The sequence below is a fragment of the Chryseobacterium sp. Leaf180 genome (assembly GCF_001424585.1).
In the GTDB taxonomy this organism is placed as follows: domain Bacteria; phylum Bacteroidota; class Bacteroidia; order Flavobacteriales; family Weeksellaceae; genus Chryseobacterium.
Map to the genome: position 1 here is coordinate 170,304 of NZ_LMPJ01000009.1, position 57,671 is coordinate 227,974.

Sequence of the window (57,671 nt, forward strand, 5' to 3'; positions counted from 1 at the left end):
AAATTGAAAGGCTGCTGTTATGCTTGCTACTAATTGTTTTTGGTGGAGCTTTAGCTATGGGGATACTAAACCCGATTAACTGGAAAATAATTTTATTTTCAGCAATTTTTCTATTAATAGTAAGACCATTATTTGGATGGTTGGTATTGAATAATGGAAAGATAGGAAATAAAGATCGGCTTGCTATAGGATTTTTTGGCATCCGTGGAATGGGCTCAATATTCTATCTCGCATTTGGATTTAGTAAATTTAATTTTGACCATAAAGATACGCTATGGGCTATCGTTACCCTAACTATTCTTCTATCAATATTAATACATGGGGTAACTGCAAAATTTGTGATGGAAAAGCTTAATGAAAATGACAACGCAAATTCTTGACAAAAATTAATCGTTTTTTGAGACTTAATCCTACGTTTTGGGGCTTAGCCGAAGATGGGAATTTTAGCAAAAAAAGTTCAATAAAAAATCCTAATCTTAAACCATAAAGACCCTTGTTGAACTAAACCTCCGGTAGCTTTTCCCCTTCGCCATTTTATWAACTTTGGTAAGACAACAATAAAATCTTTAAAATGGCTACAAAAAAAAATCTCCGGAGGAGTTAAAGGTAAACAAAATTCTGAACCGCGCCTCGAGCGAAGTTAGTGGTTTTGCAGAACTGCTGCGACGCTTCGAAAGAAATATTTCSATCCTGGGCAGGAGCTCCAAAACGTTCGATAATTATTCCCGGCATGTGGCGGCCCTGGCGCTGCACTTTGGAACGTTACCCACCGAGCTGGATCCGGAACAGGTCAAAGATTATCTTTTTGAACTGCAGCAACGCTCCAAAACCCCTTCTCAGTCGTATTTTAAGCATACCGTTTACGGACTTCGGTTCCTGCTGAAAACCGAAGGTTTGCCTTATGGTTTTCTGCACCTTCCCACCATTGCTAAAGTAAAGAAACTTCCTGTAATCCTCAGTCGGGAAGAGATCTGGCGTATGCTTCAGGCCGCCGAACTTCTGAAACACAAAMTGCTCATCGGTTTGATTTACGGGTGCGGCCTCAGGTGCATGGAAGTTCGGAGTATCGAACTCCGGCACCTGGATTTTGACCGAAAGATGCTTCACATTGTACAGGCAAAAGGTGGCAAGGACCGGTATGTGCCWTTATCGGAACATTTGATCCGGGGACTGAAAACTTTTATTAAAGTTGAAAATCCGGATCAGTATTTATTCAATGGAAATCAAAACAGAAATATTGAAGAGATTGATTTAAAAACAGATCAAAGCGCTTTRCAAAAACCTGATTTTGATTCCCGCCACAGTCAGCGCGGTGTGCAGTGGGTGATTAAAACCATCTCTAAAAAAGCCGGCATCACCAAAGAGGTGCATACCCACACGCTACGCCACAGTTATGCGACTCATCTGCTGGAAGACGGTGTGTCGATCATTATGGTTCAAAAACTTTTGGGTCATGAAAGAATCGAATCGACCATGGAATATCTTCATGTCTGCCAGCTCGAACATAAAACCGCTCACAGTCCTTTGGACACAGTATTCACTTTATGCAGCAGGAATGCAGGCCCGAAGTAATGACGGAAGTGTAGCAGAAGTTCTTCGCAAAATCAATTTATCGACCCATAACTTTACAGCTCATCAGGAAAAGACGCTGCGGGCTTTGTCCAACTGCCGAACGGCCGCCTTGGGCGGCCATGTGGATGCGTGTGACGGTTGCAGAAACCTTGTCATCAGCTACAACTCCTGCAGAAACCGCCACTGTCCCCAATGCCAGGGTCATAAGCGGGAAGAATGGATCCAGAAACGCGAGCAGGAATTATTGCCGTGCAGTTATTACCACGTGGTTTTCACCTTGCCTGAAGAACTCAATGGTTTGGCGATCTCTCAACCGGCATTATTGTATAAAACCTTATTTGATGCAACTTGGGCAACTTTAAATCAGTTCGGTAAAATAGAACAGATTGGGCTCGGAATGATTGCGATTTTGCATACTTGGGGACAAAATCTGAGCCTTCATCCGCATCTGCACTGCATTGTTCCGGGCGGTGGAATTGATCAAAATGGTAAATGGAAAAAGAAAGTAAGAACCGATAAATATCTCTTCTGTGTAAAAGCGCTTAGCAAAATTTTTCGGGCAAAGTTTGTGGGTTTATTAAGAGCTTCCGGAATTAAAGACCAGGATTTAATGGATCAACTCTTCACCAAAAACTGGGTGGTTTATGCCAAAAGACCATTTGGCGGCCCGAAACAGGTGATCGAGTACTTGGGGAGATACACTCACAAAGTCGCCATCAGCAATCACCGCATAAAAGAAGTGACGGATCAGCAGGTCCGTTTTGAGTACAAGGATTACCGCAAAGGCGGCGAAAAAAAGGAAATGACTCTTGCAAACACGGAGTTTGTCCGGAGGTTTTCGATGCATATTTTACCGAAAAGATTTGTAAGGATCCGGCATTACGGCATCCTGAGCAGCAGCTGGAAGCGTGGGAAACTGCAGTATTTACAGGCAGATTTAAACATCCGGACTCCSGAAGCAAAACCCAAAACTTTGCTCAATAAATGCCGGTGCTGCAAGCAAGGGAATTTAGTCACCATTGCCCTTTTCGGCCAGCGCGGTCCGCCGCAGGAATATCTTTTCGTTATCCAACCATTGTCTGCAAAATAACCTTTGCCGGTAAGGGAAATCATGTTCTGCAGCGAAGAAAAACCGCAGAAACTACTCCCAAAGGCTACCAAAATGCCACAAAAAAAAGCAGTCATTCCAAAAAACTGCTTTGTTACCCTAAATCCTAMAATCGMAAACTCCATAGACGGCCAAAAAGCTCCCGGAGCTTCCGTTCAACGGGCTTTCATCTCGTGTCCTGCGGACAAGACGAAAGCTTAGTTATTGTGTGCTGGGTTTCTTCGTCAGTCTAAGCTTAATTTATTATGAAGCTGTTTTGTAAACAAAGGCAACCTGTCCAAATTCATTTACAGAACTTTGACAGGCTGCCATTTTATAATAATTGTGGTATGYTTATTTAGCCGCTAAAACGTCCAATTTCTCAATAGATGGTGCAGTAGCCAACAATTCAGGTGCATTTTCCATTAACGCCTTTGCAATCTTACCACCAAGATGTGCTTCTCTSCCTTCTTCATCTGAAAAAGTGTCAAAAATGCCAAATGTAGAAGCGTCAATACGGAACGCATACCACGTAACAGTACCTGCTTCTTCATTAGCGAGTGGCAATGCACTTGTGATAAAGGCTTCAACATCTTTTTCTTTTCCTGCTTTAGCTTCTAGTCGAACTAATAATCCTAATTTTTTCATGTCTTTTTATTTTTAAATTAAACCAATTTTGTTTTAACAAATGTAGCACCTTTAAACTTGTGTGCTTTTTTATTTAGTTCAAAAACTTATGAAAAAAGGTCAAGTTTTCATCATGTTTTTTGGACTGTAACCAAATTCGTTTTTAAAGGCTGTGCTAAAATTTGATAAGCTGTCATAACCAAAGTCCATATAGATTTCTGATGGGGTTGCTTCATTATTAAGCAATAATTTTTTGGCTTTGTTGAGTCGTTTTAGTTGAAACCATTTTCCYGGAGACTCTTGATATAATTGTAAAAATTTCCGCTTAAAAGTAGACAGRCTCATATTACATAGAAAAGCGACCTCGTCAATATTCAAACTCGTGTACAGATTTTTTTCAATGACCATTTTAAAAGAAAATTCTCTTTCATTGATTAATAATGAATGTAGATAAACAAAAAAACTTTGCCCATACTTATCAGCCAGATACAGCATAATTTCTTCAAATTTCAATTCCAGAATCTTTTGAGAGATTGTTTGATTCAAACCATAAATTTGTTGAATAGAATTAATAAAATGGATAATAAAATTGTCTTTTTCCATAAGGAAATAGGGACTACTGGCCGCTGATTTATTTAAGTCATTTGGGTTAAATAAATGCCCATATTTCAATAAAAAATCATTAATGTTTTTTTGAGAAAAGAAAAAGAGTAGGCAACTATAACTATTTGCCCCTACAATTTCTGTTGTTAAAAAATTCCCCGATGCAAGAAGCAAGGATTGTGTATYATCGATCGAAACGATGTCATTAGAAAAGTGAATGTCCTTTTGTCCGTCCAACAAAAAACTGAATACATTTTTGTTTAGGTTAATCTTATTTTTGGAAACAAGTTTATACGCCTCGTAGTTAGCAATTTGCAGGTCTGAAGTGTCCGTGTAGTTATTTTCAAATAAATCTTCTGGCAAATTTGTAATGTCCATGATAGTGTTGTTTTAAAAAACATCTTGGCATTGTAAATATATTAAAATTCTATTTCAATAATTGTTTGCTCAAGTTTGGATGAATAGGTCGTTTACCTTTGCACACAACGGGCCGCGTATTGGCGATAGTGGCGGATTAGAAAGCCTATACTTTCAATTTTGCATTAAGCTAAGCAACAGCCTTTTATTATTTTCTAAATTTATGAAAAAAGGAAATATAAAAGGCTGTTGCGACTAAAAAAGGAGCTTTCAACATCTTACTTACCCGCCATTTCGCCAATACGATGTTGAACTAAACCTCCGGTAGCTTTTCCCCTTCGCCATTTTATTAACTTTACTTCCAATTTTAGATGCTTTCATAATCTCCTCCACCGGNCCAATACGATGTTGAACTAAACCTCCGGTAGCTTTTCCCCTTCGCCATTTTATTAACTTTACTTCCAATTTTAGATGCTTTCATAATCTCCTCCACCGAAAGCTTTTTGCTTTCATATGATCGTTTTGTGAGACTTAGTATTATTTATTAAAATTTCGTTTATTGCAGAAGGCTGGAATTTTTAGAAGTAAAGCGCAAGCGAAGAACGAAAGTTATGCTTTGCACAAATGCCCATTCTACGCCGTTCAACTTGGATTTTGAAAATATCTTAATGCGTGCAGTTTTTATTTACTTGGAGGTGGAGGTCCAACTTTTGCTGCTGATTTATAGCCAGATAATTGTTCTGGTGTTCCTATAATCTTGACATCATCATCAATATATAGTATATTCATTTTAAGATTTTGATTTTTCGTTATATCAAGTGTTTTTATGTTATTGTCGTCAATAGTAATTTGTATCAAGTCGAGATTATTAGATAAGTCAAGACTTTCTAATTTATTATTATCAATAGTCAAATATTTTAATTTTTTAAATTGACTTAAGTCAATTTTTTTTATTTGATTATCCATCATATTTAAAGATAAAATATTAGGACAGTTTTTAATTTTAACTGTTGTTAATTGATTTAAACCACAACCGAATTCATTTAATAATGGTAGATTATTAATTTCAAGTTTATTCAACTTATTTCTTGCGATATATAATTTCTCTAATTTAAAAAAATCCTTAATTATAAATTCTTCAATATTGTTGATTGTAAGTGATAAATAGGTCAGATTTCTGAAATACCGTACGTCATTTGCATTTGTTAAGTTTGTTTCCATTAAACTTAGTTTTTCCAGACTTTCAGCTTCATTTTGTTCAATACGATTGTTTTTGTTTAAGTCAATTTCAGGATATTTTGCTAATACTATTTTTTCAAATTCTGAATTCTCAAATTTCAAACTTTGAGCGGAACATATCGCTGTAACAAGTAAAAAAACGATCGATATAATTTTCATAAGTATTAATTATGGATAGTATTGTTTGAAATTTCAGGCATTATTCAAATTTACGAAATTTTACAAATCATTTTCTCATCGTTTTTTGAGATTATATTAGTTATAAAATTTAAATAACTAATGTGCCGTGCTGATAACCACTGAGAAAAAAGGTCGAGTTTACCCGTAGATTTGCGTTTCAATAGCAACGCAAGCGATCACGTAATTTCATGACATCATTAAAAGCAAAATTCTTCAGAAATGCCTGAAGGGTTTTATTTGTAATTGATGAAGTTAACATTTATTTCAACAGATTCAGCTCAATCAAATTATTGTCTTTAGCCAGTTTTGCCATTATTTGCTGATTGATTTCCCTGATGACTTCTGCTGATGTACGCATTGTTCCGTCAGCATTTGACTGGTCGGGAATCTGTCCTACCAAATCGGCAGTTGGATTGGCGCGGTAACTTCTAAATTTCTTAACGAACTGAATGTAATTTAATTCAATAATTTTGTATTGGCCAAGGTCGGGATAGAGAAATTCGTCCTGATTGGATCGGATGCCTTTCAGTTCCCAACTATGACTTTTCGTTGCATCTTCTATTTTCAAAATCAGACCAGGCAAACCTTTGAATTTATAAGGACCATCCTGAATGGGAATATCTTTGGTAAACCATGCCGTCCATTTTCTATCGCCAAATTCGGTAGTCGCTTTCTGAACATTGTAATTCAGGATTTTGGAAAACTCCTTGGTGAGTTTCCACTTCAATTCTACATCTTGCTTCACTTTATATTTGTCCCAAACGAGAAAAGATGTGTGCGTCAGTTGACTGGATTGCGGATATTTAGTCACCCATTCATTGACTGATTCAACATTTGCGGGCATAGAATTGATGCCCTTTTTAAAATCTGCCGCCTGAGCAGAATCTGAAGCGTACCGTACGGCACTGTAATATTCGGAGCGGTCTTTCAGGACATTAAGAATCATTATTTCTGATTTGACGTCAGYTTTTTTCGTGGAGTCAGGAATGAATTTGTATTCGTAAAGAAATTGTTTATTTTGTCCAAAAGTCACAAATGAAATCAGGAATAAAAGTAAAGTCTGTGTAAGCTTCATTATTATTAGGTTTGGAACAATTTAATAGCTTACACAATATTTCCATCTAAGAGAAAGTTATACAACTTATAGTTTTTTGAGACTTAATCTAACGTTTTAGCACTTGGCGAAGAAGCGGATTTCAAGACATTAATTGTCTGTTAGTACTGAACTTGAAACGAAGCACAAAGCTTCACTTAAGAAAAGAACCCGCTTTTTTGCCAAATAACAATGATAGTAAATCCATTTTATTTCTTAACAGGATTAGCGTTTTCCGTCCATTCCTTCATTCCGCCTGAAAAATTTTTCACATTCACAAATCCATTTTTTTTCAGCAGTGAATATGCAATAGTAGCTCTATCACCGCTTTGGCAATGAATGACCACCGGCTTACTACTGGATATCTCGTTAAGATGATCTTCCAATGTTCCTACAAAAACATTTTCGGCATTTTCGATGTGTGCTTCGTCATATTCGGTTTTATTTCTTACATCAACCACCTGAATATCATCTCTGTTAAGATAAGATTTGAATTCTTCAATATCAATAACATCGGCAGTCTGTAATTCTAAGTCTAAATTTTTCACGTCATCAATGTAGCCCATCATCTGATCCATCCCGATTCTCATCAGTTTTCTGGTAAGATCCTCCATTTGTTCTTCCTGCGCAACTAAAATAAACGGCTCGGAATAATTGACAATCCATCCCATCCAGGTGGAAAACGAATTATTACCTTGAATATTGATGCTGTTTGGTATAAAACCAGCGGCAAAATCTACTTTATTTCTTGTGTCTATAATTTTAACACCGCTTTGGTAGGCTTTCAAAAATTCTTCTTTGGAAAGTTTCGGATGTTTTGGAACTTCTGTCAATAAAGGTCTTTCCACTTTGTTAAGTTTCTTCATCATTGCGAAGTATTTTGGAGGTTCCGGCTGTCCTTCCAAAAGATATTCTACAAAACCATCCTCGTCTTCTTCATACTGAAAAGCCCAGTTTCTGATTTTTTCATAACCCACCGTTGAACTCGGAACTGCGCCCAAAGCTTTTCCACAAGCCGAACCTGCACCGTGTCCCGGCCAAACCTGAATAAACTCCGGCAACTTGCTGAAATCCTGAACAGATTGAAACATTTCTTTCGCTCCTTTTTCCTGAGTTCCTGTAATTCCTGCCGCTTTTTCCAAAAGGTCGGGTCTTCCTATATCTCCCACGAAAACGAAATCTCCCGTGAAAATCATAACGGGCTCGTCCGTTGCAGGATGATCGGTCAATAAAAAACTGATGCTTTCCGGCGTATGTCCGGGTGTGTGAATCACTTTTAAAGTTAAATTTCCAAATTTAATGGTATCTCCATTCGTTAATCCGATATGTGGAAACTGATATTGCCAATCTTCACCACCTTCATCCGAAAGATACATTTTTGCTCCTGTAACTTCTGCCAGTTCTCTTGAACCCGATAAGAAATCGGCATGAATGTGGGTTTCTGCAACATGCGTGATCGTTAGATTGTTTTCATTGGCAACCTGCAGATAGATATCAATATCTCTTTTGGCGTCTATTATGATGGCTTCGCCCTTCGCCTGACAACCGATTAAATAACTGGCCTGCGCAAGGCTCTTATCGTAAATATGCTGAAAAAACATCCATTAATTTTTAAAGGTTAAACTTTTAATTTTTATAGTACAAATTTCAGTGTTTGTAAATTGCCATACCGCTACTTTTGTTACATAAGTTATTTTTTTTTAATCTATATGTCGTCACTCTATTAAGATAACTATAATTGTTTCTGATAGATCGTTGCCTGATCGGTATCCTCTATATTAGTTTTTAATGTACAGATTAGTGAACGAATGCTGCCCTATTACCTTATACATCAGGTTTGAACTATTTGTCTGAAAATAATTTGATGAGTTGATAATAAATCAAGAAATACAGATCATCAACAGTGATAAACAAGACACATCCCTGAAAAAAAAAGAGACTGCATCCAAGCTGAATCAGTCTCTCTAAGAATTAGATTTTTAATGAAAATTATATTAGTGGGGTAATTTATCCCTCAAATATCCATAGACCCAGGTTCCTAAAATAGCACTGATTAAAGTAACGACAACTGCCAATGCTCCCGTTCCGATCTGTGCAAAAAGGGGTCCCGGGCAAGCCCCTGTAATCGCCCATCCAAAACCGAAAATCAATCCGCCATAGATCTGCCCTTTGTTAAATTTCTTCGGTGCAATTGAAATCTTTTCCCCATAAATTGTTTTGATGTTGAATTTCTTAATAATAAACACTGAAATCATTCCAGTAAGAACTGCACTACCGATTACGCCGTACATAAAAAACGACTGCAGACGGAACATCTCCTGAATCCTGAACCAACTGATGATCTCTGCTTTTACAAAAACAATTCCGAATGCTATTCCCACAAAAAGGTATTTCAGATTGTAATACCATTTTTGAGTCAAATAGCTTTGTTTCGCGCCAACGCTGTCCTGCAGACTTACATCTTTTTCTTTTGTCATCTTATTTCAAATTAAAGTGAAAGAATAATCGGCAAAATCACATTCGCCATTAAAAAACCTCCTGCCATAAAACAAATAGTTGCAATGAGTGATGGCAACTGTAAATTTGACAATCCCATAATAGCATGTCCACTGGTGCAACCACCCGCATAGCGTGTTCCGAAACCTACCAGAAATCCACCGACTACCATTGTGATGAAACCTTTCAAAGTTAACAGACTGGCAAAATTTATTAACTGAACTGGAACGAGATTGCTGTAATCGGTAATTCCATAAGTTGCTAACTCAACCTTTAAGTTGGGATTGACAGAGATTTCTCCCGGATTCATCAGCCACTGGGAAGCAATGATTCCACCTAGTACAATTCCGAAGACGAAAAATAAATTCCAGAGTTCTTTTTTCCAGTCGTATTTGAAAAAATTAATGTTGGCAGGAATACACGCTGCGCAAATATGCCTTAAAGAGGAACTGATTCCAAAAGATTTGTTGCCCAGTATCAGCAAAGCCGGAACTGTAAGCCCTATTAACGGACCCGCTATATACCACGGCCAGGGTTGTTTTATAACTTCTATCATTGTACTTAATTAATTTATTTCAAAATTATATCTTTAGGATTAAGGTTACTTTTGTTACAGAAGAATTATTATTTCTGTTTCGCTTTATTGCAAAAAAATAACGAAGATGGATGTATTAATTCTTTGCCAAAATTATACTGCAAAAGTCGCTTAACAGTTACAAGAAAATTTCTCTTACGATGATGAAAATCCCCATTGTTAGAATGAACCAGCCGAAAGCAGGTTTGAGTTTTCCACCGTCTATTTTTTTTGACAATTGTGCCCCTATGATGATCCCTAATATAGAGATGGATGAGACTGATACAAGGAGTTTCCAGTTGATGGAGACAGTATGCATTGAAGTAAAAAAACCGATAAGGGAATTGAGGGAAATAATGACGAGAGAGGTACCAATGGCCACCTTCATTGGGATTTTTAGGAGATTGACGAGTGCTGGAATAATCATAAAGCCTCCACCCGCACCGACCAAACCAGTCAACATCCCAACTGCAGAACCTTCTCCCAATATTAAAAGAGTGCTGTTTTTATCGGAATGAATGGTTTGTCTTGCTTGCCTTTTTTGAATCATTTTATAGGAGGCAAGGATCATTAATACTGCAAAGATCAAAAGTAATAAAATATCTTTGGTCACCACTAAAGTACTGATTGTAAAAACCTTACTTGGAATCAGTGGCAAAATAAAATTTCTGGTTAAAAAAATAGAAATTATTGACGGAACGCCAAAAACCAAAGCCGTTTTTATGTTGACCAGCCCTTTTTTAAAATAGGAAACTGAACCGACCACACTGCTAATTCCAACTATGAAAAGTGAATATTCTGTGGCTACGAAGGCATCTATACCAAAGAGGTATACTAAGACGGGCACAGTAAGAATACTTCCTCCTCCTCCTATCAGCCCTAAGGAAATACCAATAAATATTGCGGCAACGTATCCGAAAATTTCCATCTCTTCACTTTTATATGACAAAAATGAATATTTCCTGTTTACTGCACCGCTACTTTTGTTACACAAGAAAATTTTAGTTCAGATCTGAAACAATAATTTTGTTTCTTCCCAATTTCACTTTTTCGGAATCTTCCAATTGCTTAAGAAGTCGGGAAACAACAACTCTTGCTGTTCCAAGTTCATTCGCAAGCTGCTCGTGAGTAACGACTATAATATTTGAATTTGCTATTTCTGTTTTTTTAGTAAGAAGATTTAGTAGTCGTTCATCTACCTTTTTAAAAGCTATAGCATTAATAATATCCAGTAATTCTTCAAAGCGTTTGTGATATAGTCTGAAAATATAGTCCAGCCATTCCGGATATTCTTTGATAAAGAGCGACACCTTTTCTACAGGTAAGAAAAGTATCTCGGAATCTTCTTCAACTTCTGCCTTTACAATACTCTTTTCGTTATGCATTCCACCAAGAAAAGACATAATGCAGCTTTCACCTGCTTTAATATAGTATAATAATATTTCTCTTCCATCTTCTTCCGTTCGTATTACTTTCAACAATCCCTTCATTACAATTGGTATAGATCGGATCGAAGCATTTTCATCTAAAATGATTTCACCTTCCCTGTAGGTTTTTATATTACCATTTTGGTAAAGCTTATCAAGTAATTCCTGTGAAGAAATGACATCGGAAGAAAATGCAGTATGTTCCATTGCAAAAATATTTCATCTAATATAATGTAATTCTTCTGAATGTAAACCGTCAATATGTAACCTAGAACATTTTATCTCGTTGCAAATTGCTAATCGATAAAAAATCTATTATTTTTTAATTCCCATCATTTTTATTTCCTCATCCGTATTATTGTCAAGAATTTTAGCATATCTGTAAAATGTTGCCCTAGTCAAACCTAAAGGCTTGTAGATATCTTCCGGACGTAGTGTTAAATCTTTATAAATTGAACGTNTCAAGAATTTTAGCATATCTGTAAAATGTTGCCCTAGTCAAACCTAAAGGCTTGTAGATATCTTCCGGACGTAGTGTTAAATCTTTATAAATTGAACGTAGAAGTAATAATTTTGAAATTGTTTCTGAAGTGTAGCCCTTTGGTCTTCCTCCTAGTCTACCTCTTGCTCTCGCAGATTGTAGTCCTGCGTTRGTTCTTTCTCTAATTAACTCTCTTTCATATTCAGCTAAAGAAGCCATGAGATTCAAAAATAGTCGTCCATTAATAGTTGAAGTATCTACTCCATCCACAAGACCTTTTATTATAATTCCTTTATCACTCAAACTTAAAACAAGATCAATAATATTTTTTAGACTTCTACCTAACCGGTCAAGTCGCCAAACATAAAGTTCGTCACCGTATTATAATTCCTTTATCACTCAAACTTAAAACAAGATCAATAATATTTTTTAGACTTCTACCTAACCGGTCAAGTCGCCAAACATAAAGTTCGTCACCTTCCCTAAACTGTTCAATCATCTTGTCAAGCTCAGGACGATTTTTTTTTGCACCTGAAATTTTCTCCTGATAAATTTTCTCACAACCTGCTTTTTCTAAAGCTTCAATTTGCAGATCTAAATTTTGGTCTTTGGTTGAAACTCGGGCATATCCTATTTTCATATTCTGTTATATTAAACTCACTGCATGCAAATTTATGACACTTTGTTTTGTGATACGGGATTTTGAGAAAATTATTCGAAATAATAGCATTCAAGAATCTACATTTTTCAAAATCTCAATAAACTACCGTTTTCAATCACATATATGAACGTAAATTTAATTCACAAATATTTCGTGATATTGAATTTTCGAACCACTTAGGTTCAAAACCGATAAATTTAGTTCACATTTTCGTTAGCAAAAACAATTAGTTTTGGTGTTATTTTAACTAAATATACTGTGAAAAAATACTGATGCAAAACTACTACCTATTTAGTAAAAATATAAGTACTTCTACAGTCCAAAAAAAAGCTTACTTAATAATAAGCGATATATATTGTTTCCTGTAAAGTCCTTTATACAAAGCAATTTCAGAACTTATCCTTATTTTGCAGAATCATTTTCCTGCCGTCTCCATCGATGTTGATCACAAAAAAACCGCCTCAAAGATGAGGCGGTAGTTTACATAAAAAGTTTTCTTTTTATTTTTTAATCACTTTAACGGACTGTTTAGTACCGTCATTCATATTCATTACTACGATATACATTCCTGAGCTTAATTCAGAAAGCTGAAGTGTAGCAGAAGGTTTATCGAAAGTTCTTACTACTCTGCCAGCAATATCAACAATTGAAATTGTTTTTACATTTTTAATATCAGAGATATTTAAAACATCAGAGAATGGGTTTGGATATAATGTAATCTTCTCTTTTTTATCTGACTCTTGAGTACTTAGTGATCCGCAAGACTGAATTACAGAAATGGAGAAATCTCCCATCTGAGCTGCAGAATAACTTGTTAAAAGAACATAATATGTAGTACCTGCCACACCTGTGAAAGTTAAGGTAGAGGCATTATTTAAGGTTGACGTACAGCCAGCGTCTGCGTAACCAACGCCTAACGTATTTGCAAAGCATGTTAACGCCGCACATGAACCTGTATATACTCTAAGATACGTATCAAATTTAGACCCACATGCATCAATTGTAATTGCTCCATTCTGTGTCGCCGTAACTGAGTACCATACCCCTTTGTAACTAGCGGTGGTTGTAGTTCCTCCACATGTTGAGGAAGGCAATGTTTCGTCCTGAGCAAGTGCGTTGTTACCCTGCACTGTGCCATTACAAGTGATAGCCGTTGCAGTAGCACATGTATCGTTAACAACTGCCGCTGGTGTTGTCACACAAATCTGAAAATTAGAAGTTGTGGAAGCTGTTGCTGTAGATGAGTAGACTCTAACATAATATGTCTGTCCAACTGTTAAAGTTGAAAGTAAGATGTTTGAATTCCCGTACGCTCCTGCATAACACGCCACTGCAGATAAACTTCCGCAAGCACCGGAATACACCTGTGTTGTGGTTGCATTATCAGAATATAAAGTCGTTACCAAATGATTGGCAGACGTCGCTACAAATGAATACCATACATCATCATTAATGCCTGTAGCAGAACACGTAGGCACCGTCCCTGTACTTTGGGTAGCACTTACTGTAGAACCACTAACCAATGCCGTACATACAGCAGTACTACTTACAGTGAGACTGACAGCCCCTGAACAATCATCATTTGCTGGCGGAGGCGGAGGCGTACCAATGCAAATATTAAAGTTATTCGCGTATAAAGCCGTACCATTGGCGTTTGAATTATATACCCTAACATAATAGGTATTCCCAACCGTTAATCCAGTAATAGGTGTATTTACTGAAGTTCCACATGCAGTATTCGTCAGTGTTCCGCATGTTCCACTAAATACCTGAGTGTACAAAGATGAAGATGTTGCTGAACCAACCGATGTAACATTTGACAAAATGACCTGGTGTGATACACTAGTAGCTACAAATTTATACCAAACATCATCATCTGCAGTACCTGTACACGGGGTAACTGCTGTATTTGAATTGGTAGCAGATAAAGTAGTTCCTACAATAGGATTGGTACATGTAAGACTTGCTGAAGGAATGATCGCTACCGCAGCTGCACATTCGTCATTAGATGGTGCAGCCGGCAATGTTCCGATGCAGATATCAAAAGTGTTTGCGTATGTAGCTGTTCCTATATTAGATTCAGAATTATAAACACGAACAAAATATGTTTGTCCGGCCGTCAATCCACTTAAATTTGTAAAAGAAGCCGTCGATGTGATACACGTTGTACTTACTAAATTACCACAAGTTCCGCTGAAGACCTGAGCATATAACGAAGTAGAAGATGTCGATCCTGCCGTTACAATATTTTTGAGAGCTAACGTGTGTGATGTGGTCGTTGCTATAAATTTATACCAAACATCATCATCCGGTGTTCCGGTACATGCACCCACAGATATTCCTGAAGGAGATGCACCAACAGTAGTACCTGATGTTACAGCTCCACAATTGTTATCTGCGTTTACCGTTAAAGTTGTCGCAGCAGAACACTCGTCATTTGATGGTGCCGCAGGTGCAGTACTCACGCAAATATTAAAGCTCGCAAAAGCATTTGGAGTAGATGAATATGTATAGACTCTCACATAGTAAGTTTGCCCCACAGTCAGTCCATACGCTGTATTAGAATTATCATCTGAGCACAGTACACTTGTCATTGTTCCGCAGCTTCCAGACAAAACCTGAAAGTACATATCTGTTGTAGAGGTACTACCTGTAGACACTACATTTGAGATTGTAATGTAATGATTTGAAGATGTCGCAGTAAATTTATACCAAACATCGTCATTTGGTGTACCAAAACAAGGTGTAGCAGCCATCGACTGTGTTGCACCAAGCGTGTTACCAGGAGTCGTTGCTGTACATGCAGCTGCCGGATTTACGGTAAGCGTAACCGCATTGGAGCATTCGTCATTAGCAGGCGCCGCCACAGTAGTGGTAAAACTTCTTTCTGTACATCCTGTCGAAACTACAGTTCCATTGTAGGCTGTGATTGTATAATAATACGTTGTAGAAGGATTAAGCTGCTGGGCCGCCGTCAATGTATACGTTGTAATATTACCAACATCAAAATTATTTAAGATATTAACAGAGCCAGCTGAAGTCCCGATACTTAATCGATATCCTTGTGCACCACTTACAGCGCCCCATGTAAATGTCGTTCTCAATGGCATATTCGCTTGCGCAGCAGTAGGTGCACTTACGGATGGACATGTAAGAGTGGCAGAAGTTGTAAAGGTACGTTCTGAACATCCAGAAGAGACACCAGCAGCGTTGGAAGCATAAACAGTATAGTAATATTGAGTATTGAAATTCAATGACGAATTTAAAGTGTAAGATGTTGCGATACCAACATCCTGCATATTGAGTATGTTCGTACCACCAGCAGTAGTACCAACACTTATTTTATAGGAAGAAGCAAAGTTCGATGCCGCCCAAGAAATCGTAGGCACCACAGAAACTCCGGTTGCTGCCGCTGCAGGTGTTGAAACTACCGGACATGCAGGTATTGATGCGGGAGTCAATCCTATTAATGTCGCTGCAGATTTTGTCGTAGTTCTTGTGCCCACTGTTGGACTAGCAGGATCCGGATTTACAGTGTCACTACGAAGATATATACAGCTGTTTGAAGGTCCGGTAAAAGTATAGAACCTATTACTTGATGCTGTGAAGTCTGGGGTATTCTCGTCAACAGCGATAACAAGGTTATCAACGTTATTGTATGCAAAAGGGGACGCGAAAGTTACCGTCACTTCACCATTTACTACATTTACAATACCCGAAAAAACCTGTGTCATCGCGCTTAGCGGAATCCAATCGGATGTATCTGAAAAACTCGTTTTTGAGGTCAGACCTGCGTAAACGACCCAGTCATTAGACTTACTTATATCTGCATTGGCAGGCAAGTAAAATTTTATCCCAGTAATACTGCCTGCAGCAGAAGCATTTATTTCACTTTTAGTGAAAATCTGCTGAGTATAATTAAACCCATAATTTACATCAACTGGAGAAATACCCCCTTGCGCACTTCCGGTACCAAGGGTAACCTGCGCATTCAGTATCGTGGCCATCAGAAAAAAGAGACACGATAATAGATTTTTTTTCATAATTAAAATATTAAAATTCAGCAGTAATATTACTAAATTTCAATATTAAAATTATCAAATTCTTAAGAATTATTAAATACACTTGACTAATTCATAATATAAGGTATTATTGAAAGCAAAAATTATATAGAATTATTTAATTATCAATAAACCTTATGCTATATTGTCTACCATTTTAGCAGACTTTAGAGAAATAATTTACAAATCTGGAAATAAAAAAAATATAATTATTTATGTTTTAGTGATAAATCTAACCTATCTGGATCCAAATCTTTTTATCAATTCAGATAAAACTCATATTTCTTCAGCAACTGGATCTCTTTAATCAGATTTTCGTTCACAGAAACCGAGTACCGCATCGACTGAAGCTCGATGTGCGCATCTTCTTCCAGACTTTTTATGAGGAATTTGAATTTTTGTGATCCTTTATTATCATCCAGAACATGACGGAAAAACTCCAGATCTTCCGGCCGGAAATCCATCACATCCATCACCAAAGAAATGCTTTTTGCGAATTTATCAAATGCTTCCTGCAATTCGATCACTTCGGTGACGTTCACGAAAACGCGGCCATCTTTTACCTGCGCAAATTTTATTTTTAGAATCACAAAACGCTGCACTTCCAGCTTTTCTTTCAGTTTCATATAATCGCGGTCGCCCAGTCTGAAAGAATACGATCCCGAATAATCTTCCAGGGTAAGAAATGCGACTTTTTCACCGCTTTTAAAACCGTCTTTCACCACGTATTCAGTGATCAAACCGGCGACGGTATATTCTTTTCCGCTGCCGCCATTTTCGCGTTCTTTCTGGAGCGTCTTCCAGTCTTTTTTCTTCTCTTCAAAAAGTTCTGCCGGCTTATTGGCAAACGCCTGATCTTTACAGGCATCTACTTCATCCAGATTCAGAAACCCAAAATTACCTTTTGGTTCTGCTTTTTTCACCGTTTCTTCTATGATTTCTTCTTCACCTGCAACTAAATCGTCGGCAACAATTTCGGTAAGATCAACCAATTCTTCCAGATCCTGCGCTTCGATAACAGGGATTTCTGCGATGGTAATTTTTTCTTCTTCGTCTTTTTCCAAAACCGATTTTTTGGAGAGTTTTCCCTGCATAAATTCAAAATGAAATTTGAACTCATCCAGCGGATGTGCAGAAAGATAGAAACCGATGATTTCCTTTTCCTTATTTAATTTGTGCATATTCGGCCATTCCGGGCAAGGTGCGAGTTTTGGCTGCTCGATCTGAACCTCATCAGCAAAATCGGCAAACAGAGAATTTTCCATCTCATTTTTACTCTCCTGAAAACTCTGCCCATAGCGAATTAACCTTTCAATATTTGTTCTGCCCGCCATGTCAATATCAAAATACTGTCCGCGGTGATACATTTTAAATTCGTCAAAAGCGCCTGCCAAAACCAAACTTTCTGCCACTCTTTTATTCATCTGAGACGGCAGAATTCTTTCGAAAAAGTCATAGATATTTTTAAATCTTCCGTTGGCTCTTTCTTTCGTAATTGCCTCACTCGGCCCTTCCCCGATTCCTTTTATTGCACCGAGACCAAAGCGAATCTGGCCTTTTTCATTCACCGAAAATTTATACTGCGATTCATTCACATCAGGCCCCAAAACATCCACACCAATACTTTTGCAGTCTTCCATAAACATGGTGATCGACTCGGTATTGTTGATGTTGTTGCTCATCACACTCGCCATATATTCTGCCGGAAAATTAGCTTTCAGATATGCGGTCTGATAAGCGATCAACGCATAGCAGGTCGAGTGAGATTTGTTGAAAGCATATTCTGCAAAGGCTTCCCAGTCTTTCCAGATTTTGTTGAGTTTTACCTCATCCAGATTGTTGGCTTTACCACCGTTCAAAAATTTCGGGAACATTTTATCCAGCGTCGGGCGGTCTTTTTTCCCCATCGCTTTTCTCAATGTATCGGCTTCACCTTTGGTAAAATTCGCCAGTTTCTGCGAAAGCAGCATTACCTGCTCCTGATACACTGTAATGCCGTAGGTTTCCTGTAAATATTCTTCAGTCTCGTCGAGATCATAAATAATTTCTTCGATACCGTGTTTCCGGTTGATGAAGTTTGGAATATATTTAATCGGTCCCGGACGGTACAGCGCGTTCATGGCAATCAGATCCGCAAAAACCGTTGGCTTCAGTTCGCGCATGTATTTCTGCATTCCCGGACTTTCATACTGGAAAATCCCCACCGTTCTTCCCTCTTTAAATAGCTGGTATGTTTTGGTATCATCCAGCGGAATATCATCCGGATTGATGTCAATATTATGTCTTGATTTTACGAGTTTCAAAGCATCTTTAATAATGGTCAGCGTACGCAAACCCAGAAAGTCCATTTTCAGAAGTCCCGCACTTTCCGCGACTGAGTTGTCGAACTGAGAGACCAGAATATCGGCATCTTTTGCGGCAATCGTCACAGGAACCAAGTTGCTCACATCTTCCGGCGTGATAATCACTCCACAAGCATGAATTCCTGTATTTCGGATACAGCCTTCCATTTTCATGGCACTTTCGAGAACATCATGACGCGGATCTTCAGGATTATTGAGAACATATTTCATCTCATCTACCAGCATCTGATCTTCCGGTTTCAGCTTATCATATTTAGATAAAGCCTTTGCGATATTCATTCCCGGTGTCGAAGGAATCAGTTTTGCGATGTTATTCGTATCTGGAATTGGCAAATCCAAAACTCTTCCTGCATCTTTGATCGCCGATTTTCCACCCAAAACCGAGTATGTAATAATCTGCGCTACCTGATTTTTACCGTATTTTTCAACAACCCATTTGATGATTTTATCTCTTCCTTCATCATCAAAATCGATATCGATATCGGGCATCGAAACCCTTTCCGGATTCAGAAAACGCTCAAAAAGCAAATCGTATTTAATAGGATCCACGTTGGTAATTCCGATGCAGTAGGCAACCGCAGAACCTGCGGCCGATCCACGTCCCGGACCCACCCAAACACCCATATTACGCGCTTCATTACAGAAATCCTGCACGATGAGGAAATATCCTGGATAACCGGTATTTGCCACGACTTCGAGTTCAAAATCGAGACGTTCTTTTATTTCAGGTGTAATCCCGGTCTCAGCGTACCGTTTTTTGGCGCCTTCAAAAGTAAGATGTGTCAGATACGCCATTTCACCGCGTTTACCGCCATCTGCTTCATCTTCAGCATGAATAAATTCTGCAGGAATATCAAATTTTGGAAGCAAAACATCGCGTTTCAAAGTATAGGGTTTAAACTTCGCCGTAAACTCGTCGTATGCCTCAAAAGCATCAGGATACGTCAAAAATGCTTCTTTTATTTCATCTGAATTTTTAATATAATATTCGCCTGTTGCCAGACCTTTTCTCTTGCCAAAACCTTTACCGACCGGTGTTGAAAGCTTTTCACCGTCTTTGATACAGCTTACGATATCCTGAATACTGACATCATCTTTTCCGGTGTAAAAAGTTTCATTCTGTGCTAAAATCTTCACCTCATATTTATCGGCAAAATGCAGCAATACATCATTTAAATGCTCTTCTTCCGGCAGTTTATGATTCTGAATCTGTACATAAAAATCATCCTGAAAAGTTTCTTTCCACCATCTGAAAAGCTCCTCACCTTTCTGCTCACCGGTATTCAAAACCGCATCCGGAATGTCGCCGTTAATGCCCGAAGTGAGCGCGATCAGTCCTTCCTTATATTCAGCAATCATTTCGCGGCTGATTCTCGGTACGCCAAAATAAAATCCTTTCAGAAAACCGATGCTGGAAAGTTTTGCCAAATTTTTATAGCCGTTAAAATCTTTTGCCAGCAAAACCACCTGCGTTCTGCGGTCGGGATCATCTTTTGTAAACTGTTTCTGTTCCGGACGGTCTGAAATATAAAATTCACAACCAACCACCGGAATCAGAGGTTCGGAAACCGGTTCTTTATCATTAAAATCAGTTCCGCTTTCTTGGGCTTCCTGTTTTTTATCTAAAAATTCTTTATGCTTTTTCGCACGGTCTGCGTTGGCAGATTCTACTGCCGAAACAAATTTGAAAGCACCCATCATGTTCCCCAAATCCACTATTCCTACCGCCGGAAAGTGGTCTTCGGTTGCTTTTTTAATTAAATCGCCGATGCTTGAAGTCGCCGAAAGTGTAGAAAAAACACTGTGGTTATTAAAATTAAAATATCTTCCAAGATCGACATCATCGATGCTGCCAACATCCGTCTGCTTTTTCTTGCTGTTGAAATCCGCAACCTGCCTTCTGATAATAATACTGAACGGTCTGATCGGATCCGGATGCAAGGTTTTGAAATACGTGAGCTGATCTTCAGAAATTTTTAAAACTTCAGAGGGAATAATCCCGATACGCATCATTTCGAAAAAAACCTGCGCTGTCGCATTTACATCAGCTGCGGCATTATGCGCTTCATCAAACTTATGTCCGTAAAGCTTTTCGTAGAGTTCTTCAAGTTTTGGAGATTTGTATTTTCCGCCTCTTCCGCCACCAAGCTGACAATATTCGGTTCCCAAAATCATGGTATCGGCTTTTGGCTTTTCCTGAAGATTGTCTTTAATATTTTTCCGGTACATTTCTGCACCTACGATATTGTAATCAAACTCCACGTTATGGCCAGAAACTACTCTTACACGTTCTAAAACCTGAGCAAATTCCATTAAAACCTCATGCAGATCACGCCCCTCTTCCTGTGCGATTCTCGTGGTAATCCCGTGAATTCTTGCGGCATTAAAAGGAATATCATAGCCTTCAGGTTTAATAATATAATCCTGATTTTCTACAAGCGTACCGTCATCATCATGCAGCTGCCAGGCGATCTGTACCATTCTTGGCCAGTTATCGGAATCTGAAAGCGGTGCGTTGAAATTCTTTGGTAAACCTGTGGTTTCGGTATCAAAAACTAAATACATATCTCGTGAAAAGTTGAGGTGAAATGAGCAGGTAAAGTTACTTCAATTTTAAACTAAAAAAAAGCCGTTGAGGCGATTCTCTGCATCCAAAATATCGGTTTTGCGGAAAATGCAGTACATGCGAACGATTGTTAGTGTTTTCTTTTTTGTTTATCTTTGTCGACTATGGAAAATACACTTCACAACAAAGTTTCTCAGGATATTTTACTTAAAGCTTACAACCATATGATGCTTGCCAAAGCGATGGCAGATATCTACGAAGAAAACCGCAATGTAACTAAGTATGTGCACAGTACATCGCGGGGCCATGAGGCGATTCAGCTGGCGACTGCGTATCAGCTGAAGAAAGAAGACTGGGTTTCTCCATATTACCGTGATGAAAGTATTTTGCTGGGAATCGGTTTTGAACCGTATCAATTAATGCTTCAGCTTTTGGCTAAAGCGGATGATCCTTTTTCGGGCGGAAGATCATATTATTCGCATCCATCCAGCAGGAATGAAAATATGCCTAAAATCATTCACCAAAGTTCGGCAACCGGAATGCAGACCATTCCTACAACCGGCGTTGCGCAAGGCATAAAATATATTGAGGAATTTAATATTGAGCAGTTTGAAAACAATCCTGTCGTTGTCTGCAGTCTCGGTGACAATTCTGTGACTGAAGGTGAAGTGAGTGAAGCATTCCAGTTTGCGGCGCTGCATCAGTTGCCTATTATTTTCCTGGTTCAGGATAACGAATGGGGAATTTCTGTAACGAAAGAAGAAGCCCGGACTTGCGATGCGTACGATTTTGTGGCCGGTTTTGAAGGTCTCGGCCGTATGCGCGTAGACGGAACCGATTTTATGGAAAGTTTCGACGTAATGAAAAAAGCCGTGGATTTCGTTCGTGAAGAAAGAAAACCGTTGGTGGTCTGTGCGAAAACTGTTTTGATCGGTCATCATACTTCCGGAGTGAGAAGAGAATTTTACCGCGACGAAAATGATTTAACGAAACATAGAGCAAAAGATCCGGGTGAAATTTTGCGAAATCAACTTTTGGAAAGCGGCACCGATGAAGCTGTATTAAAGCAGATCACGAAAAAAGCAAGACTTGAGGCTGAAGAAGCTTTTGAAAAAGCCCAGAAAGCCGAAGATCCGAAACCGGAAACGGTGATGCACCATATTTTTGCTCCAACGCCCATTACTGAAGAGGTGGGAACGCGCGAGCCGGAAGGCGGCGAGAAAATCGTAATGGTTGACGCTGCGATTCATGCCATTCAGGAGATTATGTGGAAACATCCTGAAGCATTACTGTACGGACAGGACGTTGGTGAAAGAATTGGCGGCGTTTTCCGTGAGACCGTGACTTTAGGAAAAAAATTCGGGAATAAAAGAGTTTTTAACACGGCCATTCAGGAAGCGTATATCATCGGTTCTACAACAGGAATGAGCGCGGTCGGTTTAAAACCAATTGTGGAAGTTCAGTTTGCCGATTATATTTATCCGGGCATCAACCAGCTGATAACAGAGATTTCCAAATCAAATTATTTAAGCAACGGAAAATTTCCGGTGAGCAACATTATCCGCGTTCCGATTGGCGCTTACGGCGGTGGCGGACCTTATCACAGCGGAAGTGTAGAAAGTATTTTGGCTAATATCAAAGGAATAAAAATCGCGTATCCAAGCAACGCAGCAGATTTTAAAGGTTTGCTTAAAGCAGCCTATTACGATCCGAATCCTGTAATTATGCTTGAGCATAAAGGTCTGTACTGGAGCAAAGTTCCCGGAACAGAAGACGCAAAAACCATCGAGCCTGCTGAAGATTATATTTTGCCATTCGGAAAAGCAAATATCACTGTCGCTGCTGATGAAAATGAGATTAAAAAAGGAAACACAGTTGTGGTCGTTACTTATGGAATGGGCGTTTACTGGGCAAAAGAAGCCGTGAAAAATTTCGGTGGAAAAGTGGAAGTTATCGATCTGCGTACAATAATTCCTTTGGATGAAAATCTTGTTTTTGACCGTGTAAAAGCGCACGGAAAATGTATTGTTTTAACGGAAGAACAACTCAACAACTCTTTTGCAGAAGCTTTTGCGCACCGTATTTCTAAAAACTGTTTCAAATATCTTGATGCGCCGGTAGAAACATTGGGATCGCTTGACACGCCAGCCGTTCCGATTAATTTAATTCTGGAAAAAGAAATGCTGCCCAACGCCGAAAAGCTCGCAGCAAAGATTGAAGAAATGCTGAAATATTAAAAATAAAAAACTCCGATTCTGCATCGGAGTTTTTTTTTGTACGGTTTTTGTTACGTTGCAACAAACAACACAAATACCACAGATGATTACCACAAAATATTTCAATTCTAAACAAATCCTCAATCTTGCGGGCATGCACCTGATCTGGCTGACTGCATGGTCTACCCTTGTGGCAGCTGTCTATCAGTTCACTGCATGGGAATGGATGACCATTCCTCTGGTACCATTAACCCTCGTCGGAACTTCTGTATCGATTTTCGTTGGTTTCAAAAGCAATCAAGCTTATGACCGGCTATGGGAAGCAAGAAAAATCTGGGGTGCTATCGTAAATTCCAGCAGGTCATTCAGTGTAATGGTGTACAATTTTGGCAATAGTAAACACAACACCGGAGATATTGTCATCCGAAAAAAACAACTGGTTTACCGTCATATTGCATGGCTCTATACTTTAAAAGATCAGCTTCTGGCATCCACAGAATGGGAACATCTAAGTATTGAAAGGAATTTTATCGGGATTAATGTTAGGCGGCACCGTCAGATAAAAGCGGCTTTTTCAGATGCAGTCCGTACGCCCCTTTTTCAGAAAAAATATCTTACCGACGAAGAATTTGAAAATCAGGATAAGTACAAAAATTTTGCGACGCATCTTATTGCAAAACAGGCAAAAGATCTTGTTGATCTGAGAAATGAAAGTGTTTTTACAGACTTTGAACACATGCAGCTTCAAAACTGTCAGAATGATTTCTACGATTTCCAGGGACAGGCAGAGCGAATTAAAAAGTTTCCTCTACCGAGACAATTCGCCAATTCCGGGTTTATTTTTATTGTCATCTTTATCATCATGCTGCCGCTCGGTCTGGTAAGTGAATTCAGCAAACTTGGTGATTATGGCGTCTGGACGTGCATTCCGTTCTGTGTGGTAGTCGGCTGGATTTATGTAGTTATGGAGCTTGTCGGCGATTATTCTGAAAACCCATTTTCAGGCTTAATGTTTGATATTCCGATGCTTTCCATCTGCCGTACGATTGAGATTGATCTGTTACAGATCATCGACGAACACAACGACCTTCCTGATCCTGTGGCTTCCAAACACGGTGTTTTAATCTAAATAACACCTCAGCTTTTATGAAAATGTTTTGGAAAGGCATCTTCAGGCTTCATTTTTAAAATATTCAGTTTAAACCAGGATTTTAAAAACCCGTAACCGTAGGAGAACATCTGAATGTAGGTTGAAATAACTGCCATTCCAGCGATACCCAGGTTTTTCGTTACAACGGTAGCATGTATTAAAACCAAAAAAGTGTACAGACCATAAAAAGAGAGAATAAGACCTCTCTGTAAAATAAAATACTCAAGAAAACCCATGAAATATCCCAGAAGAAAAATCGTGGGAAACGCGAAAGATATTTTAACATAATTGGGATGACGCTGATTGAGAATCGGACGCGCACAGCCAAACTGATACACCTGTTTTGAAAATTTACCGAAATCTACTCTGCGTTTGTGATAAACCGCAATATCGTGGAAAAATGCCGTGGTGAAACCTTTTTCCCAAAGCGTCATCGAAAGATCAGGATCTTCCCCGATCCGCATTTCCGAAAATCCGCCGACTTTCTGAAAAACGTCTTTTTTAATACCCATATTAAAACTTCGCGGCTGAAACTTTGAAACCGATTTTTTATTTCCTCGAATGCCACCGGTTGTGAAAACCGAGGTCATGGAATACGAAATCGCTTTCTGCATAAGATTGAAACCGCGGTGTGCTTTGTCGGCACCACCAAAGGCATCGCAAGGAATGGCGAGGATATCCTTTTTTATATCTTCAATATAACCGTTCTCCACAATCACGTCGCTGTCGACAAAAACGAGCCAGTCATTTACCGCTTTTTCAGCACCAAAATTTCTTGACAGTCCCGGCCCGGAATTTTGCTTTCGGAAGTATTTAATGTGTAAAATATCTTCAAAATTGCGAACCGTTGGCTTGAGATCAATCAGCGAACCGTCGTCTACGATAATTACTTCAAAATCTTTATCGGTCTGCGCATTCAGAGAATTAAGCAGCTCGAAAAGTTCATCTCTCCGGTTGAAAATGGCAACGACAATGGAAATGGTGGGATTCATTTTAAATTTTTGAAATGCTTTTCTGTATCATTGTTAGCTTTATTTTTGGAACTAAACCCTTAAAGTAAAGCAAAAAGTTCCAAAATGAGTTCAATAATATCTAAAATCACTCCTCTTTATTCTCCAGTTTATGCACCTTTTTCGTGCCTTCATACATTTCATACTGCAGAAACCGAGTTTCCAGCTTTCCGTTGTAGAGTTTAATTTTTCGTGAAGGCCGCAATCCAATTTTCTTAGGCGCATCCAGATCTGATGAAATCAGCCACGCCAAAGTATTTGGATAGGAACTTTTGAAGGTATCACCGATTTTCTTATAAAAATCATCATCGTTGATCGCAATCCGCTCATCGTACGGTGGATTGAAAACCATCAGCAAAGGAAATAATTCTTTTTTCGTCTCGAAAAAATCCTGCTTTCTGACTTCGATAATATCCTCCATTTCGGCAGCTTCAATATTTATTCGCGCAGCGTCCAGCATTCGCGCATCGATATCGTAACCGACAATTTTACCTGTAAATTCTTTTACCCGGTTGACACGAACATCCTTTATTTTGCCAAAAAGATCATCGTTATAATTTTTCCAGTTCTGAAAAGCAAACCTTCTGCGGAAAATCTGTGCCGGAAGATCAAGTGCAATCATCGCCGCTTCAATCAGTAAAGTTCCGGAACCGCACATCGGATCGAGAAAATTTCCCTTTCCGTCCCAGCCTGCCAGCTGCAGCATTCCGCTCGCCAAAACTTCGTTAATCGGCGCTTCGCCCTGCTCCTTTCTGTAACCTCTTTTAAACAAAGGATCGCCGGAAGAATCCATAGAAATCGTCACGAGTTCGCGGTCGATATGAAGATGAAATTTTATATCCGGAAACTTGGTTTCGATGCTCGGTCTTTTGCCATAGCGGTTTTGAAAGAAATCGACGATCGCATCTTTCATCTTAAACGTCATAAACTGAGAATGGCTGAAACGCTCAGAATTCACCGTAGAATCGATTGCAAAAGTCTGATCTACGCTCATAAAATCGTCCCATTCAAACTTGAAAAGTTTTTCGTAAAACTTTGTTTCGTTATAGGCCTTAAATTCTAAAACCGGTACCAAAATTTTCAAAGCGGTACGAGCAGAATAATTGATTTTATAAAGAAACCCCAGATCGCCTTCGCAGTTTACCGCCCGATTTTTCAGTTCAACATTTTTTCCGCCCAGTTTTTTGATTTCTTCCGCCAAAACCGGTTCCAAACCAAAAAAAGTTTTTATCTGAATTTTTAGATTATCGATGTCCATATCTCTTTTTTATTAAGTTTAATATTTTAAAAATGAAAGCGTTAGCGTTTTAAAACTGCAAAAAAATACATTCTGCCAAACTGCTTATTCTAAAATACAATTCGTTTTACCCCGCAAATTTAGTTATTTTTGCCGCATGGAATGGTTTGAATCTTGGTTTGATACGCCTTATTATCATCTTTTATACAGCAACAGAGATTATACGGAAGCTGAGCAGTTTATTACAAAACTCACCACCGAGCTCGAACTTCCAGGAAATTCTAAAATCATCGATTTGGCTTGTGGTAAAGGCAGACACTCTGTTTTTCTCAACAAACTAGGCTACGATATTTTAGGATTAGACCTTTCAAAACAGAGTATTGATTACGATAGACAGTTTGAGAATGAAAGTCTGCATTTTCAGGTGCACGACATGCGGAATCCTATTGAAAGTAAGCCTGTGGACGCAGTTTTCAATCTTTTTACCAGCTTCGGATATTTTGATAAAGAAGAAGAAGACCGGAAAGTTTTCGCTTCCGTAAGTAATGTTTTGAAAACCGACGGCTATTTTGTGCTCGATTATCTTAATGAAGAATTTGTGCGGAAAAATATCGTTCCGGAAACAGTAATCACTCGCGGTACTATCGATTTTAAAATTGAAAAAAGAATAGAGGGCAGACATATTATAAAAGACATCAGATTTGAAGCGGATGGAAAACCGCATCATTATTTTGAGAAAGTAAAACTACACACACTGGAAACCATCCGCAATTACGCCGAAGAAAACGGTTTTGAAAGAGTGAAAATCTGGGGCGATTATCAGCTGAATGATTTTGAGAAAGAGACTTCGCCGCGATGCATTAATTTATTTAAGAAGATCAAATGATTTTTATACTGCTTATCTTAAGCGTAATAACAGGAGTTTTTCTCGGAAAATATTTTGGACAGAAAGAAGCGTTTGCAAAAAATCTTCTGATTTTAAGTGCCGGATTTCTAATTACCATCTGTTTAAATGAAGTTTTTCCGGAAGTTTATACTGCACATAACAGCGAAAATCTCGGAATATTTGTGATTGGAGGTGTTTTGCTTCAGATGATTCTGGAAGCTTTAACCAAAGGTTTTGAGCACGGCCATTTTCATCACCATAACGAGAAAAATATTCTGCCGCTGGCTTTAATGGTTGGACTTTTTGTACATGCTTTTATAGAAGGCATTCCGTTGGCCAACGAAACCAATCCTTTTTCGCCGTATCTGCTGGGAATTGTTTTTCACAATTTACCGATTTCTTTTATTCTCGGCGCGTTTTTGTTTAACCAAAGTAAGGGAGCGAAAACGACCTACACTTCAATGTTAATTATTGCGCTTTTTGCTCTGGCATCGCCAATGGGAATGTTGCTCGGCAATTATTTTAATCCTGACTGGCAGCCGTATTTCCTTGCTATCGTAGGTGGAATTTTCCTGCATATTTCTTCAGTAATTATTTTTGAAAGCAATAAAAACCATAATATCAACTGGTCGAAAATAGGTCTCGTGATTCTCGGAGTTTCGCTGGCGCTCATGATGCATCAGTTTCACACACATCCGCACAGTCATTAAAAAACAGAAAAGGCTTCAAAATAATTTTGAAGCCTTTTCTTTATAAAAAATTTATCTAAAATTTCCAGCCTAAAGTCAGGAAGAAATTATTTCTAACCGTTTTCACATCAGAAACTGCATATGCGTCACTTTCAATAAATGAACTTGGCGAATAATAGGCAGAATCTACACCCGTCGCTCCGTCTATATATCCGAAAAGGAAAGGGTTTGCAAATTTCGAGGTCATGTTCTGATACGATGCATCAATGTAGAAAGATTTGAAATCGTATCCTAAACCAAATGAAACCGTATTTCGGTCACTTAAAATAAGATTGCTATACGATCGGTCTTCAACTCCTCCACCGTTATTGAAAGTGCTTACTGTAAGCGCATCCATAGGATTTGATGCGTAACCGTAACCACCGCGAAGTCGGAACTGTTTCATACGATATTCTGCACCCACTCTAACCTCTTGCATCGAACGCGAATTGTCACTGAAGAAATCATTCAGTTCCCGCTCTGCAGCTCCACGAACGCTATACTTCGGTTTTGTGATACCAATGCTATAATCTACGTTCATCGAAAAGTTTTTGTTCGCCACGTAAGCAGCACTCGCGGTTGCCTTCAAAGGAGAATTAAATCTGCGGCTTTCGGCCGCAAAATCGTCTCCAAACTGTGGATCATTGTAAAAGCTGTAGCTTCTGTCAATCTGCCAAAAAGTCGGCGTCTCAATCGCAGCTCCCAATCTGAAATTTTTATTAAGTTTTCCGATCACACCGAAAGATGCCGAAAAACCTGAAGAAGCTTCATTAAAAGGTGTTCCCTGTTTGCTGTATAAATCTGTATTGCCAGCAGAATTTAAAGCTGCCGTATCTGACTGATCAAATGAGGCATTAAAGAAATTTAAACCAGCACCCAGATACAACGTATTATTATAGTTTGCTCCTACACCGAAACTTGATTTTGTTAAAGATCCGGTACGGTCATACGCATGTCGTGCCAGTGAAGCATTAGTGTTACCCGCAAAGGTGAAGTCTATGTTTGAATTTCCGGGTGTCTCAATATAATTATCAAGAGACTGCGAAGAGAAATTAACACCAAGATTAATAAATTTCCAAGCGCTTTCCGTCATCAGCTGAAAGGTTAAGACTCCGCCTACGTTACTGAGATCTCCTCTTGTATTTCGGTAGCTGTTTGAATCCCCTGCAAGCGTTGATGTATTCTGATAACTCTGAACACCTAAAGTTCCTGAAATTTCACCTGAAATGGCCACACCCAAACCTGCCGGGTTGGTAAGTAAAGAGTTTGCATCTCCACCCAAAGCTCCATTTGAGCCACCCATCGCATTAAATTTTGCAGAACCCTGGAAATTCGAATTAGAATAAACATCTATAGAATTTCTGATCACCGAGACATCCTGAGCCTGTACAAAGTAGGCTGCAGAAATGCTCAGGATTAGTAATGATTTTTTTAACATATTTAAATAAGTTATTAGATTCTTTTGTGATTATCTTCCTCCCCGGAAACCGCCACCGCCGCCGCCGCCGCGCATTCCACCGCCTACAGATCCTCCACCCATAGAACCGCCGCCTCTGAAGCCGCCACCTGAACTTTGGTTATTGAAGCCACCTGATCTCATGCCATCATTTCTAAAACCTTCGTTTCTATATCTTGGCTGAGACTGCTGAGGATAATTGTTATAATTTGGTCTTGTCTGTGGAGCTGAATTTCTAAAACCTCCAGACTGATTTCTAAATCCTCCATTGGTCATTCCACCATTTCTGAAACCACCACTGTTTCTTACAGTTCCTACATTATTTGAGTTTCGGAATCCGCCAGAATTTGAATTTCTGAAACCTAAAGCTGTACCTGAATTTCTGAAGCCAGAATTCATTCCGCCATATCTGCTTACTATGTCTGAGTTTCTGTTGGTAAAACCATTTCCGTTTGCACCGCTTCTTCTGTAGATTGGCGCATAGCCTCCGTAATATCCTGATCCATAATAGCCAACGCCACCGTAATAACCGCCCCAATAAGGATTAAATCCGCCCCAATATGGAGAATACCAGCTATTCCAGCCCAATCCCCAACCTGGACCGTAACCGCCCCAAGCCCAAGGAGAGCCCCAGCCGAATGATGCACCCCAGCCTCCGCCGAAACCTAAGCCCCAACCTCCGCCATAGCCGCCCCATCCCCAAGGAGAACCCCAACCCCACGAGTTATCGTAATAGTTGGTTTCAGCTCCGGCATAGTTTCCGAAATCTGAATCTGTGGCGTTTGACCAGTCATTGTATCTTCTGTCCTGTTCCGCAGCATTCACCTGCGCATTCTGAATAACGTTAGAGTCATCATAGTAATCATAATAATCACCGACTCTGTTTTCCTGCCCCTGAATAATGACACCTTCCGGAAGTGTGTCCTTATTCGGATCGTAATATACTCCGTCGGTCTCGCTGTAGCCGCCCATCTGAGCGCCGCAAGACATCATCAGCAAACCGCCCGCAACAGCCAGAACTCCAGTAGATCTCAGCGATGTGAACAAATTTTTATATATATTTTTTTTCATGATAATGTAAAAATTTTTTATTTAAATTATATTTGCAAATTGTACCAAAATAGTACCAAAAGGTAACACCTGGAAATCGATCAAAAATAGATTTTTATTTTTAGATGACCATAATTAAGAAAAGTTAAAAAAATTAAAAAATTATTAATGGCAAAATTAACCTCAAGAAGCGAAGATTACAGCAAATGGTATAACGAACTCGTAGTGAAAGCCGACCTGGCAGAAAACTCGGGTGTACGCGGATCGATGGTGATAAAACCGTACGGCTATGCGATATGGGAAAAAATGCGCGATGAGATGGACCGCAGATTTAAAGAAACCGGTCACGTGAATGCTTATTTCCCACTTTTTGTACCCAAAAGTCTTTTTGAGGCTGAAGAAAAAAACGCAGAAGGTTTTGCCAAAGAATGCGCTGTGGTAACGCATTACCGACTAAAAAACGACCCGGATAATCCTGGAAAATTAATGGTTGATCCTGAAGCAAAACTTGAGGAAGAACTTATCGTTCGCCCGACTTCGGAAGCAATTATCTGGAGCACTTATAAAAACTGGATTCAGTCTTACCGCGATCTTCCGATTTTGATTAATCAGTGGGCGAATGTGGTGCGCTGGGAAATGCGTACACGATTTTTCCTACGCACGTCAGAATTTCTTTGGCAGGAAGGTCATACTGCTCATGCAACAAAAGATGAAGCCATCGAAGAAGCAGAAAAGATGAACAATGTTTATGCAGATTTTGCTGAGAATTTTATGGCGATGCCCGTAAGAATGGGCTTCAAAACGCCTTCAGAAAGATTTGCCGGTGCAGATGAAACTTACTGTATAGAAGCATTAATGCAGGACGGAAAAGCACTTCAGGCAGGAACTTCACATTTTCTCGGTCAAAATTTCGCTAAAGCTTTTGACGTAAAATTTACCAACCGCGAAGGAAAACAGGAATTTGCCTGGGCCACGTCCTGGGGAACTTCTACGAGACTGATGGGTGCTTTAATCATGACGCATTCAGACGATAACGGTCTGGTTTTGCCGCCAACTTTAGCTCCGATTCAGGTGGTTATCGTTCCAATTTTTAAAGGTGAAGAACAACTGGCACAGATTGGTGAAGTAGCAAAAGATATTCAGGCTAAATTGAAAGCGAAAGGAATTTCGGTGAAATTTGATGATGACACGCATAATAAACCGGGATGGAAATTCGCAGAATACGAATTAAAAGGTGTTCCTGTACGTATGGCAATCGGTCCCAGAGATCTTGAAAACGGCGTTGTGGAAGTTGCAAGACGTGATACTTTAACCAAAGAAACGCGACCGCTGGAAGGTTTAGATTCTTACATCGAAGATCTGCTTAAGACCATTCAGACCGCTATGTATGAGAAAGCTGTGAACTTCCGTGCAGAAAATACGACAAAGGTTGACAGCTATGAAGAATTCAAAAAAGTTTTAGAAGAAAAAGGAGGTTTCCTTTATGCGCACTGGGACGGAACTGCAGAGGAAGAAGAACAGATCAAAGAAGAGACGAAAGCGACCATCAGATGCATTCCGATCGATGATGATGTGGAAGAAGGCGTTTCTCTGATTTCCGGAAAGCCTTCTGCCAGACGCGTTCTTTTCGCAAAAGCATACTAAAAGCCGAAAAACTTCAAATTTTAACAATGGACTGCTTTTTGTTTAGATTTTTTAACAATAATCATAAAATAAAACTGCTATGTCATTAAATGTTATCGACTTAATAAAAGGCCAACTTGGACCGTCTGTGACTGCTAATCTTTCAACCGATTTAGGCGAAAGTGAAGCAGGTATTCAAAAAGCAATTTCAGGTTTACTGCCTGTTGTTTTGGGTGGTATAATCAATCACGCAGACGACCGCGAGGTAACGATGGCGATCAGTAATGCATCAGTAGGAAACGAAACGCTTTCATCGCCGGATTCTGTTACTTCAGGTATTCCTGCTAAGATTTTCGGTGATAAAAGCTCCAGCATTGCATCAACAATTGCTACGTATGCCGGAATCAGCAGCAACAGTGCCGGAACTCTTCTGAGCATGGTAACAACTGCGGCAACTGCAGCTATTGGAAAATACGCAAACGATCAGCAATTAGATCACGACGGAATTTCGCAGGTTTTGAAAGACCAGAAAGATGAAGTAAGCAACCTCATGCCAGCCGGGCTTTCGCTTGCCTCACTTGCAAACAGTGACTGGGCAAAAGGTTACCGTTTTGATGAGCCGAAACAAACGGTTACAAAGCACGATGAGCCGATTGAAGTGACAAGAAGTACAGCCGATAACGGAACATTCCCCGACCGAGAACTGAAAGAAGATAAATCAATCTGGAAATGGCTTTTACCATTACTACTACTTTTAGCAGCCGCCTATTTTGTATACACAAAATACACTAAAAAAGAAACGACAGTAACGACAACGGTAGTCGATTCTACAGGAGTGATACAAGATACAACAGTGATTATGAATTCGCCAGCGAGATAGTTCTTGAAATAAATATAATATAAATCCCGGAAAAATTCCCGGGATTTTTTTTGATCACACTTCAATTATTTTAATTAAATTTGTTAGCCTTACCTAACAATATACTGCACAAAATGAAAAACGCCTGGCGTAAAGAAAAAACATCCCATTCCCTTCCTGAGGTTTTCTCCTCGATATCAATACCGAAGTCATCCGGATTTTGGCGTAAATATTTAGCATTTGCCGGTCCGGGATTAATGATTGCAGTCGGATACATGGATCCCGGAAACTGGGCGACAGACATTGCCGGTGGTGCACAATTTGGCTATACACTGCTTTCGGTTATTCTCATATCAAATATTTTCGCGATGGTTTTGCAGCATCTTTCGCTAAAACTGGGCGTTGTCGCAGAGCGTGATCTGGCACAGGCTTGCAGAGATCATTTTAAACCGACGACCAATTTTATTCTCTGGATCTTTTGTGAAATAGCCATTGCCGCCTGCGATCTGGCGGAAGTTATCGGCTCTGCAATTGCTTTAAATCTGCTTTTCGGTATTCCGCTTACCTGGGGAATTGTAATTACCACGATTGATGTATTGTTTATTTTACTGCTTCAGGCAAAAGGCTTCCGGTGGATAGAAAGTATTGTTGGCGGATTGATTTTAATTATTTTGATCTGTTTCGGCTATGAAATTATTATTTCCAAACCGGAAATCAACGCGGTTTTGGGAGGTTTAATTCCGCAAAAGGAAATCATTACCAATCCTGCCATGCTCTACATCGGGATCGGCATTTTGGGCGCAACAGTGATGCCTCACAATCTGTATCTCCACAGCAGCATTGTACAGACAAGAGATTACAGCCGCGACAGAGAAGGAAAAAAAGAGGCGATCAAATTTGCCACAATCGACAGTACCGTATCGCTGCTGCTCGCATTTTTTATCAATGCAGCGATTCTCATTCTTGCCGCGGCGACTTTTCATACGTCCGGAAATCATGATGTTGCCGATATTAATGACGCCTACAAGATGCTGACGCCGATTCTCGGGGCATCCATGGCGAGCATCGTTTTTGCAATTGCGCTTTTAGCATCAGGACAAAATTCTACATTAACAGGAACCCTTGCCGGACAAATCGTAATGGAAGGTTTTTTAAATATCAGACTGAAACCATGGCTCCGAAGACTGATTACCCGACTTATTGCAGTAATTCCCGCGTTGATCGTGACTATCATTTATGGCGAAAAAGGAACTACCGATCTCCTTGTTTTAAGCCAGGTGATTCTTTCGATGCAGTTGAGTTTTGCTGTGGTCCCGTTGGTGATTTTCACGAATGACAAACACAAAATGGGGGAATTTGTGAACAAACCCTTTTTAAAAATAGTAGTTTGGGTAATTTCTGTGGTGATTATTGTTTTAAATCTTTACCTTTTATTCCAGACTTTCTTCGGGAAATAATTTGGAGTTTAAAATTTAAATAAAAAAAGCGCAATTCTGCCTAAATGTCAGAGTTGCGCTTTTGGCAATATGTTTGTGAAACAGATCATTAAAAGTTATTGAAATATGGAAAATCAGGAGATCAACGAAGAAAACATCAATACAAACGAAGAAGCAAACCTTAACAGCGATTCTCAGCCTCAGGAAAATATGACAGAAAAGCCGTCTGCAGAAGAACTTTTGGCAGAGGAAAAAGACCGTTACATCAGACTGTACGCAGAATTTGAAAATTATAAAAAGAGAACTTCAAAAGAAAAAATGGAGTTTTTCAGCTATGCAAATCAGGAAATGATGGTATCTATGCTCGGTGTTCTTGATGATTTTGAACGTGCTTTGAAAGAGATCGCTAAAAACGGCAGCGAAGCTGATCTTCAGGGCGTTGAACTGATCTATCAGAAATTTAAAAATAAACTGACCGAAAAAGGTTTAAAACCAATGGAAGTGAGAGCAGGTGATGCTTTTAACGTAGATTATCATGAAGCGATAACGCAGATTCCTTCCCCTTCTGCCGATCTTAAAGGTAAAATCGTTGATGTCATCGAAACCGGATATACATTGGGCGACAAAGTGATTCGTTTTGCTAAAGTGGTAACTGGTAACTAAAATAGAAGTAATGAGTAATTGGTTAAAACACCGGTTACTCATTTCTAATTTACATATAAAAACATGTCAAAAAGAGACTATTACGAGGTTCTTGAAGTAAGTAAATCTGCAAGTGCCGACGAGATAAAAAAAGCCTACCGAAAGATGGCGATCAAATTTCATCCGGATAAAAATCCTGGTGATAAAGAAGCCGAAAACAACTTTAAAGAAGCTGCAGAAGCCTACGAAGTATTGAGTGACGACAACAAACGTGCACGTTACGATCAGTTTGGCCATGCCGGAATGAGCGGAAATGGCGGTTTTGGTGGCGGCGGTTTTGGTGGCGGCATGAACATGGAAGATATCTTCAGCCAGTTTGGTGATATTTTTGGTGGCGGCGGTTTCGGAGGATTTGGCGGCGGCGGCGGCCGTCAGCAGGTGAAAGGTTCTAATCTAAGAATCAGAATCAAGCTGAATCTTGAGGAAATGGTGAACGGAACGACCAAAACGCTGAAGGTAAAACGCATGAAAATGGCGGAAGGCGCGACTTCAAAAACATGCCCTACGTGTAACGGAGCCGGCGTACAGATGAAGGTGATGAATACAATGTTTGGCCAGATGCAGACGCAGACTACTTGCGGAACCTGTCAGGGTGTCGGTAAAGTTGCTGATAAAATTCCTGCAGGAGCCAATGCTCAGGGTTTGATTAAAGACGAAGAAGAAATTTCGATCAACATTCCGGAAGGTGCGAGAGACGGAATTCAGTTAAGCGTGAGAGGCAAAGGTAATGACGCTCCTTTTGGCGGTATTCCCGGCGATCTGTTGGTGATTATTGAAGAAGAAATTGATAAAACCATCAAACGTGAAGGCGACAATCTTCATCAGGAGCTGTATGTTTCTTTTGCTGAAGCCGCATTAGGAACGAAAAAAGAAATTCCTACCGTTGGCGGTAAAGTAAAAATCACCGTTGATCCTGGAACGCAGTCGGGAAAGATTTTAAGACTGAGCGGAAAAGGTTTGCCAAGTATTGACAGCTACGGAAAAGGCGATATGTTTATTCATATCAATGTCTGGACCCCGCAAAATCTTACCAAAGAACAAAAAGATTTCTTCGAAAAACAGATGGCCAATGGCGAAATGGAAGCCGAGCCATCCGGTAAAGAGAAGACTTTTTTCGATAAAGTGAAAGATTTATTTAACTAGATATATTGTGTCTGTCACAATAAAACCTGCCTCTTTCGGGGCAGGTTTTTTATGTTTAAATGTTGATGCTATTTCTTGATTAAGCGGTACAGCTTAAAGATTCCACCAAAAATAATCAAACCCACGATTCCACCCGCTAGACCGAAAATTGCTTTTCTGAGTATTTCAGACAAATCGGGTAAAATATGGTGCATATACTCAATACGGTGTGCGAAAATCTCTCCTGCAACCAAAATTAAAGCAACTGTCCCGATCACACCGAGTGACTTAATAATGTAAGGCAAAGCGGCAATCAGGAAATGACCGATTTTTGCGGCAAAACCTTTGTCGTTTGTTTTTTTAATCAATTTAAAACCGGCATCATCCATGCGGACAATCAAAGCCACAATGCCGTAAACACCGACTGTCGCCAGAAACGCCACGAGAGAAACCGTGATAATCTGTGTGGTAAGCGGATGCTTTTGTTCTAAAACAGTTCCTAAAGCAATAATTACAATTTCAACAGAAAGAATAAAATCCGTCGTGATCGCAGATTTTACTTTTGTTTTTTCAGCCGTTTCTTTGTCGGCTTCAGAGATTGTTTCTTCCACAACTTCGTGACCTTCTTTCTTTTTGTGAAAAAGAAATTCAATAATTTTTTCTACTCCTTCATAGGCAAGGTACAAACCACCGACAATCAGAACATAATTAATTGCAGGCGGATACAGCCAATTTAACAAAAATACTACCGGTAAAATAATCAGTTTGTTGATGAATGAACCTTTGGTGATTGCCCATAAAACCGGCAGTTCACGTGATGCCAGAAAACCTGTGGCTTTCTCTGCGTTCACCGCCAGATCGTCGCCAAGAATTCCTGCCGTTTTTTTGGTAGCAAGTTTTGCCGTGACAGCTACATCATCCATTAAAGCTGCAATATCATCTAATATCGCAAAAAAGCCTGAAGCCATAGTTTATCTTTTCGTTTTAAAGTTTATTAATTTTAAGCTGAATTTTAATATTCAAATAAGACACTTCCCCAGGTAAATCCGCTGCCAAAAGCGGAGAGTAAAACCAGATCGCCGCGTTTTATTTTGCCTAATTCAATCGCTTCACACAAAGCAATTGGGATAGACGCTGCAGTTGTGTTTCCGTATTTCTGAATATTGTTGTGAATTTTATCATCCGGCAAACCGAATTTCTGCTGCACAAACTGCGCGATTCTCAAATTTGCCTGATGCGGAATGAAAAGATCAAGATCTTCAATGGTTTTTCCGGCTTTGTCTAAAGCTTCCTGCATGGTTTCAGGAAATCTGGTTACGGCATTTTTAAATACGAAATTTCCGTTCATAATCGGATAAACTTCCTTGTTGGTCACATTTTCCGGCTCTTTTCTCATGCGGTCGCTCCAGCCGTATTTTGATCCCGGAAACTGCGTACACAGTTCATCCGCAAATTTTCCTTCAGAGTGCATATTTACCGCTAAGACATCGCCCACATTATCATCAATCGTCGCCGAAAGAATCATTGCGCCTGCCCCATCACCGAAAATTACAGAAACTCCACGACCTTCATCCGAAAAATCAAGCCCGAAAGAATGTACTTCTGCACCTACAACGAGAATATTTTTATAGGTTCCGGATTTAATAAAAGCATTGGCCACGCTCATCGCATAAATAAAACCCGAACACTGATTTCTTACATCCAGCGCACCGATCGTTCCACAACCCAGCATATCCTGCAAAAGCACGCCACAGCCTGGAAAATAATAATCGGGAGACAGGGTGGCAAAAATAATATAGTCGATATCTTTCGCGGTCAGTCCGGCATTTTCAAGCGCTTTTTCTGAAGCTTTAAAACCGAGATATGCAGTGGTTTCTTCAGAATCATTCCTGTTAGCGCGGTGTCGGCGTTCTTTGATGCCAGTGCGCTCAGTGATCCATTCGTCGTTGGTATTCATACGCTGCGCGAGATCGTCGTTGGTCACCACATGATCCGGAACGTGAAATCCCATACCCTTAATTATACTTTTTATCATGGCCTAATTTTGATTTTTGTAAAGATAAATTATTTACATCCATACATTTAAATTTACAGTAAATTTACTCTATGCCAATTGAGACGATATACCGCGATTCGCAATGCGAATGGATTGATGTGGAAGCGCCCACACCCGAAGATATGAAGTATCTGCATGAGAGATATACTATAAACAATCTGCTTCTGGATGATACCCTTGATCCAAATCATTTGCCAAAATATGAAGAAGACGGAAACGTGCGGTTTTTCTTACTCCGCGAAAGCACCGAACTGGAGCGTAAAAACTTAAATTCTATCAGCGACATCAGCACCAAAATCGGAATTTTTCTACAGGACAGTACGATTATTACCGTTCACCGCATGAAAGCAAAAAGCATTTCTGAAACCAAAAAAAAGCTTCAGATTTCGCAACAGGAAACAACAACCGGAAAAATTGCTTTAAAAATCGCGCTTGTTATTATTAAAAGTTTTGATGATGAAGCGATAAGTCTATTTGAAACGATGGATAACATTGAGAATGAAATTTTCCTTAAAAACACTAACCATACCAACCAAATCCGCAGGCTGTATAAGCTGAAAAGGAAATCCGGACTGAACTTCCGAGTGATGAATATTTCGAATGAAGCGATTGATAAGTTTAAACTTTTAGATCTGAACGATGCCGAAATTGCCGATCTGAAGGACAAACAGAAAGACGTAGTCGCCGATTTTGATCACATGAATATCCAAATTACCAACCTTATCTCGATGTTTCTGGCGCTTTCTGACCAGAAGGCGAATCAGGTGATGAAAGTTCTGGCGATCTACTCGGTCTATTTTTTACCGATCACTTTTATCGCGGGAGTTTACGGGATGAACTTCGACAATATGCCCGAACTTCACCACAAAAACGGTTACTTTTTCACACTTGGGCTGATGGCAATCGTAGTGATCTGCACGTTTATATATGCACGGAGAAAACAGTGGTAGAATACCGGGAAAACTAAAAAAACACAAAACCATGAAACCGCAGGAACTTGAGAAAATTTTAAATGATCCTTCCCTTTCCGCACAGTCGAAAGACAAGCTGAGTGCGCTGTACACCAATATTTCAGCGAAAGAATTTTCAGATCTGCTCGATCCGCAGGGAAACCAATATGTCGAATTTGTGCAGGAAGGCGGCGGCGTCTGGGGAAGTGCGCTTGTCGGATATCTCTATGCGCTGGAAATCTTCGGAATCCGTTTTCTGAAAGTGGCAGGAACTAGCGCCGGAGCCATCAATACAATGCTGATTGCAGCGTGCAAAACGAAAGAGGAAGCCAAAAGCGAAACCATAAAAGACATTCTTTTCAACTGGGATTTCTCTGATTTTATGGACGGTAAACCGTATGTGCGCACCACCATTCACTCCATGCTGAACAATAAAAATTTTCTTAAAATCAACGGAATTTTTTCGGCCGTCATCCTGCTGATTCTTGTAGCTGTTCCATTTATTATCGAAACCGAAAGATCATGGCAGGCAAAACTCTGGTTTTTACTTCCCATTATTCCGCTCGCAATTCTTTTTTTTATCATCAGAAAATTGTACGGTGATTTTACCAAAAGCAACAGCGGCCTCAATCCTGGAAATGAATTTCTGAAGCAAATGAGCGACGTGATGGCAGGTTTCGGCATCAAAACCGTGTCAGATCTGAACGAAAGATTTGTGCAGAAAGAAAAAGAGATGAATCTGAATTACCGCTACGGAAACGACAGTGAATTTTACAATCTTGCGTTGGCGGGCATCCGGGAAATCCGTGAAAATAACTTAGAACATATCGACGAAACGCGCTACAGAATTTTTTATGAAAGCGCTCAAAACAACGATTATTACCGCAATAATCCTTTTTACGCGCTAAAAACAGAATACGTCGTCATCACCACCGATATCAATGCAAAAATAAAAGTGCAGCTGCCTACCATGGCCAATCTGTATTGGTCTGAAGAAGAACTGAAAAAAATAAGTCCGGCTGAGTTTGTACGTGCTTCGATGTCGGTACCTTTTTTCTTCGAACCGATGCAGAAGCTCATCAATAAAGAAGACAGCTCGGTGCAGTATGCCTGGAAGTTCTGGATGAATATGAAAAAAGAAGATATTTATCCTGTCGGGATTTTCATCGACGGCGGAAGTCTTTCCAATTTCCCGATCGATCTTTTCCACATGAATGATATTTTTTACCCGCGGCTTCCGCTCTTTGGTGTGCAGCTGACAAGTGATGACGAAATTAAAAGTGAAAAAGGAAAAACAAGCGCAGAGATTATGAAATCACCGCTTACTTTTGTTGGAAATATTATCGGAACTTTACGCGGTTTCAACGACAAATCTTTTCTTACGAAATACGCTTTTTATAATAATTTCAGCATCAAAACTGTGAATTGCGGCACCAGCAACTGGCTTAATTTCTTTATGAAAAAAGAGGAAAAAGAACAGCTTTTTAACGCCGGATTTGTCGCGGCACTCGATTTCCTCAACGGTTTCGACTGGAGTAAATACAAATGCGAACGTATGATGGTGGCAATGAAAGAGAAAAAAATTCTGAAGGAAGCGGATACGCCGACGGTGGGGTGAGTTGCGTTAGTGAGTTGGAGTGTTGGAGAGTTTGAGAGTTTGAGGGTTTTAGCGGAAATTGAGAAATTATTAATCTGTTTTTAAATTAAATAAAAGTATCTTAGAATAAGAATTTTAATTGCAATCATGCCCACAAAAATAGACCTCCGTCCAGAATTAAAACTTACTGCATCCGAAAACATTTCGCCTGCTGAAAATTTTCAGAACAAAACATTGAGACCAATTCTGAAACTGCAGAATGATCTTTTTATTGCCTATTTCCGGGAGTATGTGCAGAGCCACAAGAAGGCTTTTGAATCGCTGAAACCCGAGAAGAAATTGCAGCTTATTACCCAAAGTCTTCAGAATGATCTCGTGCTGAAAAACACCTTTATCGGGATGACCATCGGAATGTTTACCGAAGAGGAAATGACTGAATTTCTCGCTGACCGCAAGGTTTTCAGTAAAAGAATCGTAACGATACTTATTGAGCGGCTGAGAAGTCAGCTGGCGTAATTATTCCTGCATCCACAGCGGATTTTGCAGGAGCACTTTGGCTTGAACGGAACAGTTTTCGTCGTGTGCGCCTTTCAGAAAACCGATGCTCATCAGAAATTCATTCACGATCTCGCCGCCGGTAAATTTGAAGGTTTTCTTGAAGAGCTTCATCCATTCCTGTAAAGTTTTGGGATGATGATGCACGAGCCATTTTTCAAACGAACCAAACGCTTCCTGCAATTCAAGAATTATTTTTGCATTTTCAATCGCAGCGTTTACTTTCAGTTTATTTCTGATGATTCCGGGATCGTTTAACAGCCTTTCGCGGTCGGTTTCGTTGTAGGCAGCGACTTTTTTAATATTAAATTGATCATATGCTTTCCTGAAACCTTCTTCTTTTTTAAGGATCGTTTCCCAGCTGAGCCCAGCCTGATTGATTTCCATAATGAGCCGTCCAAAAAGCTCGTTATCATCATGAATCGGAAAGCCATAATGATTGTCGTGGTATTTTTTGTGAAGGGCTTTGCGGCTTTCGGGCTGCATATTTTCGATGACGGTGCAGTAACTCATGGTTTTATTTAAAACAAAGATAAGATTTACAGCTTTTTTTCGGAATGAGATTTTTATTTTTCCTATTACAAGATTCATTTTAAAAAAAAGCCGTCGCAGTCTAGTCCTGCAACGGCTTTATGTTGTTCAACATTCAAGAGTTTAAAAATTTTCAATAAAATCTAAATACATCGGAATACTTTCGTCAACGCGCTCAGCAGAAATATCATGATCCAATCCGTCAAAAACAAAAAACCTGCGGTAATCGGCTTTTACATATTCAAAACTCAACTCATAAGGTCTCGTAAGTTCATCCATCGTGTATTTGTAGGTGCCGCCGCAAGAATATTCTTCGAGTTTTACACCTACTGAAATCGCCAGTGCTATCTTTTTACCGCTCATTTTGAAACCGCTTTTACTGCCGTATGCCCAACCATGCGTGAGCACTTCATCCATCCATTTTTTCAGCATCGAAGGGACATTAAACCAGTAAAAAGGAAACTGAAAAACAATACGGTCGTACTGCTCGACGAGTTTCTGCTCTTTTTCGACATCTATTTTTTCGTCCGGATATTCGCGGTACAATTCATGAACGCAGAATTTTTCGGGATAACGTTTCAGTTCTTCCGTCCATCTTTTGTTGATGACAGAATCCTGCATATTCGGGTGTGTAATGATGATCAGTGTCTTCATATTTTAAAATTTTATTCTTCAAAAATACCGGCTTCAGATGAGATTTAATATATTAGCAACCCATTGTCTGGTACTATAAATAATGTAAGTATGACCAAAATAAAAGAAACCTCAACCAATTTTGCCAACAGAAAAGCGCTTACCGAAGAGTGCCCGGAGCTCTACGCCTCCAACCTGCTCGGCGGACAGTGGTCTCTGGCGATCTGCAGTTACTTAATGATCGGCAAGATGCGTTTTGGCGAATTAAAGAAAAGCCTCGGCAACATTACTGACCGAATGCTCACGCTGCAGCTGAAGAAACTCGAGCAAAATAAAATCGTGACAAGAACAGTCTATCCCGAAGTGCCACCGTGTGTGGAATACGAACTCTCTGAGATTGGCTATAAACTGAAGCCTGTAATTGAGGAACTGGATAAATGGGGAACGATGCACAAAGAAAGTGTCTGAAACCAGTCATTTTTGTCAGATTACGTGTCTTTCAAATAAAATTTAATCCCGAATTACAGCAACTTTTAGCTCATCCAACTTTGTTGTGCCCTGAAAAACGATACACCAAAGCCAACCTGTAGAAAGGAAAGCCGATGTAACGCGCAATTGATCTTAATCGCTTCAGAGGGATGCCAATGTAACGTGTGTTTTGTCTCAATCGCTTCAGGGGACAGCCAATGTAACGAGTGTTTTGTGTGCCCCTCTTTGAAGGGAAGCTAATGTAATTCGTGACAAGGAAGATAATTATAGTTTGAGCAAAAACGGCTGCCGAACTCTCTGCGTTTTTACAGATAAAAAAAACCTCTGAAAATTTTCAGAGGTTTTGGTATTAATGTACGCCGCTAAGGTCGATTTTTTCTTTGCTTTTCCGTTCTTTAATGAAGAGGATAAACGGTATACAGACTAAGAATACCACGCCAAGATAGAGGAAAACATCCATATAAGAAAGCACGGTTGCCTGTTTTGTGACGGTCAGATCCAAAACTTTGTAGGCAGCATTCATAGCATTGTCGGGCGTCATTCCTTTGGCGACAAAACTGGCTTTTAAACCTGCCAACCTCTGCTGAACATCCAGACTGTCGCCGTCAAGATGGGAAATTAAATTTACCCTGTATTTCTGACTGGCATTGGCTATAAATGTGGTAATTGCAGCGATTCCAAAAGAACCACCTAACTGTCGCATCATACCTGTAAAGGCGGCACCCTGACCAATTTCCTGCCCTTTTAAGGTACTTAAAGATAACGAAGTAATTGGAATAAATAATAAACCAAGTCCCATTCCACGCACAATCAGCATCCAGAAAAAGGCTTCTTTGCTGGTATCAGGCGTTAAGATTTTATAACCCCAGAAACTGTAGACGAAGAAAATAAACAGTCCCAAGGAAACCAAAATCTGCTGTTTCGCTCCTTTGGAAAGCAATCGACCGATAATCGGCATCATGAAAGCAGTCGTTAAAGCCGCCGGAATCATCAATGCTCCGGATTGAAGTGCCGTCCAGCCCAAAATACTTTGCGTATATAAAGGAACGATAAAAGTGGAACCGTACAGACCAAATCCTAAAACAAATGACATAACAGTTCCGATTCTTAAATTTCCGTTTTTCAAAACACGGAGTTCTACGATTGGGTATCTGAAAGTAAGCTCTCTCCAGAGAAAACAGATAAATCCCAAAACTGCTGTAGTGGTGAACGTTACGATCATTCCACTTTCAAACCAGTCTTCTTCATGACCTCTTTCAAGGATAAACTGAAGCGATCCTACGGTCAATGCCAAAAGCATAATTCCCAGCCAATCGACGTCGGAAGCTTTTCTTTTTTCGCTGAATTTCGGACTTTTTACAAACTGAAGTGTCATTAAAGTCGCTGCAATCCCAATCGGAATATTGATGTAAAAAATATACGGCCAGCTGAAATTATCTACAATGTAACCTCCCAACGGCGGACCCAAAGTCGGACCGATAATTACACCCAAACCATAGATCGCCTGAGCCATACTTCTTTTTTCTACAGGATACGATTCGGTAATGATCGTCTGTGAAGTTACCAGCAATGCTCCACCTCCAATTCCCTGACAGAGTCTGAAAAATACAAGTTCCCAGATATTATCGGCGTTTCCGCAGAGAAAGGAAAAGATGGTAAATATCACGATGGATGCGGCAAAATAATTCCGTCTCCCAAACTGTTGCGAAAGCCAACTCGTCATCGGCACAACGATTACGTTACCGATCGCGTAGGCAGTAATTACCCAGCCGACTTCAGAAAGTGTGGCGCCAAGATTACCCTTCATTTCGTTGAGGGCAACGTTTACGATCGTGGAATCCACAATTTCCAGAAGCGCACACAAGATGGCGGTGATGGTAATAATCACCCTTCTGGCGCCGTATTCTACTAATGAATCTTGCATTGAAAGTGCATTTTTAGTTTAAAAAATTAAAGAGTTTAAAAATTATCAGGACTTTATATCTCAATAAAAAAATTAAAAAAATCCGTCCCATTAAAGATCAAAAATAATAGATGACAAGACTTTCTTAAAGCCATCTGTATTTTTTAATCATTAAATTTTTTGTTTTTAAACCTACTTTAAAGATACCTCAGCCTTTACGTTCATTCCGGTTCTGAGTTTTTTGGCGATATTCGCATCGAGATTTACGAAACTGATTTTCACAGGAAGACGCTGCACCACTTTCACAAAATTCCCGCTGGCGTTATCCGGAGGCAAAATAGAAAATGTAGAACCTGTCGCCGGAGAAAATGAACTTACAACACCTTCAAAATCAGTATCAGGATAAGCATCGATATCGATTTTCACTTTCTGTCCTTCTACCATTTTAGCAACCTGGGTTTCTTTGAAATTGGCAATTACCCATTTCTGATCATTTTTAATTAAGCTGAAAAGCTGCGAACCCGCCTGTAAAAACTGCCCGGCCTGAATTGGCACTTTTCCTACAAAACCATCTTCAGGTGCTGTGATTACCGTGTAAGAAAGATTTAATCTTGCACTTTCCACATCGACCTGACGCTGCTTTGCTACTGAACTTGCTACACCAATCTGTTGCGAACTTGCCGCTGTCTGAGAAGACGCGATATTCGTCTGCTGTGCAATCTGGTTTCTCTGATCAGTCAATACTTTAAGTTGCGCATCAGCGGTTTGTTTTGCCGCTAAAGCCTGCTCATACTGCTGCTGAGTGATGGAATGGTCTTTGACCAAAACCGAATATCTTTTAAGATCCTGTCCGGTTTTCCAGACATTTACTTTAGCTGCTTCGATCTGCGCGTTTGCAGTCGTAACGGCAGCCTGTGATGAATTGATATTTTTTGAAGTCGCGGTTGTAGACGCTTCTGCATTTGAAATATTGCTTTTTGCTGTCGCTAAAGCTGCTTCTGCCTGTTCTAGTGCGATGCGCTGATCTTTACTGTCTAAAATAATGAGCGTATCACCTTTTTTTACAAACTGATTGTCTTTCACTTTTACTTCAGCCACATATCCGGAGATTTTAGAAATCACAGGATTAAGGTTGGAAGCAATCTGTGCATCATCGGTTTCTTCGTGCACCTGACCATAAGAATAGGTTCTGTAACCGTAGATTCCACCAACGATGATGATGACAGCTAAAATGATCGGGAACACCAAACTTTTCTTCTTCTTTGGTTCCATTTCCGGGGTATTGTTGTTTTCCATTTGGATGTATTGTGCGTTTATTATTTGTAATTTAAAGTTCCTGTAGTCTGTAATAATTTTCTGTAAGCAAGCGCCGCATCAGCTTTAGCATTGATCACACCAACGTTGGCAGCGATCTGTGCAGCATCAGCATCCAGAAGTTCGGTCATGGTTGCAAGACCGTTGTCGTATTTATTTTTTGTAATTCTGTAGTTTTCGTTAGCCTGCTCAGCAGATTTTTCGAAAACAGCGATTCTTTTTCTTGCGTAATCTGCGTTCTGATATTCACGGTTTACATCAAGTTTAATATTGTCATTTAATAAATCATTATTGGCTGAAAGCTGCAATTCACGGGCTTTAGATTGCTGCAGAGACGAATTTTTCTTCCAGATATTTGATAAATTATAGGAAACACCAACTCCGACATTCACAGCATTATAAACGGTCAAGAATTTGGGAATATCAGCAGCAACATAACCACCGGTAAAAGCAATTGAAGGAAGATTTTCTGCTTTTGCAGATTTTGTTCCCAGTGCTGCGGCTTTTCGCTGCTGATCGAGCGCCTGAAGATCTTTACGGTTTTCGCGGGCAGTATTCAGATAAAAATCTACCGGTTTGCTGTCGTCTGCATTGTCGATATAGTTTTCGTCAACTTCGATCTGCGTGTTATCAGGAAGGCCGAGGAGCAAATCCATATTAATATTGGCAATGTTGTAATTGTTTCTTGCTTCCAAAAGCTGAAGTTCAATATTTGAAGTCTGTAGATTGGCTTTCAAACGGTCGTTTCTGGCAATCACTCCATTATTTTCAAGCTTTAAAAAAGTTTCATCACGCTTTTCAGAAGCGGTAAGATTTTCCTCCAAAACTTTAATCGACTGATTGGCTTTAAATAAATTATTATAAGCCTGCGCCACATTGTACGCGATCGCCGATTTATCATTTTCTGTACTCAGTTTTGAAGCTTCAACCAGATATTTTGCCGACTCAATTCCGTATTTAATTCTTCCTCCGGCATAAATCGGAACGCTCAGTGCGGCCTGCCCAAACGCTACCTGATGAACCTCGGGACCGCCAGCCGTAGAAACTCCAGGAAGACGGATGTCGATATTTGGTTTCAGCGGAAGATAAAGATAGGTTCCCGAAACTTTAAGATCGGGCAGCTGTCGGTTTTTTGCTTCCAGAAGATTGGCAGTCGCTTCTTCGATCTGTGCCGCATCTACTTTTAAACTTTTGCTGTTCTGTATGCCCAGTTCCACAGCCTGTTCCAGCGTAATCTGTCTTTTTTCCTGCGCATGCGCCAAGGTAAAACCTGCCAGTAAAATCAAGGTAAGTACCGGCTTATTTATTTTCTTCATAACCCAAAAGGTCTTTTAAAATATGTTTAATATGTGTTGTCAGTTCTTTGAAAAACTTCTCATCGAAAACTTCATCTCCGTCTTCATTATGTAAAAAGTCTTTATACATTTTCCTTGCATTCGACGCGTAAAACAAAGTACCGCTTACCGTAGAATGCAAAAGATAAATCGGAGGATTCTTCGTAAATATTCCTTTTTCTATGCCGCTTTCCAGAATCTTGGAATACGTTGTAAGAAAGCTCATTTTGGTCTGTCTCAAAAATTCTACAATCGCCGGATTGTCGCTATAAAGCTGCTCGCGCTGCATGATCCGGAAAAACAACCGGTGTTTGCGAACTCTCTCTGCAAACTGATCTACAATGCGCACGATCTTTTCCCATTCGTTGATGTCGGTGCGGCTCAGCATTTCATCAGAAAAATAACGGCCTTCGCGCATTCTGTATTCTACCAGTTTTTCGTAAAGCTTTTCTTTGGAACCAAAATAATATGAGATCATCGAAATATTTACGTTCGCAGCCTTCGAGATCTCTCTCGTAGACGTACCGGAAAACCCTTTTATTGCAAAAAGCTTCTCGGCGGCAAACAGTATATTTTCTTCTTTCGAAATCATTTAATGAAATTTTCAGTTGCAAAGATACGACCAAAATCAAATAAAATCAAACGATTGATTGATTTTTTATTTATGTATATCTAACACATTTATTTTCAGTTAAATTGATTTCAAAAAAAATCAGACCCGAGCCTGATTTATGTTGTTTTATGAATATATCTTGAGAGTTTTATACCTAGATCTGTCCAGACTATTTTTGGATTTCCGTTTCTGGTTAAATGAAGATCGGCGGTATTGATTTCTTCTAGAATACTGATGATGTTGGCGCCGCTGATAAATTTCGAAAAACCTTCCCAGTTGAAACCGTTGGCATCAATCTTTTTATAGACCAAATCCTGCGACTGATAATTTTGCAGCAACGCCAGGCGGAAAATTTCAGAAGCATAGTTGAGGAAATTTTTCTGCTTTTCACGGTTCCAGCCGGCAATTTCTCTTGCCCAAATGATGATATTTTTAAGAAACTCCGGTTTCTTTTTTACCTGAAACGCATCGCGAACCCACTGCACAAAAAGTTTTTCGAATTCCGGATTTTTGATTTCAGCATTGAGGAGCTTTATCGCTTCATTCAAATTGCCTTGTGCTTCGTGAGCGGCAGATTTTGCCTGATCATCAGATGCTGCAAATTTATTTTTTAAATGAGAGATCAAATCTTCATCGGCAATTCTCGGCACTTCAATCATCTGCGTACGGGAAAGAATCGTCGGCAAAATATCGTCGCCTGTTTCTGCGGTGAGCAAAATCACGGTTTTTTCCGGCGGTTCTTCGAGAAATTTTAAAAATTTATTGGCTGCAGGAACATTCATTTTGTCGGCGCGCCAGACGATGAGAATCTTGGTACCGCCTTCATAACTTTTCAGTGCAAATTTCTGATTCTGATCTTCAATTTCTTCAGCCGATATAAAAAGCTGTTTATTTTCAGACTCCAGCAACGCCGACCAGTCATCGTAACTTGCATATGGCGACGCGAGCATCATTTCACGGAAATCTTCGAAACGGTTTTTGCTCAGCGTACTTTTATTTTCATTAAAAACAGGAAAAGAAAAATGCAGATCGACATGATTGAGATGCTCCACTTTTGAAGCTGCATGAGGATTCTCGCGTTCCAGGATTTCTTTTGCGTACGCCAAAACCAACGGCATGGTGCCGTAACCTTCTTTCCCGATGAAAAGCTGCGCGTGGCTTACTCTGTTTTTGGAAATACTGTCTTTCAGAAGTGATTTCAGGTTTTCCTGGCCGGCGATATTTTCCCAATTCATGCCTCAAAGATAAAAGATTTTTACGGAAATTTTAAAGTTGATAGCATTCCGACGTTTTTGATTTCTAAATATTTTTAAATAAAATTTCGCCTTAAAAAACTTTTAAAATCAGGCTTTTTGGGCAGATAAACCCCTTAACAAACTTTAACCTCGCTTTACTTTTCCAATTCATTAATATTTAAGATATTTGCGCATTATTTTAAAAATTGAGAATGAAAAAATTTTTTGTACTATCATTCATTTCGGTGGGATATTTTCTGAACGCGCAAAGTGTAGGTAATTCGCCTTATGCCGCGTACGGAATTGGAGATGTGAAGTATGATAATACGATAGAAACAACTTCGATGGGTGGGATTTCTACTGCATACATCAGCGATTTCAGCAGTAATTTTAATTTTGCCAACCCTGCGAATAATTCAAATTTTGAGCTGACCAGTTTAAGACTTGAAGCGACGAATGAGAATAATTTTTTCAGCTCAGACTTCAACAACACAAAATCTACCAAGCACTCGACCTTTTTATCGAACATCGCACTGGCTTTCCCGCTTTCTCCGAAAGTAAAAATGGGTATTTCTTACCAGCCGTACAGTTCTAAAAACTACGATATCATCAATACCCAAACTCAGGCAAACGGAGATGTGTATGCAAACCGTTTCCGTGGAAAAGGTATTTTAAATATGGCTCAGGCTGCGTTTTCTTACAAAGTGACACCGCAGTTTTCAGTAGGTGCGAGAGCGAACTTATATTTTGGAAATCTTTCTGACATTAATGAGTTTACCGCTTCAAACGCAGAACTTATCAATGGTTACGAAACGAAAAACAGCATCAATAATTTTAATTTTACCCTTGGCACAAGCTACCAGAAAATTAATACGACGAATGACCGCAAATTTACCATCGGTGCGACAGCGACTTTTGGAAACACTAGCGACATGACGACTGATTACAGAAATACAACGTACATCTACGGTGCAGGCGATACTAAAAATCTTGAGACTGTAATTGACGAGAGAAGTGTGAGTTCAAAAAATCTATTACCGTTCCAGGCATCGGTTGGTGCAGGTTATGGTGACGAAAACAGATGGTTCGTTTCCGGGCAGGTTGATTACAAAAAAGGAGAAAACATTACGTATTTCGGGAACACTTTAAACTACAAAGATTCGTACAAAATCTCTGCAGGTGGATGGTATTTACCCGATTATAATAACTTCAGAAGTTATTTTTCAAGAATGGTTTACCGCTACGGAGCTTTCTATGAAAAAGGTAGTCTTGAAATTGCAGGTAATTCTATCAACCGTTTCGGAATTTCCGGTGGTGTGGTTTTACCATTTAAAACAAGCAGTGTAAACAGAATGAGCGGTATCGAAATCGGTTTTGAAGCCGGAAAACGCGGTACTGCGAAAGACAACCTGATCAATCAGAATTTTGTAAATCTTCGAGTCGGATTCAATTTTGCCGACCGTTGGTTTGGAAAAAATCTTTACAGATAACATGAGATTTTTCTCACATACATCATTTAAAAATATAGCATACCTTTTCAGTTGTGCTATATTTTTTATATTCACGTCCTGCGAAGAAGATCTTACGAAGCAAAACGGAAATAAGAGCAAAAATTTCCCGTCTCAGATTATTAATAATGCGAATATTATTCAGCGTGATTCTGGTTTTGTAACGATAAAAGCGACGGCTCCGCTTATCGAAAAGTATCAGCTGATTGACAGCCCTTATACGGTGGCGAGAAAAGGAATGAAGATTGAGTTTTTCGACAAAAAAAAGCCAGGAAAACCAGGAAATATCACCGCGAAATACGCGAAAATTTTTGATTACAAACAGTTCTACGAAGCGCGCGGAAATGTAAAAATCCTTACAAGCGACGGACAGAGATTTGCTACACAAAGCGTTTTTTGGGACCAGCGAAACAAGCGTATTTATACAAAAGATACGGTTTACGCGACAATGGAAGACGGTTCAGTTCTCGTTCACGCCAACGGAATGACCGCCAAAGATGACTTTTCTGAATATACTTTCTACAATAATTCCGGCGACGTCGATATCAGCAAAACTAAAATTGCCGAATCAAAAAAATAACAGGTGAAAGATTTTCACGCCATAGGATTGATGTCTGGCACAAGCCTCGATGGTTTGGATATCTGCTATGCTAAATTTCAGAATAAAAACGGTCACTGGAGTTTTAAGATTTTAAAAGCGGAAACGGTTGCGTACAATTCAGATTTAAAAAATCAGCTTAAAAATTCAATTCATCTTTCCTCTGAAAAACTTTTGGCCTTACATTCGGAATATGGTTTTTATCTTGGTGATGAAACCAAGAAGTTTATCGAAAAAAACCGTTTAGAACATATCGATCTAATTGCTTCTCACGGTCATACCGTTTTTCATCAGCCACAAAATAAATTTACACTTCAGATCGGCGACGGTCGCGCAATTAAACTTAAAACGGGCTTGCCTGTGATCTATGATTTCCGGAGTCAGGATGTTTTGATGGGCGGAAACGGCGCACCACTCGTTCCGATTGGTGACGAACTTCTTTTCAGCGAATACGATGCATGCGTTAATCTTGGCGGATTTTCAAATATCAGTTTTAAAAAAGATCAGAAAAGAATTGCATTTGATATTTCTCCTTTAAATATCGTTCTGAATAAACTTGCGCAAAAACTAGGCAGAGAATACGACGAAAACGGAGATGTTGCCAAATCAGGAATTGTAAAAAAAGATTTGCTTGAAAAACTCAATTCACTTGATTTTTACCGTCTGGCAGCGCCCAAATCATTGGGAATTGAATGGTGCAGCCAGCATATTTTTACTTTAACTGAAGTTGAAGAAAATACAGAAAACTGCATTGCAACATTCACGGAACATGCGGCGATACAGCTTGCAAAAGTTTTAAATGAAAATGGTTTAAAGAAGGTTTTAATTACCGGCGGCGGAGCTTACAATTCCTTTTTTGTAGAACTTTTAAAAGAGAAAACCGGCAGCGAAATTATTATTCCGGAAAGGCAGATTATTGAATTTAAAGAAGCGCTGATTTTCGCATTCATGGGCGTTCTGCGAAGCCTTAATGAAATAAATGTACTTTCATCGTCAACCGGAAGTTCGCGAGATCACAGCTCAGGATCAATTGCATAAAAAAACCTTCATTTCTGAAGGTTTTCATTATTTGTAAGCTTCCATTTTGTCGCTCAGCGTATTGATAAAGTTTTGAAGTGGTTTTTCAACCATCATTTTTATAAAAGGATTAAATTTTCCTTCAAAAAGCATTTGCACCTCAGTTTGGTTTTCATTCAGCGGCTTCATCACAGCAGTTAAAGCAAAATCAAGGCTTGAACTGGCAGATTTTAAGACAGCTTTATCTTCTGTTACTTCATCGATTTTCAGTGCAATTTCCGGCATTCCCTGAAGACCGAATTTAAAACCGTCTTCGCGGCTTTCAAATTTATTAAGACCATCCGGCATAAATTCTTTATAATTTTCCGGCTTCTTCAACAACTCGGATAATTCTTTAGATGACTTATTGACAATAAATTTTCGTCCTTCTAAATTCATTTTTTTATTTTTGTATTAAATATCTACAAATGTATAAAGTTTTTGTGAACGAAAAAAAATTATTACTCTCTAAGCAGTCACACGGTTTAGAAAAAAACATAAGTTTTGAAAGTTCCACTACTTTAGAAATTGCGATGGATCTTGTACAAAATACATCTGTGAAAAACATCAACGTTTACGGCGAAAACATTGATGAAATCTGGGATCAGTTCAAAAAAATGTTCCGAATCATCGAAGCTGCAGGCGGGATTGTTTACAACGGAAAAGATGAAATTCTCTTCATAAAAAGACTGGGAAAATGGGATCTTCCCAAAGGTAAAATGGAAAAAGGCGAGTCGCGCGAAGAATCTGCCATCCGCGAGATTGAGGAAGAAACCAGCCTCATGAATGTGCAGTTACAGGATTTTGTGAGTACCACTTATCATATTTATACTGAAAGAACCGGTAAGAAAATTTTAAAGTTTACGCATTGGTTTGATATGTATTTTGAGGGCGAAAACACCGCAAAACCCCAGATTGAAGAAGGCATCACCGAAGTTGCCTGGAAAAACGAAAGCCAGATAGAAAGTGAAGTTTATGCCAATACTTTTCAGAATATCAAATTGATTTTGGGCGAAAGTTTCGAGAAAAAATCTAAATAAATTCTGCAGCTTTTTCAAGTGCAATTCCGCGGGAAGCTTTCAGTAAAATATTATCGCTTGAAATTTTATTCTTTTTTAAATAATCGATGAGTGCATCAGTATTCTCAAAGGCTTGATGATTTCGATTGGCTTTAAAAAAGATCGGTCCCACGGTAATAATCTGATCATAACGGTATGTGCTGGCTAAGTTTAAAATTGCCTGATGTTCTGATTCGCTTTCATCGCCAAGCTCAAGCATATCGCCGATAATAATCGTTTTCGAACCGCCAAAATCTTTAAAATTTGAAAGTGACGCCGCCATCGAACTTGGATTTGCATTGTAAGTATCCAGAACAAGCGTTTTTCCATTTTTTTGCACAACCTGAGAACGCATATTTGTAGGTTCGTAATTTTCAACCGCTTTTTTAATATCAGAAATTTCGACGCCGAAATGCAATCCTAAAGTTACAGCGGCACAGATATTTGTAAAGTTGTAATCACCTGTAAGCTGGGATAAAGCAGACATTTCTCTGTACTGCAATCCAACTTTCTGATCTTTATTAAAAGATTTGAAAATATAGTCTGCGCTTTCTTCCCCGAACGTTATTTTATGAGAATAGTTTTGAGTTTTTTCGTTCTGAATGCTGTCGTCATTGTTAACAATAATCGTTTTCTGCTGATTTATAAGATAATCGTAAAGCTCAGATTTGCCTTTAATAACTCCTTCGTAACCGCCAAAACCTTCCAAATGAGCTTTCCCAAAATTGGTTATGTAACCTAAATCAGGCTGTGCCAATTCACTTAAAAACGCAATTTCCTTCTGATGATTCGCACCCATTTCGATCACTGCCATGTCATGTTCAGTTTTTATTGAAAGCAAGGTAAGCGGAACGCCAATGTGATTATTTAAATTTCCTTTTGTGTACTGAACATTGAATTTTTGCGAAAGAACTGCATGAATCAATTCTTTGGTCGTTGTTTTACCATTGCTTCCAGTAAGTCCTATAATAGGAATTTTTATTTGACTTCTGTGCAGTTTTGCAAGATCCTGCAAAAACTCTAAAGTCGATGAAACGCAAAAAATATTTTTATCTGGATTTTCAAACTTTTTATCTTCAACAATTACTGCTAAAGCACCTTCTTTTACAGCGCTTTCGGCAAAAAGTGCTGCATTGAAATTATCTCCGGAAAACGCAAAAAAGATATTGTCTTTCTGCAGTTTTCTGTTGTCAATCACTACACCTGAAGACTTTAAAAAAAGCGGATAAAATTCTGTGGCATTCATGCATCAAAAATAAAAAAACCTCCCGTAAAACAGGAGGTTTTTGTAAGTATTTTGATAAATAAACTATCTTCTAGTTCTAGATTTGTCGTTTGTTCTAGCATCTTGAGCTACACGGAAACCAACCCATCCATAACCTTTATTCTCGGTTTTGAATCTTCTCATTCCCGGATCCAGCCAATATGCTGAATCTTGCCAAGAACCACCTTTCACAACTCTGATATCATTTGAAATCTCAGAAGTTCTTTCTTTGGTATCTTTCTGCATAATCACTTTACCGTTTCCATCAACAATGAATCTCTGCTTTGGTGCATTATACATATTGAAAGCGTTTGCAGAATCATTTGCATTTCTGTAATCCAAAGAAGACTGTCTGTCACCATCTTTGTAATTTCTGTAATCTGCAATCGTCTCTCTCTCAAACTGACCCGGTAAGCTTCTGGCAACCAGTCTTCCGTCTGCAAGAGTATCATATTTCATATTACTTTCGTCGGTCATTTTGTACGTTCCGTCAGGATTTTTAACGATTGCCTGAGGCATGTTTCCTCTGTAATAGTTGAAATCGTTATAATCATCATCGATGATCGGTCTATATACATCCGCTGTCCATTCAGCAACGTTTCCGTACATACCGTAGATTCCGATATCATTTGAAGGAAACTGTCTAACGTCTGAAGTCTGAGCTGCACCGTCATTTTTCCAACCAGGAATACCGGAGTAATCTCCTTTTCCTTGTTTGAAATTTTCAAGGAACATTCCGCGGTTTCTTCCTTTTGTACCTCTTAACTGATCTACTTCAGGAGTTTTTCCTTTAATAAGATTATACTCTCTGTTTTTTTCTAAACCTAAAGCAGCAAATTCCCATTCTACTTCTGTAGGAAGTCTGAATTTCGTAACCATCGCAGCACTTGGTGCTCTGTTGGCAGCCAACAGTCTTTGGTTAGTAGTTTTTATACCTGTTCTCTGCTGTCTTCTTTGCTCGTTGATGTAACCTTGCATCTCAGGATCATTTGCTTTGAACTTATCCATATTAAATGCTGTACCACCTTGGTTATTCGATTCGTTGATGTAAAGATCTTTAGAGATTACGCCAGCCTGCATTAAGGCTTTTTCGTTTGCTCTGTCTGTCAACCACTCGCAATATCTGTTTGCCTGAATCCAAGAAACACCCACTACAGGATAGTAATCAAAGTTTGCATCTCTGAAATACGTTTCGTTGAAATCACTTCGTGAAAGTTTGTTGTCCCACAATAAAGTATCCGGCAAAGCACCGTTGTAGATTTCTTTAAAGCTAGGATCGCTTGGAGGAAAAACATACTTCAACCATGTAAGGTATTCGCGGTATTCGTAGTTAGTAATCTCCGTTTCACCGATGTAGAAAGAGCTAACCTGCATTCTGCGAGGCGCATTATTCCAATCGTGCATTACATCATCTTTCACTAATCCCATGGTAAAAGTTCCACCTTCTACATATACCATCCCCGGCCAACCTTTTTGTTTTTGTTGCTTTCCTGCAAAAAACCAACCCTGTTTTTCGTTTGGTTTCCAACCTGTCTTGCTGACAAACTTTTTGGTACCTCCTCCATTGTTAGTACCTGATCCACCACAACTGGTTAATGCAAGTGTAGAACTTAATGCTATTAATGAAAACAACTTTAGTTTTTTCATAGTCGATATAAATATTAATCAAAGCACAAAGAAAAAATAAAAAATTCAATAAATCAAGTAAAGATTTGATTTTTTTGAAAAATGTGGACAAATTAATTTTACGCTATCACATCTTAATAACAAAATTTTCATTTATTTTGTAATTCAGAAATTTTTCGCAGCATAATGAGACTAAAATTAACGATATTCTTCCTATTTGCTTTCGTATCAGCACTTTGGAGCCAGAAAATCTCTATAGAATGGGACGGATCCAAAATTCACGATTACGGAAACTATCAATACAATCTTCCCAACTTCAAAAACGGTGGGCTTTCGTTTGCTCAAAACACAATTTTTATCTCGCACAGCCAAAAAGCTGGTGAGGCAAGAAAGAAAATTTCGAATCTCGTTTGGGAAACAATTGCCGCAAAAGATCTTTACGATGTGCAGAAAGATATGCTTCCGCAAAAAGAAATTTCGGGGATAGAA

At 39.3% G+C, this 57,671-nt stretch carries 49 protein-coding genes and 1 pseudogene (2 of these 50 cut by a window edge); 21 read left to right on the forward strand and 29 right to left on the reverse strand.

Features of this window, described 5'->3' with window-relative positions:
• The 3 genes from ASG01_RS09855 to ASG01_RS09865 form a co-directional block, all read left to right on the forward strand.
• Positions 1 to 380 carry the 3' end of a cation:proton antiporter gene (locus ASG01_RS09855; RefSeq protein WP_055863219.1) on the forward strand. 802 nt of this gene lie to the left of the window's left edge, so the window shows 380 of its 1,182 coding nt (coding positions 803-1,182); the start codon falls outside the window, past its left edge; it ends in the stop codon at positions 378 to 380.
• Between the two features lie 352 nt (positions 381 to 732).
• Positions 733 to 1,572, forward strand: a complete 840-nt coding sequence (locus ASG01_RS09860; RefSeq protein ID WP_082498345.1) for a tyrosine-type recombinase/integrase — start codon at positions 733 to 735, stop codon at positions 1,570 to 1,572.
• Entirely contained in the window at positions 1,556 to 2,662 is a 1,107-nt protein-coding gene (locus ASG01_RS09865; protein ID WP_055863223.1) for an IS91 family transposase, read from the forward strand. The genes ASG01_RS09860 and ASG01_RS09865 overlap by 17 nt, the downstream gene beginning before the upstream one ends.
• Before the next feature lie 351 nt (positions 2,663 to 3,013).
• Here the strand turns inward: ASG01_RS09865 and ASG01_RS09875 are convergent, their stop codons facing one another.
• The 13 genes and pseudogenes from ASG01_RS09875 to dnaE form a co-directional block, all read right to left on the reverse strand.
• On the reverse strand, positions 3,014 to 3,307 hold the full coding sequence (locus ASG01_RS09875) for a putative quinol monooxygenase (protein WP_039346170.1): 294 nt from the start codon (positions 3,305 to 3,307) through the stop codon (positions 3,014 to 3,016).
• Between the two features lie 99 nt (positions 3,308 to 3,406).
• Complete coding sequence (locus ASG01_RS09880) at positions 3,407 to 4,267, reverse strand: helix-turn-helix domain-containing protein (protein WP_082498346.1); 861 nt, start codon at positions 4,265 to 4,267, stop codon at positions 3,407 to 3,409.
• A gap of 660 nt (positions 4,268 to 4,927) precedes the next feature.
• Positions 4,928 to 5,644: a hypothetical protein gene (locus tag ASG01_RS09885; protein WP_131725359.1), complete on the reverse strand. Its 717-nt coding sequence runs from the start codon at positions 5,642 to 5,644 to the stop codon at positions 4,928 to 4,930.
• 280 nt (positions 5,645 to 5,924) lie between these two features.
• The gene (locus ASG01_RS09890; RefSeq protein ID WP_055863230.1) at positions 5,925 to 6,740 is read right to left on the reverse strand and encodes a GLPGLI family protein; all 816 of its coding nucleotides are present in this window, start codon (positions 6,738 to 6,740) and stop codon (positions 5,925 to 5,927) included.
• A 227-nt stretch (positions 6,741 to 6,967) separates the two neighbouring features.
• Positions 6,968 to 8,359 (reverse strand): MBL fold metallo-hydrolase, encoded by a 1,392-nt coding sequence (locus ASG01_RS09895; protein WP_055863232.1) that lies wholly within the window; start codon positions 8,357 to 8,359, stop codon positions 6,968 to 6,970.
• A 393-nt stretch (positions 8,360 to 8,752) separates the two neighbouring features.
• Positions 8,753 to 9,235, reverse strand: a complete 483-nt coding sequence (locus ASG01_RS09900; RefSeq protein WP_055863234.1) for a DUF6691 family protein — start codon at positions 9,233 to 9,235, stop codon at positions 8,753 to 8,755.
• A gap of 11 nt (positions 9,236 to 9,246) precedes the next feature.
• Positions 9,247 to 9,810 (reverse strand): YeeE/YedE family protein, encoded by a 564-nt coding sequence (locus tag ASG01_RS09905; RefSeq protein ID WP_055863236.1) that lies wholly within the window; start codon positions 9,808 to 9,810, stop codon positions 9,247 to 9,249.
• Between the two features lie 157 nt (positions 9,811 to 9,967).
• On the reverse strand, positions 9,968 to 10,756 hold the full coding sequence (locus ASG01_RS09910) for a sulfite exporter TauE/SafE family protein (RefSeq protein WP_055863238.1): 789 nt from the start codon (positions 10,754 to 10,756) through the stop codon (positions 9,968 to 9,970).
• A 73-nt stretch (positions 10,757 to 10,829) separates the two neighbouring features.
• Complete coding sequence (locus tag ASG01_RS09915) at positions 10,830 to 11,462, reverse strand: Crp/Fnr family transcriptional regulator (protein WP_055863239.1); 633 nt, start codon at positions 11,460 to 11,462, stop codon at positions 10,830 to 10,832.
• A 254-nt stretch (positions 11,463 to 11,716) separates the two neighbouring features.
• Positions 11,717 to 11,955, reverse strand: a pseudogene (locus ASG01_RS15850) (recombinase family protein); the annotation flags it as partial.
• Positions 11,956 to 12,109: 154 nt separating this feature from the next.
• The gene (locus ASG01_RS15855) at positions 12,110 to 12,376 is read right to left on the reverse strand and encodes a recombinase family protein (protein WP_117613437.1); all 267 of its coding nucleotides are present in this window, start codon (positions 12,374 to 12,376) and stop codon (positions 12,110 to 12,112) included.
• A gap of 521 nt (positions 12,377 to 12,897) precedes the next feature.
• The gene (locus tag ASG01_RS09925; RefSeq protein ID WP_082498347.1) at positions 12,898 to 16,440 is read right to left on the reverse strand and encodes a T9SS type A sorting domain-containing protein; all 3,543 of its coding nucleotides are present in this window, start codon (positions 16,438 to 16,440) and stop codon (positions 12,898 to 12,900) included.
• A gap of 278 nt (positions 16,441 to 16,718) precedes the next feature.
• Positions 16,719 to 21,386 carry a DNA polymerase III subunit alpha gene (gene dnaE / locus ASG01_RS09930; protein ID WP_055863243.1) on the reverse strand — a complete coding sequence of 1,556 codons (4,668 nt, stop codon included), beginning with the start codon at positions 21,384 to 21,386 and terminating at the stop codon, positions 16,719 to 16,721.
• 165 nt (positions 21,387 to 21,551) lie between these two features.
• On the opposite strand from dnaE, the gene ASG01_RS09935 reads away from it, so the two are divergent.
• Complete coding sequence (locus ASG01_RS09935) at positions 21,552 to 23,624, forward strand: thiamine pyrophosphate-dependent enzyme (protein ID WP_055863245.1); 2,073 nt, start codon at positions 21,552 to 21,554, stop codon at positions 23,622 to 23,624.
• Between the two features lie 82 nt (positions 23,625 to 23,706).
• Positions 23,707 to 24,732 (forward strand): bestrophin family protein, encoded by a 1,026-nt coding sequence (locus ASG01_RS09940; protein ID WP_055863247.1) that lies wholly within the window; start codon positions 23,707 to 23,709, stop codon positions 24,730 to 24,732.
• Between the two features lie 8 nt (positions 24,733 to 24,740).
• Here ASG01_RS09940 and ASG01_RS09945 read toward each other — a convergent pair whose 3' ends face one another.
• Both ASG01_RS09945 and ASG01_RS09950 read right to left on the reverse strand, forming a co-directional pair.
• Positions 24,741 to 25,745 carry a glycosyltransferase gene (locus ASG01_RS09945; RefSeq protein ID WP_055863249.1) on the reverse strand — a complete coding sequence of 335 codons (1,005 nt, stop codon included), beginning with the start codon at positions 25,743 to 25,745 and terminating at the stop codon, positions 24,741 to 24,743.
• Between the two features lie 106 nt (positions 25,746 to 25,851).
• Positions 25,852 to 27,021: a class I SAM-dependent RNA methyltransferase gene (locus tag ASG01_RS09950; protein ID WP_055863251.1), complete on the reverse strand. Its 1,170-nt coding sequence runs from the start codon at positions 27,019 to 27,021 to the stop codon at positions 25,852 to 25,854.
• A gap of 136 nt (positions 27,022 to 27,157) precedes the next feature.
• On the opposite strand from ASG01_RS09950, the gene ASG01_RS09955 reads away from it, so the two are divergent.
• Together ASG01_RS09955 and ASG01_RS09960 are read left to right on the forward strand one after the other, a co-directional pair.
• Positions 27,158 to 27,886, forward strand: a complete 729-nt coding sequence (locus tag ASG01_RS09955; RefSeq protein WP_055863253.1) for a class I SAM-dependent DNA methyltransferase — start codon at positions 27,158 to 27,160, stop codon at positions 27,884 to 27,886.
• On the forward strand, positions 27,883 to 28,596 hold the full coding sequence (locus tag ASG01_RS09960; protein ID WP_055863255.1) for a ZIP family metal transporter: 714 nt from the start codon (positions 27,883 to 27,885) through the stop codon (positions 28,594 to 28,596). The genes ASG01_RS09955 and ASG01_RS09960 overlap by 4 nt, the downstream gene beginning before the upstream one ends.
• A 55-nt stretch (positions 28,597 to 28,651) precedes the next feature.
• Here ASG01_RS09960 and ASG01_RS09965 read toward each other — a convergent pair whose 3' ends face one another.
• Positions 28,652 to 30,052, reverse strand: coding sequence for an OmpP1/FadL family transporter (locus ASG01_RS09965; RefSeq protein ID WP_055863257.1), 1,401 nt, complete (start codon positions 30,050 to 30,052; stop codon positions 28,652 to 28,654).
• Positions 30,053 to 30,082: 30 nt separating this feature from the next.
• Positions 30,083 to 31,141, reverse strand: coding sequence for a hypothetical protein (locus tag ASG01_RS09970; protein ID WP_055863259.1), 1,059 nt, complete (start codon positions 31,139 to 31,141; stop codon positions 30,083 to 30,085).
• A gap of 147 nt (positions 31,142 to 31,288) precedes the next feature.
• Between ASG01_RS09970 and proS the strand changes: the two genes are divergently transcribed.
• From proS to dnaJ, 5 genes are all read left to right on the forward strand, one after another.
• On the forward strand, positions 31,289 to 32,764 hold the full coding sequence (proS, locus tag ASG01_RS09975; protein ID WP_055863260.1) for a proline--tRNA ligase: 1,476 nt from the start codon (positions 31,289 to 31,291) through the stop codon (positions 32,762 to 32,764).
• Between the two features lie 79 nt (positions 32,765 to 32,843).
• Entirely contained in the window at positions 32,844 to 33,623 is a 780-nt protein-coding gene (locus ASG01_RS09980; protein WP_055863262.1) for a DUF937 domain-containing protein, read from the forward strand.
• A 113-nt stretch (positions 33,624 to 33,736) separates the two neighbouring features.
• Positions 33,737 to 35,059 (forward strand): Nramp family divalent metal transporter, encoded by a 1,323-nt coding sequence (locus ASG01_RS09985; RefSeq protein ID WP_055863264.1) that lies wholly within the window; start codon positions 33,737 to 33,739, stop codon positions 35,057 to 35,059.
• Between the two features lie 105 nt (positions 35,060 to 35,164).
• Positions 35,165 to 35,701: a nucleotide exchange factor GrpE gene (locus ASG01_RS09990; RefSeq protein WP_055863266.1), complete on the forward strand. Its 537-nt coding sequence runs from the start codon at positions 35,165 to 35,167 to the stop codon at positions 35,699 to 35,701.
• 63 nt (positions 35,702 to 35,764) lie between these two features.
• Positions 35,765 to 36,883, forward strand: coding sequence for a molecular chaperone DnaJ (gene dnaJ, locus ASG01_RS09995; protein ID WP_055863268.1), 1,119 nt, complete (start codon positions 35,765 to 35,767; stop codon positions 36,881 to 36,883).
• Between the two features lie 68 nt (positions 36,884 to 36,951).
• Here dnaJ and ASG01_RS10000 read toward each other — a convergent pair whose 3' ends face one another.
• Positions 36,952 to 37,830 carry a DUF808 domain-containing protein gene (locus ASG01_RS10000; RefSeq protein WP_055863270.1) on the reverse strand — a complete coding sequence of 293 codons (879 nt, stop codon included), beginning with the start codon at positions 37,828 to 37,830 and terminating at the stop codon, positions 36,952 to 36,954.
• 44 nt (positions 37,831 to 37,874) lie between these two features.
• Positions 37,875 to 38,897, reverse strand: a complete 1,023-nt coding sequence (locus ASG01_RS10005) for a 3-oxoacyl-ACP synthase III family protein (RefSeq protein ID WP_055863273.1) — start codon at positions 38,895 to 38,897, stop codon at positions 37,875 to 37,877.
• 71 nt (positions 38,898 to 38,968) lie between these two features.
• Here ASG01_RS10005 and ASG01_RS10010 point away from each other — a divergent pair, with 71 nt between their 5' ends.
• The 3 genes from ASG01_RS10010 to ASG01_RS10020 all read left to right on the forward strand — a co-directional run bounded on the left by ASG01_RS10010 (position 38,969) and on the right by ASG01_RS10020 (position 41,981).
• Positions 38,969 to 39,868 carry a CorA family divalent cation transporter gene (locus ASG01_RS10010; RefSeq protein ID WP_055863275.1) on the forward strand — a complete coding sequence of 300 codons (900 nt, stop codon included), beginning with the start codon at positions 38,969 to 38,971 and terminating at the stop codon, positions 39,866 to 39,868.
• A gap of 31 nt (positions 39,869 to 39,899) precedes the next feature.
• Positions 39,900 to 41,486 carry a patatin-like phospholipase family protein gene (locus ASG01_RS10015; protein ID WP_055863601.1) on the forward strand — a complete coding sequence of 529 codons (1,587 nt, stop codon included), beginning with the start codon at positions 39,900 to 39,902 and terminating at the stop codon, positions 41,484 to 41,486.
• Between the two features lie 126 nt (positions 41,487 to 41,612).
• Entirely contained in the window at positions 41,613 to 41,981 is a 369-nt protein-coding gene (locus ASG01_RS10020) for a hypothetical protein (protein WP_055863276.1), read from the forward strand.
• Here ASG01_RS10020 and ASG01_RS10025 read toward each other — a convergent pair whose 3' ends face one another.
• Positions 41,982 to 42,533, reverse strand: coding sequence for a DNA-3-methyladenine glycosylase I (locus ASG01_RS10025; protein ID WP_055863603.1), 552 nt, complete (start codon positions 42,531 to 42,533; stop codon positions 41,982 to 41,984).
• 141 nt (positions 42,534 to 42,674) lie between these two features.
• Positions 42,675 to 43,205, reverse strand: coding sequence for an NAD(P)H-dependent oxidoreductase (locus ASG01_RS10030; protein WP_055863278.1), 531 nt, complete (start codon positions 43,203 to 43,205; stop codon positions 42,675 to 42,677).
• 90 nt (positions 43,206 to 43,295) lie between these two features.
• Here ASG01_RS10030 and ASG01_RS10035 point away from each other — a divergent pair, with 90 nt between their 5' ends.
• Positions 43,296 to 43,652, forward strand: coding sequence for a winged helix-turn-helix transcriptional regulator (locus tag ASG01_RS10035; protein ID WP_055863280.1), 357 nt, complete (start codon positions 43,296 to 43,298; stop codon positions 43,650 to 43,652).
• Positions 43,653 to 44,022: 370 nt separating this feature from the next.
• Here the strand turns inward: ASG01_RS10035 and ASG01_RS10040 are convergent, their stop codons facing one another.
• The 5 genes from ASG01_RS10040 to ASG01_RS10060 all read right to left on the reverse strand — a co-directional run bounded on the left by ASG01_RS10040 (position 44,023) and on the right by ASG01_RS10060 (position 50,072).
• A complete protein-coding gene (locus tag ASG01_RS10040) occupies positions 44,023 to 45,597 on the reverse strand; it encodes a DHA2 family efflux MFS transporter permease subunit (RefSeq protein ID WP_055863282.1) in 1,575 nt (524 codons plus the stop codon).
• 171 nt (positions 45,598 to 45,768) lie between these two features.
• Positions 45,769 to 46,872: an HlyD family secretion protein gene (locus ASG01_RS10045; RefSeq protein ID WP_055863284.1), complete on the reverse strand. Its 1,104-nt coding sequence runs from the start codon at positions 46,870 to 46,872 to the stop codon at positions 45,769 to 45,771.
• Positions 46,873 to 46,892: 20 nt separating this feature from the next.
• Positions 46,893 to 48,206 carry a TolC family protein gene (locus ASG01_RS10050; protein ID WP_055863286.1) on the reverse strand — a complete coding sequence of 438 codons (1,314 nt, stop codon included), beginning with the start codon at positions 48,204 to 48,206 and terminating at the stop codon, positions 46,893 to 46,895.
• Positions 48,190 to 48,816: a TetR/AcrR family transcriptional regulator gene (locus ASG01_RS10055; protein ID WP_055863288.1), complete on the reverse strand. Its 627-nt coding sequence runs from the start codon at positions 48,814 to 48,816 to the stop codon at positions 48,190 to 48,192. Before ASG01_RS10055 ends, ASG01_RS10050 begins: the two co-directional genes overlap by 17 nt.
• A 137-nt stretch (positions 48,817 to 48,953) precedes the next feature.
• Complete coding sequence (locus tag ASG01_RS10060) at positions 48,954 to 50,072, reverse strand: ATP-binding protein (RefSeq protein ID WP_055863290.1); 1,119 nt, start codon at positions 50,070 to 50,072, stop codon at positions 48,954 to 48,956.
• A gap of 212 nt (positions 50,073 to 50,284) precedes the next feature.
• On the opposite strand from ASG01_RS10060, the gene ASG01_RS10065 reads away from it, so the two are divergent.
• The 3 genes from ASG01_RS10065 to ASG01_RS10075 are packed head-to-tail and all read left to right on the forward strand — an operon-like array spanning position 50,285 to position 53,216.
• Positions 50,285 to 51,562 carry a hypothetical protein gene (locus ASG01_RS10065; RefSeq protein WP_055863292.1) on the forward strand — a complete coding sequence of 426 codons (1,278 nt, stop codon included), beginning with the start codon at positions 50,285 to 50,287 and terminating at the stop codon, positions 51,560 to 51,562.
• A gap of 1 nt (position 51,563) precedes the next feature.
• On the forward strand, positions 51,564 to 52,160 hold the full coding sequence (lptC, locus tag ASG01_RS10070) for an LPS export ABC transporter periplasmic protein LptC (RefSeq protein ID WP_055863605.1): 597 nt from the start codon (positions 51,564 to 51,566) through the stop codon (positions 52,158 to 52,160).
• Between the two features lie 3 nt (positions 52,161 to 52,163).
• Complete coding sequence (locus ASG01_RS10075; RefSeq protein WP_055863295.1) at positions 52,164 to 53,216, forward strand: anhydro-N-acetylmuramic acid kinase; 1,053 nt, start codon at positions 52,164 to 52,166, stop codon at positions 53,214 to 53,216.
• A 27-nt stretch (positions 53,217 to 53,243) separates the two neighbouring features.
• Here the strand turns inward: ASG01_RS10075 and ASG01_RS10080 are convergent, their stop codons facing one another.
• Positions 53,244 to 53,633, reverse strand: a complete 390-nt coding sequence (locus tag ASG01_RS10080; RefSeq protein WP_055863297.1) for a hypothetical protein — start codon at positions 53,631 to 53,633, stop codon at positions 53,244 to 53,246.
• A 29-nt stretch (positions 53,634 to 53,662) separates the two neighbouring features.
• Between ASG01_RS10080 and ASG01_RS10085 the strand changes: the two genes are divergently transcribed.
• Positions 53,663 to 54,274 carry an NUDIX hydrolase gene (locus ASG01_RS10085; RefSeq protein ID WP_055863299.1) on the forward strand — a complete coding sequence of 204 codons (612 nt, stop codon included), beginning with the start codon at positions 53,663 to 53,665 and terminating at the stop codon, positions 54,272 to 54,274.
• Here the strand turns inward: ASG01_RS10085 and ASG01_RS10090 are convergent.
• Together ASG01_RS10090 and gldJ are read right to left on the reverse strand one after the other, a co-directional pair.
• The gene (locus ASG01_RS10090; RefSeq protein WP_055863301.1) at positions 54,267 to 55,538 is read right to left on the reverse strand and encodes a UDP-N-acetylmuramoyl-tripeptide--D-alanyl-D-alanine ligase; all 1,272 of its coding nucleotides are present in this window, start codon (positions 55,536 to 55,538) and stop codon (positions 54,267 to 54,269) included. The genes ASG01_RS10085 and ASG01_RS10090 overlap by 8 nt on opposite strands.
• A gap of 63 nt (positions 55,539 to 55,601) precedes the next feature.
• Positions 55,602 to 57,203, reverse strand: a complete 1,602-nt coding sequence (gene gldJ, locus ASG01_RS10095) for a gliding motility lipoprotein GldJ (protein ID WP_055863302.1) — start codon at positions 57,201 to 57,203, stop codon at positions 55,602 to 55,604.
• A 165-nt stretch (positions 57,204 to 57,368) separates the two neighbouring features.
• Here gldJ and porU point away from each other — a divergent pair, with 165 nt between their 5' ends.
• Positions 57,369 to 57,671, forward strand: the start of a protein-coding gene (gene porU / locus ASG01_RS10100) for a type IX secretion system sortase PorU (RefSeq protein WP_055863305.1). The gene runs 3,585 nt beyond the window's last position; the window shows 303 of its 3,888 coding nt (coding positions 1-303); it begins with the start codon at positions 57,369 to 57,371; the stop codon falls past the right edge of the window.

Bases quoted from the DNA above. Each gene is read 5' to 3' on its own strand.
- ASG01_RS09985 (WP_055863264.1), top strand. From the start codon at position 33,737: ATGAAAAACGCCTGGCGTAAAGAAAAAACATCCCATTCCCTTCCTGAG.
- ASG01_RS09900 (WP_055863234.1), bottom strand. From the start codon at position 9,235: ATGACAAAAGAAAAAGATGTAAGTCTGCAGGACAGCGTTGGCGCGAAA.
- ASG01_RS10025 (WP_055863603.1), bottom strand. From the start codon at position 42,533: ATGAGTTACTGCACCGTCATCGAAAATATGCAGCCCGAAAGCCGCAAA.
- ASG01_RS09910 (WP_055863238.1), bottom strand. From the start codon at position 10,756: ATGGAAATTTTCGGATACGTTGCCGCAATATTTATTGGTATTTCCTTA.
- ASG01_RS10015 (WP_055863601.1), top strand. From the start codon at position 39,900: ATGAAACCGCAGGAACTTGAGAAAATTTTAAATGATCCTTCCCTTTCC.
- ASG01_RS10055 (WP_055863288.1), bottom strand. From the start codon at position 48,816: ATGATTTCGAAAGAAGAAAATATACTGTTTGCCGCCGAGAAGCTTTTT.
- ASG01_RS09935 (WP_055863245.1), top strand. From the start codon at position 21,552: ATGGAAAATACACTTCACAACAAAGTTTCTCAGGATATTTTACTTAAA.
- gldJ (WP_055863302.1), bottom strand. From the start codon at position 57,203: ATGAAAAAACTAAAGTTGTTTTCATTAATAGCATTAAGTTCTACACTT.
- ASG01_RS10065 (WP_055863292.1), top strand. From the start codon at position 50,285: ATGAAAAAATTTTTTGTACTATCATTCATTTCGGTGGGATATTTTCTG.
- lptC (WP_055863605.1), top strand. From the start codon at position 51,564: ATGAGATTTTTCTCACATACATCATTTAAAAATATAGCATACCTTTTC.
- proS (WP_055863260.1), top strand. From the start codon at position 31,289: ATGGCAAAATTAACCTCAAGAAGCGAAGATTACAGCAAATGGTATAAC.
- ASG01_RS09950 (WP_055863251.1), bottom strand. From the start codon at position 27,021: ATGGACATCGATAATCTAAAAATTCAGATAAAAACTTTTTTTGGTTTG.
- ASG01_RS10045 (WP_055863284.1), bottom strand. From the start codon at position 46,872: ATGGAAAACAACAATACCCCGGAAATGGAACCAAAGAAGAAGAAAAGT.
- ASG01_RS10020 (WP_055863276.1), top strand. From the start codon at position 41,613: ATGCCCACAAAAATAGACCTCCGTCCAGAATTAAAACTTACTGCATCC.
- ASG01_RS09925 (WP_082498347.1), bottom strand. From the start codon at position 16,440: ATGAAAAAAAATCTATTATCGTGTCTCTTTTTTCTGATGGCCACGATA.
- ASG01_RS09960 (WP_055863255.1), top strand. From the start codon at position 27,883: ATGATTTTTATACTGCTTATCTTAAGCGTAATAACAGGAGTTTTTCTC.
- ASG01_RS09915 (WP_055863239.1), bottom strand. From the start codon at position 11,462: ATGGAACATACTGCATTTTCTTCCGATGTCATTTCTTCACAGGAATTA.
- ASG01_RS10090 (WP_055863301.1), bottom strand. From the start codon at position 55,538: ATGAATGCCACAGAATTTTATCCGCTTTTTTTAAAGTCTTCAGGTGTA.
- ASG01_RS10010 (WP_055863275.1), top strand. From the start codon at position 38,969: ATGCCAATTGAGACGATATACCGCGATTCGCAATGCGAATGGATTGAT.
- ASG01_RS09905 (WP_055863236.1), bottom strand. From the start codon at position 9,810: ATGATAGAAGTTATAAAACAACCCTGGCCGTGGTATATAGCGGGTCCG.
- ASG01_RS10085 (WP_055863299.1), top strand. From the start codon at position 53,663: ATGTATAAAGTTTTTGTGAACGAAAAAAAATTATTACTCTCTAAGCAG.
- ASG01_RS10030 (WP_055863278.1), bottom strand. From the start codon at position 43,205: ATGAAGACACTGATCATCATTACACACCCGAATATGCAGGATTCTGTC.
- ASG01_RS09965 (WP_055863257.1), bottom strand. From the start codon at position 30,052: ATGTTAAAAAAATCATTACTAATCCTGAGCATTTCTGCAGCCTACTTT.
- ASG01_RS09955 (WP_055863253.1), top strand. From the start codon at position 27,158: ATGGAATGGTTTGAATCTTGGTTTGATACGCCTTATTATCATCTTTTA.
- ASG01_RS09895 (WP_055863232.1), bottom strand. From the start codon at position 8,359: ATGTTTTTTCAGCATATTTACGATAAGAGCCTTGCGCAGGCCAGTTAT.
- ASG01_RS10035 (WP_055863280.1), top strand. From the start codon at position 43,296: ATGACCAAAATAAAAGAAACCTCAACCAATTTTGCCAACAGAAAAGCG.
- dnaE (WP_055863243.1), bottom strand. From the start codon at position 21,386: ATGTATTTAGTTTTTGATACCGAAACCACAGGTTTACCAAAGAATTTC.
- ASG01_RS10060 (WP_055863290.1), bottom strand. From the start codon at position 50,072: ATGAATTGGGAAAATATCGCCGGCCAGGAAAACCTGAAATCACTTCTG.
- ASG01_RS10080 (WP_055863297.1), bottom strand. From the start codon at position 53,633: ATGAATTTAGAAGGACGAAAATTTATTGTCAATAAGTCATCTAAAGAA.
- ASG01_RS10005 (WP_055863273.1), bottom strand. From the start codon at position 38,897: ATGATAAAAAGTATAATTAAGGGTATGGGATTTCACGTTCCGGATCAT.
- ASG01_RS09980 (WP_055863262.1), top strand. From the start codon at position 32,844: ATGTCATTAAATGTTATCGACTTAATAAAAGGCCAACTTGGACCGTCT.
- ASG01_RS09990 (WP_055863266.1), top strand. From the start codon at position 35,165: ATGGAAAATCAGGAGATCAACGAAGAAAACATCAATACAAACGAAGAA.
- dnaJ (WP_055863268.1), top strand. From the start codon at position 35,765: ATGTCAAAAAGAGACTATTACGAGGTTCTTGAAGTAAGTAAATCTGCA.
- ASG01_RS09940 (WP_055863247.1), top strand. From the start codon at position 23,707: ATGATTACCACAAAATATTTCAATTCTAAACAAATCCTCAATCTTGCG.
- ASG01_RS10040 (WP_055863282.1), bottom strand. From the start codon at position 45,597: ATGCAAGATTCATTAGTAGAATACGGCGCCAGAAGGGTGATTATTACC.
- ASG01_RS10050 (WP_055863286.1), bottom strand. From the start codon at position 48,206: ATGAAGAAAATAAATAAGCCGGTACTTACCTTGATTTTACTGGCAGGT.
- ASG01_RS09885 (WP_131725359.1), bottom strand. From the start codon at position 5,644: ATGAAAATTATATCGATCGTTTTTTTACTTGTTACAGCGATATGTTCC.
- ASG01_RS09970 (WP_055863259.1), bottom strand. From the start codon at position 31,141: ATGAAAAAAAATATATATAAAAATTTGTTCACATCGCTGAGATCTACT.
- ASG01_RS15855 (WP_117613437.1), bottom strand. From the start codon at position 12,376: ATGAAAATAGGATATGCCCGAGTTTCAACCAAAGACCAAAATTTAGAT.
- ASG01_RS10000 (WP_055863270.1), bottom strand. From the start codon at position 37,830: ATGGCTTCAGGCTTTTTTGCGATATTAGATGATATTGCAGCTTTAATG.
- ASG01_RS09945 (WP_055863249.1), bottom strand. From the start codon at position 25,745: ATGAATCCCACCATTTCCATTGTCGTTGCCATTTTCAACCGGAGAGAT.